Annotated in this window: 42 protein-coding genes and 3 pseudogenes (1 of these 45 running past the window's edge); 16 read left to right on the top strand and 29 right to left on the bottom strand. The window is 70.6% G+C overall.

Features of this window, described 5'->3' with window-relative positions; translation table 11 throughout:
• Positions 1–116: 116 nt before the first annotated feature.
• Positions 117–926 (bottom strand): GH12 family glycosyl hydrolase domain-containing protein, encoded by an 810-nt coding sequence (locus BEK98_RS33080; RefSeq protein ID WP_094220431.1) that lies wholly within the window; start codon positions 924–926, stop codon positions 117–119.
• A gap of 212 nt (positions 927–1,138) precedes the next feature.
• Here BEK98_RS33080 and BEK98_RS33085 point away from each other — a divergent pair, with 212 nt between their 5' ends.
• Positions 1,139–2,152, top strand: a complete 1,014-nt coding sequence (locus BEK98_RS33085; RefSeq protein ID WP_094220432.1) for a LacI family DNA-binding transcriptional regulator — start codon at positions 1,139–1,141, stop codon at positions 2,150–2,152.
• Positions 2,153–2,238: 86 nt separating this feature from the next.
• Positions 2,239–4,281, top strand: a complete 2,043-nt coding sequence (locus BEK98_RS33090; protein ID WP_094220433.1) for a glycoside hydrolase family 31 protein — start codon at positions 2,239–2,241, stop codon at positions 4,279–4,281.
• Positions 4,282–4,329: 48 nt separating this feature from the next.
• Here BEK98_RS33090 and BEK98_RS33095 read toward each other — a convergent pair whose 3' ends face one another.
• The 7 genes from BEK98_RS33095 to BEK98_RS33125 form a co-directional block, all read right to left on the bottom strand.
• A complete protein-coding gene (locus tag BEK98_RS33095; RefSeq protein WP_094220434.1) occupies positions 4,330–5,043 on the bottom strand; it encodes a glycoside hydrolase family 12 protein in 714 nt (237 codons plus the stop codon).
• 36 nt (positions 5,044–5,079) lie between these two features.
• Entirely contained in the window at positions 5,080–7,275 is a 2,196-nt protein-coding gene (locus BEK98_RS33100; protein ID WP_094220435.1) for a glycosyl hydrolase family 95 catalytic domain-containing protein, read from the bottom strand.
• Positions 7,272–9,242, bottom strand: coding sequence for a beta-galactosidase (locus BEK98_RS33105; protein ID WP_094220436.1), 1,971 nt, complete (start codon positions 9,240–9,242; stop codon positions 7,272–7,274). The genes BEK98_RS33100 and BEK98_RS33105 overlap by 4 nt, the downstream gene beginning before the upstream one ends.
• On the bottom strand, positions 9,239–11,410 hold the full coding sequence (locus tag BEK98_RS33110) for a sialidase family protein (RefSeq protein ID WP_094220437.1): 2,172 nt from the start codon (positions 11,408–11,410) through the stop codon (positions 9,239–9,241). Before BEK98_RS33110 ends, BEK98_RS33105 begins: the two co-directional genes overlap by 4 nt.
• Positions 11,411–11,691: 281 nt before the next feature.
• Positions 11,692–12,636 (bottom strand): carbohydrate ABC transporter permease, encoded by a 945-nt coding sequence (locus tag BEK98_RS33115; protein ID WP_094220438.1) that lies wholly within the window; start codon positions 12,634–12,636, stop codon positions 11,692–11,694.
• Positions 12,633–13,646, bottom strand: coding sequence for an ABC transporter permease (locus BEK98_RS33120; protein WP_094220439.1), 1,014 nt, complete (start codon positions 13,644–13,646; stop codon positions 12,633–12,635). The genes BEK98_RS33115 and BEK98_RS33120 overlap by 4 nt, the downstream gene beginning before the upstream one ends.
• Complete coding sequence (locus BEK98_RS33125) at positions 13,643–15,349, bottom strand: extracellular solute-binding protein (protein ID WP_094220440.1); 1,707 nt, start codon at positions 15,347–15,349, stop codon at positions 13,643–13,645. Before BEK98_RS33125 ends, BEK98_RS33120 begins: the two co-directional genes overlap by 4 nt.
• 350 nt (positions 15,350–15,699) lie before the next feature.
• Here BEK98_RS33125 and BEK98_RS33135 point away from each other — a divergent pair, with 350 nt between their 5' ends.
• A complete protein-coding gene (locus tag BEK98_RS33135) occupies positions 15,700–18,537 on the top strand; it encodes a glycoside hydrolase family 3 protein (RefSeq protein WP_094220441.1) in 2,838 nt (945 codons plus the stop codon).
• Positions 18,538–18,655: 118 nt separating this feature from the next.
• Here the strand turns inward: BEK98_RS33135 and BEK98_RS33140 are convergent, their stop codons facing one another.
• Together BEK98_RS33140 and BEK98_RS33145 are read right to left on the bottom strand one after the other, a co-directional pair.
• Entirely contained in the window at positions 18,656–19,138 is a 483-nt protein-coding gene (locus BEK98_RS33140) for a hypothetical protein (protein ID WP_094220442.1), read from the bottom strand.
• Between the two features lie 35 nt (positions 19,139–19,173).
• Complete coding sequence (locus BEK98_RS33145) at positions 19,174–19,965, bottom strand: ArsR/SmtB family transcription factor (protein ID WP_094220443.1); 792 nt, start codon at positions 19,963–19,965, stop codon at positions 19,174–19,176.
• A 108-nt stretch (positions 19,966–20,073) separates the two neighbouring features.
• Here BEK98_RS33145 and BEK98_RS33150 point away from each other — a divergent pair, with 108 nt between their 5' ends.
• Positions 20,074–20,760, top strand: a complete 687-nt coding sequence (locus tag BEK98_RS33150; RefSeq protein WP_094220444.1) for a serine/arginine repetitive matrix protein 2 — start codon at positions 20,074–20,076, stop codon at positions 20,758–20,760.
• Positions 20,761–20,861: 101 nt separating this feature from the next.
• On the opposite strand, the gene BEK98_RS33155 is transcribed toward BEK98_RS33150, so the two are convergent.
• The 4 genes from BEK98_RS33155 to BEK98_RS33170 form a co-directional block, all read right to left on the bottom strand.
• Entirely contained in the window at positions 20,862–22,235 is a 1,374-nt protein-coding gene (locus BEK98_RS33155; RefSeq protein ID WP_094220445.1) for a S53 family peptidase, read from the bottom strand.
• A gap of 191 nt (positions 22,236–22,426) precedes the next feature.
• Entirely contained in the window at positions 22,427–23,872 is a 1,446-nt protein-coding gene (locus BEK98_RS33160; protein WP_094220446.1) for an aldehyde dehydrogenase family protein, read from the bottom strand.
• A 240-nt stretch (positions 23,873–24,112) separates the two neighbouring features.
• Positions 24,113–25,690, bottom strand: a complete 1,578-nt coding sequence (locus tag BEK98_RS33165; protein WP_094220447.1) for a PucR family transcriptional regulator — start codon at positions 25,688–25,690, stop codon at positions 24,113–24,115.
• 151 nt (positions 25,691–25,841) lie between these two features.
• A complete protein-coding gene (locus tag BEK98_RS33170; RefSeq protein WP_094220448.1) occupies positions 25,842–27,989 on the bottom strand; it encodes a type IV secretory system conjugative DNA transfer family protein in 2,148 nt (715 codons plus the stop codon).
• A gap of 289 nt (positions 27,990–28,278) precedes the next feature.
• On the opposite strand from BEK98_RS33170, the gene gabT reads away from it, so the two are divergent.
• The 3 genes and pseudogenes from gabT to BEK98_RS51370 all read left to right on the top strand — a co-directional run.
• Positions 28,279–29,613 carry a 4-aminobutyrate--2-oxoglutarate transaminase gene (gene gabT, locus BEK98_RS33175; protein ID WP_094220449.1) on the top strand — a complete coding sequence of 445 codons (1,335 nt, stop codon included), beginning with the start codon at positions 28,279–28,281 and terminating at the stop codon, positions 29,611–29,613.
• Between the two features lie 122 nt (positions 29,614–29,735).
• Positions 29,736–29,955 (top strand): annotated as a pseudogene (locus tag BEK98_RS50260) (phosphatase PAP2 family protein); the annotation flags it as partial.
• Between the two features lie 522 nt (positions 29,956–30,477).
• Positions 30,478–30,627, top strand: a pseudogene (locus BEK98_RS51370) (phosphatase PAP2 family protein); the annotation flags it as partial.
• A 52-nt stretch (positions 30,628–30,679) separates the two neighbouring features.
• Here the strand turns inward: BEK98_RS51370 and BEK98_RS33190 are convergent.
• From BEK98_RS33190 to BEK98_RS33225, 8 genes are all read right to left on the bottom strand, one after another.
• On the bottom strand, positions 30,680–32,494 hold the full coding sequence (locus BEK98_RS33190; RefSeq protein WP_167444309.1) for a chitinase: 1,815 nt from the start codon (positions 32,492–32,494) through the stop codon (positions 30,680–30,682).
• A gap of 84 nt (positions 32,495–32,578) precedes the next feature.
• Complete coding sequence (locus BEK98_RS33195) at positions 32,579–33,031, bottom strand: hypothetical protein (RefSeq protein ID WP_094220451.1); 453 nt, start codon at positions 33,029–33,031, stop codon at positions 32,579–32,581.
• A gap of 145 nt (positions 33,032–33,176) precedes the next feature.
• The gene (locus BEK98_RS33200) at positions 33,177–34,607 is read right to left on the bottom strand and encodes an NAD(P)/FAD-dependent oxidoreductase (protein WP_094220452.1); all 1,431 of its coding nucleotides are present in this window, start codon (positions 34,605–34,607) and stop codon (positions 33,177–33,179) included.
• 38 nt (positions 34,608–34,645) lie between these two features.
• The gene (locus BEK98_RS33205) at positions 34,646–35,446 is read right to left on the bottom strand and encodes an ABC transporter permease (RefSeq protein WP_094220453.1); all 801 of its coding nucleotides are present in this window, start codon (positions 35,444–35,446) and stop codon (positions 34,646–34,648) included.
• The gene (locus tag BEK98_RS33210) at positions 35,447–36,376 is read right to left on the bottom strand and encodes an ABC transporter permease (protein ID WP_094220454.1); all 930 of its coding nucleotides are present in this window, start codon (positions 36,374–36,376) and stop codon (positions 35,447–35,449) included.
• 2 nt (positions 36,377–36,378) lie between these two features.
• Positions 36,379–37,533 carry an ABC transporter ATP-binding protein gene (locus BEK98_RS33215; protein WP_094220672.1) on the bottom strand — a complete coding sequence of 385 codons (1,155 nt, stop codon included), beginning with the start codon at positions 37,531–37,533 and terminating at the stop codon, positions 36,379–36,381.
• A gap of 5 nt (positions 37,534–37,538) precedes the next feature.
• Complete coding sequence (locus tag BEK98_RS33220) at positions 37,539–38,786, bottom strand: ABC transporter substrate-binding protein (protein WP_094220455.1); 1,248 nt, start codon at positions 38,784–38,786, stop codon at positions 37,539–37,541.
• Positions 38,787–38,839: 53 nt separating this feature from the next.
• Entirely contained in the window at positions 38,840–40,375 is a 1,536-nt protein-coding gene (locus BEK98_RS33225; protein WP_094220456.1) for a gamma-aminobutyraldehyde dehydrogenase, read from the bottom strand.
• A 209-nt stretch (positions 40,376–40,584) separates the two neighbouring features.
• Between BEK98_RS33225 and BEK98_RS33230 the strand changes: the two genes are divergently transcribed.
• Positions 40,585–41,142, top strand: coding sequence for an NADAR family protein (locus BEK98_RS33230; protein WP_094220457.1), 558 nt, complete (start codon positions 40,585–40,587; stop codon positions 41,140–41,142).
• A 254-nt stretch (positions 41,143–41,396) separates the two neighbouring features.
• On the opposite strand, the gene BEK98_RS50270 is transcribed toward BEK98_RS33230, so the two are convergent.
• The gene (locus tag BEK98_RS50270) at positions 41,397–42,206 is read right to left on the bottom strand and encodes a DUF4190 domain-containing protein (protein WP_244202095.1); all 810 of its coding nucleotides are present in this window, start codon (positions 42,204–42,206) and stop codon (positions 41,397–41,399) included.
• Positions 42,207–42,363: 157 nt separating this feature from the next.
• On the opposite strand from BEK98_RS50270, the gene BEK98_RS33240 reads away from it, so the two are divergent.
• Together BEK98_RS33240 and BEK98_RS33245 are read left to right on the top strand one after the other, a co-directional pair.
• Complete coding sequence (locus BEK98_RS33240) at positions 42,364–43,434, top strand: adenosine deaminase (RefSeq protein WP_167444310.1); 1,071 nt, start codon at positions 42,364–42,366, stop codon at positions 43,432–43,434.
• Positions 43,435–43,477: 43 nt separating this feature from the next.
• Positions 43,478–44,164: a glycerophosphodiester phosphodiesterase gene (locus BEK98_RS33245; RefSeq protein ID WP_094220460.1), complete on the top strand. Its 687-nt coding sequence runs from the start codon at positions 43,478–43,480 to the stop codon at positions 44,162–44,164.
• Here BEK98_RS33245 and BEK98_RS33250 read toward each other — a convergent pair.
• Complete coding sequence (locus BEK98_RS33250) at positions 44,161–44,757, bottom strand: NADPH-dependent F420 reductase (RefSeq protein ID WP_094220461.1); 597 nt, start codon at positions 44,755–44,757, stop codon at positions 44,161–44,163. The genes BEK98_RS33245 and BEK98_RS33250 overlap by 4 nt on opposite strands.
• Before the next feature lie 77 nt (positions 44,758–44,834).
• On the opposite strand from BEK98_RS33250, the gene BEK98_RS33255 reads away from it, so the two are divergent.
• Positions 44,835–45,194, top strand: a complete 360-nt coding sequence (locus tag BEK98_RS33255; RefSeq protein WP_094220462.1) for a winged helix-turn-helix transcriptional regulator — start codon at positions 44,835–44,837, stop codon at positions 45,192–45,194.
• On the opposite strand, the gene BEK98_RS33260 is transcribed toward BEK98_RS33255, so the two are convergent.
• Together BEK98_RS33260 and BEK98_RS33265 are read right to left on the bottom strand one after the other, a co-directional pair.
• The gene (locus BEK98_RS33260) at positions 45,176–46,855 is read right to left on the bottom strand and encodes an RNA polymerase sigma factor (protein WP_094220463.1); all 1,680 of its coding nucleotides are present in this window, start codon (positions 46,853–46,855) and stop codon (positions 45,176–45,178) included. The genes BEK98_RS33255 and BEK98_RS33260 overlap by 19 nt on opposite strands.
• Positions 46,856–47,013: 158 nt before the next feature.
• Positions 47,014–48,645: a PQQ-binding-like beta-propeller repeat protein gene (locus tag BEK98_RS33265; protein ID WP_244202096.1), complete on the bottom strand. Its 1,632-nt coding sequence runs from the start codon at positions 48,643–48,645 to the stop codon at positions 47,014–47,016.
• Between the two features lie 435 nt (positions 48,646–49,080).
• Between BEK98_RS33265 and BEK98_RS33270 the strand changes: the two genes are divergently transcribed.
• Positions 49,081–49,611: a hypothetical protein gene (locus BEK98_RS33270; protein WP_143684192.1), complete on the top strand. Its 531-nt coding sequence runs from the start codon at positions 49,081–49,083 to the stop codon at positions 49,609–49,611.
• A 301-nt stretch (positions 49,612–49,912) separates the two neighbouring features.
• Positions 49,913–51,085: a serine hydrolase domain-containing protein gene (locus tag BEK98_RS33275; protein WP_094220465.1), complete on the top strand. Its 1,173-nt coding sequence runs from the start codon at positions 49,913–49,915 to the stop codon at positions 51,083–51,085.
• Here BEK98_RS33275 and BEK98_RS33280 read toward each other — a convergent pair.
• Positions 51,063–51,572: a hypothetical protein gene (locus BEK98_RS33280; protein WP_094220673.1), complete on the bottom strand. Its 510-nt coding sequence runs from the start codon at positions 51,570–51,572 to the stop codon at positions 51,063–51,065. The two genes, BEK98_RS33275 and BEK98_RS33280, sit on opposite strands and share 23 nt — an antisense overlap.
• Before the next feature lie 386 nt (positions 51,573–51,958).
• Between BEK98_RS33280 and BEK98_RS33285 the strand changes: the two genes are divergently transcribed.
• Together BEK98_RS33285 and BEK98_RS33290 are read left to right on the top strand one after the other, a co-directional pair.
• Positions 51,959–53,692 (top strand): SulP family inorganic anion transporter, encoded by a 1,734-nt coding sequence (locus tag BEK98_RS33285; protein WP_094220466.1) that lies wholly within the window; start codon positions 51,959–51,961, stop codon positions 53,690–53,692.
• 117 nt (positions 53,693–53,809) lie between these two features.
• Positions 53,810–54,497: pseudogene (locus tag BEK98_RS33290) on the top strand (response regulator).
• 33 nt (positions 54,498–54,530) lie between these two features.
• On the opposite strand, the gene BEK98_RS33295 reads toward BEK98_RS33290, so the two are convergent.
• Together BEK98_RS33295 and BEK98_RS33300 are read right to left on the bottom strand one after the other, a co-directional pair.
• Positions 54,531–55,715, bottom strand: a complete 1,185-nt coding sequence (locus BEK98_RS33295; RefSeq protein WP_094220467.1) for a polyamine ABC transporter substrate-binding protein — start codon at positions 55,713–55,715, stop codon at positions 54,531–54,533.
• Between the two features lie 109 nt (positions 55,716–55,824).
• Positions 55,825–57,264, bottom strand: coding sequence for a gamma-aminobutyraldehyde dehydrogenase (locus BEK98_RS33300; protein WP_094220468.1), 1,440 nt, complete (start codon positions 57,262–57,264; stop codon positions 55,825–55,827).
• Between the two features lie 204 nt (positions 57,265–57,468).
• On the opposite strand from BEK98_RS33300, the gene BEK98_RS33305 reads away from it, so the two are divergent.
• On the top strand, positions 57,469–57,671 hold the beginning of the coding sequence (locus BEK98_RS33305) for an Lrp/AsnC family transcriptional regulator (RefSeq protein WP_094220469.1). Its footprint extends 316 nt past the window's final position; only the first 203 of its 519 coding nucleotides appear in the window; the start codon lies at positions 57,469–57,471; its stop codon lies off the right edge, out of view.

Genomic DNA, 57,671 nt, shown 5'->3' on the forward strand with positions numbered 1-57,671 from the left:
CAATAGGGATGTTGAGGACCGATCCTTACCGACCAGTGCTACTGGATCGTTCGTACCCGAATCCGGCCGCCCCCACCAGTCCTCGCGCGCCGTTCGGTGGACGGCGCCGGACGGGTTCAGCCGATGTCGACCGAGTACGACTTCGTGTCCAGCCGCCCGGAGCCCTTGAAGACCTCGGTGCCGGCCTCGATCCCGGAGACGTATTTGTCATTGCTCAGCAGCTTGCGCCGGACGAGTGCCTGGGTGAAGTCGTCGAGGTCGAGCGTGGTGCTCGTGGTGTTGGTGCGGCGGACGAAGGAGTACACCTTCCAGCCGATGTCGCCCTGGTAGATGTCCCACATGGCGCCGCCGAGGCTGACGCTGCCGTACTTGGTGCCGAGGGGACCCGCGCCGCCCTGCCGGTCGAGCCAGATCATGACCTCGTCGGTGGGCTGGTCCTGCCAGTCCGCCGTGCCCTTGGCGTGCAGCCACAGGTCGTACGACACGTTCGTCGTGCCGGGGTTCGAGCTGAGGGCGAAGCTCCACTTGGCGGTGACCTTCTTGCGGTCGCCGACCCGGATCGGCAGCCCGGTGGACGCCTTGTCGACCTTCCAGCCCCAGTGCCAGCCGAGGACCGTACTGGCGTACGACTTGACGTCGGAGTCCTTGCCCTTGCTGTTGGTGGCCCAGGTGTAGTCCGTCCCCCAGGAGACGGTGGAGCCGGAAGCCGAGTTGTCCCAGACACACTGGGTGCCCGTGCCCTTGTCCTGGCCCCAGAGGTTGTTGTTGACGTAGTACTTGCCGAGCGTGATGGTGTCGAAGGCCGCGCACTTCTTGCTCGACTCGCCGGCCTGCGCGACGGTGACGCCGGCGGCCGCCGCCAGGGCGACGGAGGCCGACAGGAGCGTCTTCGCCTTCTTCGACAGGCGCGGTCTGCGGTGTTGCATCGGGGGTCCTTCCGGGGGACGGTTCGTCTGCCGCCTCCCTGTGGCCGCCGGCCCGCCGAATGGTTGCCGAACCTACGGCCCGGAATTGCTGTCGAAGCGCTTCGACAGCCTATGGACACCCACCCCCGCTGAAGCTACTGTTAATACACCCTCACTCACCCTTGTCAGCCCCTGCGCAGTGTCGAAGCGCTTCACAAAGCTTGGAGAGCTGGATGGTCACCCTCGCCGAGGTCGCCCAGCACGCCGGAGTCTCGGCGAGCACGGTGAGCTATGTCCTCAGCGGCAAGCGGTCCATCTCCGCCACCACCCGGCAGCGGGTCGAGCAGAGCATCCGGGACCTCGGCTACCACCCGAACGCGGGCGCGCGCGCCCTGGCGAGCAACCGGTCGAACATCATCGCGCTGATGATCCCGCTGCGCACCGACATGTACGTGCCGGTGATGATGGAGATCGCCATCGCGGTGGCCACCACGGCACGTATGCACGGGTACGACGTCCTGCTGCTCACCGGCGAGGAGGGTCCCGACGCGGTACGCCGGGTCACCGGCAGCGGTCTTGCCGACGCGATGATCCTGATGGACGTCGAGCTGGAGGACGAGCGGCTGCCGCTGCTGCGGGGGACCGACCAGCCCTCGGTGCTGATCGGCCTGCCCGCCGACACCACCGGTCTGACCTGCGTGGATCTGGACTGGAGTGCGACGGGTGCGCTGTGCGTGGAGCATCTGGCGGGGCTCGGACACCGTGACATCGCTGTCATCGGCGAGGCCCCGGCGGTCTACGAGCGGCACACCGGCTTCGCCGAGCGCACCCTCGACGGGCTCCGCTCCCGCGCCCGCGAGACGGGCCTGCGGGTGCTGCACCGCCCGTGCGAGGGCGGGTACGACGCGATGGCCGTGACGCTGGCCCGGATCCTCGACGAGCGCCCGGGCACCACCGGGTTCGTCGTGCAGAACGAGTCCGCGGTGGAGCCGCTGCTCGCGCTGCTGCGCCAGCAGGGCCGGGCCGTGCCCGAGGACGTGTCGGTGGTCGCGATCTGCCCGGACCAGGTCGCGGTGCAGGCCTCGGTGCGGCTGACCTCGGTCGCCATCCCCGCGCAGGAGATGGGCCGGCACGCCGTGCAGCACCTGGTGGCCAAGCTGGACGGGCGGGGCAGCGACGAGGTCGTGCTGATCGCGCCCGAGCTGACGGTACGGGCGAGTTCGGGACCGGCGCCCGCCGCCTCCTGACGTACCCCCTTCTCACTGCCTCGCGGCTGCGGGGCACACCTCTGCCTGCTGTCCCTGTCTGCACTCCTTACTTCAGGAGCATGCCCGTGAACCAGCCTGCCGGAATTCAGCCCAAGGTCAGCCTCGCCCAGTCCTCCCCCACCGTCGGCACCTTCCGTGAGCGGGACGGCGCCCTGGAGTGGAGCGGCCGTCAGGAGACGGTGCGGATCGAGCCGTGGGGTCCGGACGCGGTCCGGGTGCGCGCCCGCCTCGGCGGCCCGGTGCTGGAGGATCTGCCGGGCGCGCTGCTGGACGCACCGCCGGCCACCGCGAGCACCGTCAAGATCGCCGAAGAACATGGCCTGTTGACGGTCGGGGCGCTGACCGTCGAGGTGACCGCCGAGGGGCTGGTCCGCTTCCTGCGCACCGACGACCGCTCGGAACTGCTCGCCGAGGAGCGCGCCCACTTCTGGTGGCCCGGCTCCCGCCTGTACACGGCCGTCGGCAACGGCCACCACCGCCTGGAACAGCGCTTTTCCGCGTACGAGGGCGAGAAGCTGTACGGCCTCGGCCAGCACCAGCACGGCCGCCTCGACCAGAAGGGCCTCGTGCTGGACCTGGTGCAGCGCAACGCCGAGGTGAGCGTCCCGGTGCTGGTCTCCAGCCGGGGCTACACCCTGCTGTGGAACAACCCGGCGATCGGCCGGGTGGAGCTGGCGGCCAACGGCACCCGCTGGGTGGCCGACTCGGCGCGGCAGCTCGACTACTGGATCACCGCGGGCACCCCGGCCGACGGCCAGCGCGCCTACAGCGCGGTGACCGGGCGTTCGCCGATGCTCCCGGAGTGGGCGGCGGGCTTCTGGCAGTGCAAGCTGCGCTACCGCACCCAGGACGAACTCCTCACCGTGGCACGGGAGTACAGGCGCCGGGGCCTGCCCATCTCCGCCATCGTCTGCGACTTCTTCCACTGGACCCACCTGGGCGAGTGGAGGTTCGACCCGAAGGAGTGGCCCGACCCGGCCGCGATGGTCCGCGAGCTGGACGAGCTGGGCATCAAGCTGGTGGTCAGCGTCTGGCCCTCGGTCTCGCCGCTGTCCGAGAACCACCCGCTCATGGAGCAGCGCGGCTACCTCATCGGCACCCAGTACGGCCCGATGGCGCACGCCGACTGGCCGGACAAGGGCGTCGACTCCACCGTCCAGGTGGCCTTCTACGACGCCACGAACCCCGAGGCACGGGAGTTCGTGTGGTCCCGCGTCCGCGACAACTACCTCGCCCCGTACGGCATCACGGCCTTCTGGCTGGACGCCTGCGAGCCCGAGCTGAAGCCGGGCTTCCCGGAGAACCTGCGCTACTGGGCGGGCCCGGGTCTGGAGGTCGGCAACCTCTACCCGCGCGAGAACGCCCGCACCTTCTACGAGGGCCTGCTGGCGGCGGGCGAGTCGGAGGTGGTCTCGCTCAACCGCTCGGCGTGGGCGGGCAGTCAGCGCTACGGCGCCGCCCTGTGGTCGGGTGACATCGGCACCGACTTCGCGACCCTGCGCCGCCAGATCGCGGCCGGCCTCAACACCGCGCTCTCCGGCATCCCCTGGTGGAACACCGACATCGGCGGCTTCCACGGCGGCGACCCGGACGACCCCTCGTACCGCGAGGTCATGGTCCGCTGGTTCCAGTTCGGCGCGCTGTCCCCGCTGATGCGCCTGCACGGCTTCCGTGACCCGGGCACGCCGCTGGGCCCGGACATGACCGGCGGCCCGAACGAGGTGTGGTCGTACGGCGAGGAGGCCGGCGCGATCCTGGAGAAGTACCTGCGGCTGCGCGAGCGCCTGAAGCCGTATGTGCTCCAGGTGATGCGGGAGGCGCACGAGGAAGGACAGCCCGTGCTGCGGCCGTTGTTCCTGGAGTTCCCCGACGACCAGGCGGCCTGGTCCGTCGACGACGCCTACCTCTTCGGCCGCGACCTGCTGGTCGCCCCGGTGCTGACGGCGGGGGCCACGGCCCGCACGACGTACCTTCCGGCGGGCGCGCGCTGGACGGACGCCTGGACGGGTGAGACGTACGAGGGCGGTACGGCGGTGACGGTGGACGCCCCGCTGGACCGTATCCCGCTGTTCCTGCGGGACGGCGCGGAGCTGCCGATCGCCGGCTGAGCACGGCAGAGGGGCCGGCCCCGGGCGGGACCGGCCCCTCTGCGTTGCTCAGCTGCTGCTGACGCCGTAGCTGTTGGTGACGAAGTCCATCCCGCCGGACGACGAGGTGATCTCGTAGCCGAACTGCAGGTCACCGATGGTCACGTCGCCGAACCAGCCCTTGGTGTCCTTGATCCACTTCAGGATCGGCAGGATGTTCACCGTGCCGGAGCTGGAGTTGGAGCTGCGGACGAAGGAGAAGACGTCGTTGGAGCCGTTGTTGCCCTTGTAGACGGTCCAGGTGGAACCGCCGAGGGTGAGGGAGCCCTGTGAGGTGCCGAGCGGGCCGACGGCTCCGGTCTTGTTGACCCAGAGCATGACCTCGTACTTGTAGCCGGTGTCCCAGATGTCGTACGACGTGTTGTACGCGCCGGACGACGGCACGGTGACGTTGTAGCTGCTGGTGAGCGAGGAGAGGGAGGTGATCGACTTGTTGATCACCTTCTTGGCGTTGGGGTAGGACTTGATGCCCCCGGTGTTCGGGTGGTCCGCCCAGACACCCCAGTTGGTGCCGGAGTTGGCCCAGATGCACTGGCTGCCGGCGCCGGAGCCCCAGATGTTGTTGTAGAGGGTGTAGCCGTTCAGCGTGGTGTTGCCCCACTGGTCGCAGGAGTTCCAGACGGCGGCGGAGGCGGGTGCCGAGGCGAGGCCGACGGTGGCGCCGAGGGCCAGGGCGGGGGCGATCAGGGCCTTGGCGACCCTGCTCAGCGTGCTTGTTGCCATGGGTGTCCCTTCCATGGGTGGGGGGAGTTCTCCGGGTTACCGCGCCCCCAGGGTGAGGACGCGGTCTTCTCCGGCGACGAGGTCGAGCGGCTCCGCGCCGGAGGAAGTCCGCAGTTCGATGCGGTGGGTGCGGCCGGGCTTGATGACGGCCCGAGCGCGGTCGGGGGTCCAGCTGAGGTCGATCTCCGCGCCGAACCGGGTCCGTACGCCCCTCAGTTCGCCCCGCGGGCAGGCGTCCGGGACGGCCGGCAGCAGGACGAGCCGGTCCGGGGTGGACTGCACGAGCATCTCGATCAGCACGGCGGGGAGGGTGTGCGCGGCGTCCGCGTTGTAGACGTCCCGGTTCGGGTAGTGGGCGCTCATCAGGGAGGCGTGGAAGAAGTCGCCCCGCAGGACCTGGCGCAGGGCGTGCGCGACCCGGTCGGGGTTCCTGAGCCGGGCCGCGATCAGGGCGTGGTGGAGATGGCCGTGGGCCGAGTGGTTCTCCGCGCCACGCAGCGCGAGGGCGCGGTGGGCGGCGGCGGCCAGGTCCGGGGTGTCGTAGGGAGTGATCTCGTCCAGGGGCCAGACGCCGTAGAGATGGCTGAGGTGGCGGTGGTCGTAGGTGTCGTCCAGGCCGGGCCAGGCCCACTCGGCGAGGGCGCCGTCGGCATTGATCCGGTGCGGGGGCAGACGGTCGGCCAACTCCCGCCATTTCTGGGCCTGTTCGGGATGGTAGGCGGCAGCGGTCAGCAGGGCGTGCCGGGCGGCGGAGAGGTCCATGGCCGCGTTGAGCGTGCCCCAGCTCGCGTTCGCGGGACGGTTCTCGGGCGAGTAGGACGGGACGACGACGAGGTGGCCGTCGGCGTCGGTGCGGGTGAGGAAGTCCTCGTAGAAGGCGGCGATCTCGGCGAGCACGGCGGCCGTGCGCGGGTCCTGTGCGCCACGGGTCTCGTCGTGGTCGACCAGCGGTTTGAGCAGCCAGTCGGCGCCGGCCGTCCACAGCTGGTGGGGGTACTCGCGGTCGAAGTGGTACGTGTACCCGGACTCACCGTCGGTGTGCGTGGGGGCGACCACGCCCCGGGCACCGAAGACGGCGCGCGCGTTCTCCCGCCAGTCCGGGAGCTGACGGTGGATCAGGTTGGCGTGCGCGTCCGTCACTTCCGGCAGGGCGGCGGCCGCAGCCGAGGCGGTCTGCAGGTTGAGGTTGGCGTTCGTGGTGAACGCCCCGGACCAGGCCGTGTTCCAGTCGCCGGTCCACAGGCCGGTCAGGCGGGGCGGGAGCAGGCCGCTGCTGGAGAGCAGGTGGTAGCGGCCGGCGGCGAAGAGCCGTTCCAGCAGGGCGGTGCTGTGCGGGCGCTTGAGCAGCTCGGAGCCGGGCAGGGTGCGGTCGGCCGGGTCGGCGCCCAGGTCGAGGGTGACCCGCCGGTAGGCGGTGCGGTGGCGGTCCAGGTGGCGGCCGAGGAGATCCTCGTACGACCCCTCGCCGCTCCCCAGGAGGTCGCGCAGCTCCCGGCCCTCGGCGACCACGTCCAGGTCGCCGGTGTGCCGGCGCACCCGGGTCAGCAGCAGCACCGAGCGGGCGCCGGCGACGCTGACGCCCGGCGGGACCAGTTCGGTGGTGCCACCGAAGGCCGCGACCAGGGTCACGCCGGTGTAGGCGCGGTCGCTGTCCGGGTAGCGGGCGCGCAGGCTCAGCAGGGCGCCCTCGGGGGTGAGGAGCGCGCCGTGGCCGACGCCCAGGCCGGCCGGGGCGCCCGGGAGCCGGTGGTCCAGCGAGACGACCAGGTCGGCCGCCGTGACCTCCTGCACGATCACGTCGTCCGCGCGGGAGACGAAGAGGCGGCTGTGCCAGTCGGCGCAGGCGGCCGTGACCTCGCCGGTGGTGAAGTCGACGGCCCGGCGGTAGCCGCCGCGCACGCTGTCGGCCGGCCTGCTCAGCCGTATCTGGAAGGCCGGATGGAACGGCTGCACCCACTGGAGCGGACGGCCGTCGGTGAAGCTCTCGGCCACCGTGCGGTCCCCGGCGAGCAACCGGTCCTGGAGGGCCGGGAGTTCGGCGGCGAGGCGGGGCGGCCGGGCGTGTTCGCTGCCGTTGGGGCGGACCAGGGTGTGCTGGGTGACGATGACCCGGTCGTCGTTCGGATCACCGAACACAAGGGCGCCGTGGTGGCCGTTGCCGCTCAGGAAGGCGTCCTCCCAGCGGGTGGCCGGGGCCGGCTCCCAGGTGCCGTGGACGGGTACGTGGCTCATGACCGCAGCACCGCCACGCCGTAGCGGCCGAGGGTGACCTCACCGGTGACGGTCGTATCGCCGAGCAGCTCGTGGTGGGTGCCCGGGACCTCGACGGCGACCGGCTCACGCCCGTGGTTGAGCAGGAACAGCAGCTCGCCCCGGCGCACCGCCTCGACGCCCGCCGGAAGCCCGTCGAGCACCGGGCGCACGCCCGCCTCGGCGGCGATCCGGGCGAGCAGCGCGCGCAGCGCGTCCGGTTCGGGGAGCGTGGAGACGTACCAGGCGCGGCCCCGGCGCAGCACGGCGGGCAGTCCGTCCAGCTCGCCGCCCTTGTACGGCACCGTCTCGGCGGCTCCGGGCTCCGGCTCGATCTCCTCCGACCACAGGGTGCCGCGGAAGCCGTCGCACTCCACGGTCTCCCCCGGCTCCAGCGGCCACCACTCGTGCAGCGTGCGGATGCCGAACAGCTCGCGCAGCCGGGCGTCCATCCCGCCGGGCCGTACCCGGTCGTCCTCGTCGGCGACGCCGGTGAGGAAGCCGGAGACCAGGGTGCCGCCGTCGCGGACGTACGCGAGGAGGTTGGCGATGGCGGTGTCGGTGAGGAGGTAGAGCTGCGGTACGAGCACGCACTTGTAGCGGGACAGGTCGTGCTCCGGATGGGCGAAGTCGGTGCCGAGGTGGGACTCCCACAGGGCCCGGTGCCAGGCGTGCAGCACGTCCGGCAGGTCGACCTCGGTGGACAGCCGGCCCTCGTGGGCACCGGCCCACCAGGAGTGCCAGTCGTGCAGGATCGCGATCTCGGCACCGCTGTGCCGCCCGGCCACCTGGGGACCGATCCGGGCGAGTTCGTTGCCGAGCTGTCTGACCTCCTGGTACGTACGGCCCTGCTCCCCCGCGTGGCTCACCATGCCGGAGTGGAACTTCTCGGCGCCCTGCCGGGACTGGCGCCACTGGAAATAGCAGACGGCGTCGGCGCCCCGGGCGACGGCCTGGAAGGACCAGAGCCGGTTGAGACCGCGCGGCTTGGGGTGGTTCACACCACGCCAGTTGACGGGTCCGGCCGCCTGCTCCATGAGCATCCAGGGGCCGCGCGCCTGCGACCGGGTGAGGTCGTGCACCAGGGCCCCGCGCTGGGCGCCGAGCGGGTCACGCGGATCGGGATAGAGGTCGACGGAGACGACGTCCTCCTCCGCCGCCCAGCGCCAGGCGTCCTGCCCGAACCACAGCGGCATGAAGTTGCTGGTCACCGGAAGGTGCGGGGTGTGCCTTCGGACGATGTCCCGCTCGGCCGTGTAGCACTCCAGCAGCATGTCGGAGGTGAAGCGGCGGAAGTCCAGCACCTGGGCCGGGTTGTGCAGGTAGTGCACGCGGCGCGGGGGCAGGATGCCGTCCCAGGTGTCGTAGCCCTGGCTCCAGAACGCCGTGCCCCAGGCGGAGTTGAGGGCGTCGAGGGTGCCGTACCGCTCCCGCAGCCAGCGGCGGAAGGCGGCGGCCGCCTCGTCGCCGTGGTCGAAGGTGCAGTACTCGTTGTTGATGTGCCACATCGTGAGGGCCGGGTGGGCGGCGTAGCGGGCGGCCAGGTCCTCGGTGATGGCGGCGGCGTAACGGCGGTAGGTGGCGCTGGAGTGCGAGAAGTGCTGGCGCCCGCCCCACCACTCGATCCGCCCGTCGGCGTCCCGGGGCAGGGTGTCCGGGTGCAGCCGGCCGAGCCAGGGCGGCGGGGAGCAGGTCGGGGTGGCGAGGACGACGCCGATGCCGTTCTCGTGCATCAGATCCATCAGCCGGTCCAGCCAGCCGAACTCCCGCCGTCCCGGCTCCGGTTCGAGCTTCGCCCAGGAGAAGACGCCGAGGGTCACGGAGTTGACGCCGGCGTCCCGCATCAGCCGGACGTCCTCGGGCCAGGTCTCCTCGGGCCACTGCTCCGGGTTGTAGTCGCCGCCGAAGAGGACGCGGCCTCGGGTGGCGTCGGCGAGGGTCGGCTTCATGCGGGCTCCCCGTACTGGATGCCCCGCCCGTTGGTGGCGAGGTAGACACGGCCGTACACGCGCGGATCACCGGTGATGGCGTCGCCGATGTACCCCCACTGGTGGGCGTCGTCGTTGATGCGCACCCAGCTCTTCGCCTCGTCGTCGGAGCGGTAGACGGCGGTGCTGCTGCCGGTGGACCCGACCTGGTAGATCGCCGGGTAGTCGGAGCCGTCGGCCGCCTTGCCGAAGCCGAGGGTGTACGAGGCCCGGCAACTGGCGACCTTCGAGAAGCTCGCCCCGCCGTCGGTGGACCGGTACAGCCCGTTCCACTTGGCGCTCAGCCACAGGTCACCCGAGCGTCCGGGCGCGGCGACCAGATGGAACTGGTTGTCCCCGGCGGGCAACCCATCGGCCCGCCTGCCGAACGTGAGCCCGCCGTCAGTGCTGGCGTACACGTTTCCGCTGTCGGTGTCGTACGCGTAGAAGAGCGTCGGGTCGGCGGGGTCGGCGACCGGTGTGGCGCCCTTCGGGAAGGAGGGGACCTCGGACCAGGTGGCCCCGTTGTCCGCCGAGCGGTGGGCCGGGTACTTGGTGCCGTCCCAGTGCACGAAGGACCACAGCAGCACGCTTCCGTCGGCGTTGGCGGCGATCGGCCCCGGCGCGTCCTTGGCGAGGCCCGGCTGGGCCGCGAAGGGCGCCCAGGTGCGCCCGCCGTCCTGCGAGAAGGCGCCGTTCCCGTGGTCTCCCCAGCCGGTCCGGACGACGTACGACGGTCTCGCCGCGGCCTGCGCGAGCCCGGTGGCCGTGCCGAACACGGGGTTGGTGGCCATGCCGCGCGACGGGGACGCGGTGAGCCGCTCGTGGTACATCACGCCGATGTCCCCGCTCCCGCTGATCAGGTGCGCCTCCCCGGCCGGGGGCGAGATCAGCCGGCGCACGGACGTCTCCTCCAGGCCCCGGATCTGCGGTGCCCAGTGGGTCAGGTCGCGGGTGCCGTAGAGGGTGGCGCCGGTGCCGTAGAGGACGTGGCGTGAGTCGTACGGGTCGATGGCGACGGCCTGGATCCACCAGCCGAACTTGGGCTCGTCACCGCCCCACTTGAGGAAGGGGGTCTCGGACACGTCGAAGACGGCCGTGTCCTTCAGCGAGGCCCAGCTGCGGCCGCCGTCGGTGGTGCGGTACAGGGTGTCCACGGCCGACCAGCGGTTGTTGGTGGAGACGACGACGGTGCCGGGGCGGCGGGCGTCGACGGCGACACCGCCGTAGCCGAAGGTGTCGGCGCCGCCCGGGGTGGCCGGGGTGACGTCGGTCCAGACGCCGGTCGGGGTGGCCAGCTTGTGCACGCTGCCGTCGGACTGGCCGTTGGGGCCCGGGGCGTTGGCGTACGTGACGTACAGCTCCCGGGTGTGCCGGTCGTAGGCGGCGCGGATCGGGACCTTGGCGGCGGTGCCGGTGGGCTGTCCGGGGACGGGCTCCCATGTGGTGCCGTCGGTGGTGCGGAACAGGTTGGCGGAGCTGCCGTCGGCGTCGCCCCAGCCGGCGTAGAGGGTACGTCCGGCGGCGACGAGGAGGGTGACGCCCTGGCCGGAGGCGGTGGGGGCGGGCGGGAAGCCGCTTGCCTGGGCCCAAGTCGCGCCGCTGTCCGTCGACTTGAGCAGCCCGTCGTGGCGGGTACCGAGCCACAGGATGTCGCTGTCGCACGGATCGACGAGCAGCCGCTCGCCCGCGCCCCGGCCGTCCTCGTTGGCACCGAGCTTCACGGTGAGGTCGGTGCGCTGCCAGGTGCTGCCGCGGTCCTCGGAGCGCAGGATCGCGCCGTTGCCTGCCCAGGACTGGGAGTAGGCGCCGAGGGCGAGGTAGAGGCGGTCCGGGTGGACGGGGTCCACGGCCATGGCCTCCACGCCGAGGAGGTTCCAGTCGTCCCAGCCGAGGTGGTCGATGAGGGGAGTCCAGCGGGCGGTGCGGGTGTCCCATCGGTATGCGCCGCCGATGTCCGTGCGGGCGTAGGCGAGGGCGGGGGTGGTGGGGTGGAAGAGGATGCCGGTGACGAATCCGGTGCCGCCGATCACTGCCGTGCGCCAGCGGTACGCGGGCTGCTTGGCTTCGGCGGCGTGGGCGGGTAGTGCGGTGAGGGCCGCCGCGACTGCCGTTCCGGCGAGGACGGTTCTGCGGCTCAGGCTGGGCATGGGGTACCTCGCTGGACGTGGGTTGATTGGTGGACCGGTACTGCTGCCGGCCGGGGGTGGGTCCGCTCACCGGCGCTGGCAGGGTGCCGCTGCGCCCACCCGTGCCGCCCCAGCGGCACGACTGCCCGCAGCTAGGGCGGCATGGCAGACGGCTGCGTGGCTACGGAGCGCATGCAGCAGACGTGCGCAGCAACTCCCCAGGGGCGCGGGGAACTGCGCGACCAGCCCCCACTCACCCGCACCCGCCGACGAACCGCACCGCCCCCTTGAGAAGGCACCCGTCAGCCCTTGATCGCCCCCGTCAACATCCCCTTCTTGAAATGCCTCTGGACGAACGGCGACAACACAGCAACCGGCACCAGCGCCAGCACCATCACCGCCATCTGAACTGCCAGCGGCGAAAGCTGCCCGGTGTTGATCTGCGTGGCCAGCCCCACCGGACGTTCCTGCTTCTGCACCAGCTGGATCATGACGTTCTGCAGCGGCATCATCTTCTGGTCGGTGAGATAGATCGACGCGTTGAACCAGGCACTCCAGTACCCCACCGCGTAGAACAGCGTGATGACGGCCAGCACCGCCCGGGACAGCGGCAGCACGATCTGCCACAGGATCCGCCAGTCCCCCGCCCCGTCGATCCGCGCACTGTCGATGAGTTCGGACGAGATGCCCATGAAGAACCCACGCAGCACCAGGATGTTGAAGACGCTCACGGCACTGGGCAGGATCAGCGCCAAGTAGGTGTCGGTCAGACCGAGCGCCTGCACCAGCAGGTACGTCGGGATGAGGCCCGCCCCGAAGAACATCGTCGCCAGCAGAGTCATCAGAATCCACCGATGCCCCAGTGACCCCCGCCGCGAGAGACCGTACGCACACAGCACCGACACCGCCATGCTGAACAACGTGCCCACCAGCGTCACCCCGAGGCTGACCAGGGCCGCCCGCTGCACCTGTCCGCCGCCGAGCAGTTCCCGGTAGGCGACGAAGGTGATGCCCTTCGGGAGCACCACCAGGCCGCCCGTCTCGTCGATGACCTTCTTCGGGGAGAGGCTGGTGACGATCACGATCCACAGCGGGAAGAGGATCGCGAAGCAGGCGATGCCGAGGACAAGACCCTTCGCGGCGAGCCCGGCTCTGGCCGGCTCCTCCTCCCACGCGGGCCGTGGCGGCGCGGCCCATCGGCTCGGTTTCTCCTGCGCGAGCGGCGGCCGCTCGACTACGGCGCTCACTTCTCGTACACCCCCTGCTCGCCCATGAGGTGGGCCACCTTGTTCGCCACGAGGACGAGGGTCAGTCCGACGATGCCCTTGATCAGACCGGCCGCCGCCGCGTAGCTGAAGTCCTGGTTGCGGATGCCGTTCCACCACACGTACGTGTCCAGCACCTCGGAGGCGTCCGGTCCCACCGCCTGCCGCTGGAGCAGGAACTGCTCGAAGCCGACGGTGAGGGCGTCGCCGACGCGCAGCACCAGCAGCAGGGCGATCACCGGGCGCAGGGCGGGCAGCGTGATGTGCCACATGCGGCGCCAGCGTCCGGCGCCGTCCATGGCGGCGGCCTCGTACAGGTCGGTGGAGACGGCGGCCAGGGCCGCGAGGAAGACGATGATGCCCCAGCCCGCGTCCTTCCAGACCATCTGGGCGGTCACCAGGTACTTGAAGACCGACGGGTCGGTCATGATGTCGAACCCGGAGTGCCCGTGCTGCCGCAGGGTCTGCGCGATGACGCCGGCGCCGCCGAAGATCTGCTGGAAGACGGTGACGACCAGCACCCACGAGAAGAAGTGCGGCAGATACATGACGGCCTGGGCGACCGCGCGGACCCGGGGCCTGATCACGCTGTTGATGAGCAGGGCCAGCGCGATCGGGATCGGGAAGTACAGCACCAGCTGGAGGAAGAAGAGCACGAACGTGTTCTGCACCGCGTGCCAGAACTCCGTGTCCTGGAAGACCCGCTGGAACTGGTCCAGGCCCACCCAGGGGCTCTGGAACATGGCGACGAAGCCGTTGTCGCTCAGGTAGGGGTCGTAGTCCTGGAAGGCGACCACGTTGCCGAGGATCGGGACGTAGTTGAAGACCAGGAGCAGCAGAAGCACCGGCAGCGTCATGAGGATGAGCGTGCGGTCGCGGCGGAACCTGATCCTGAGGCTGAGCCTACCGCCCTGCCCCCGGCGTCCGGTGACGCCGGAGGCGGCCGGTGTCCGCTTCGCCTCGGCCTTGCTGCGCGGGACGGTGCTGGTCACTTCGCCGAGCCGGTGTCGTCGAGCAGCTTCCGGTACCAGTCGCGCAGGTCGTCGCCGCCCTGCTTCTTCCAGTCGGACACCGCCTGCTGCACGTCGCCGACCTTCTTGCGGCCGCGCACGACGTCGTCCTCCAGCTGCTCGAAGTTGTCGGCCAGGTTGGACCAGCGGCTGGGTTCGGTGATCGTGAGGCCGTAGAAGGAGGACTTCTTGGTGAAGGCGCCCATGCGCTGCTGCCACTCGACCATGCCCCGGGTGACCTCGGGGAAGTCGGGGTGGGCGACGAACGGGGCCGGGTCGCCGGTGTAGTCGAAGGCGCCGACGACCTCGTTGACACCCTGGGTGGTCTTGTTGGGGACGCCCTTCTTCAGGGTGAAGTCGGTCGTCTCCGCGCCGTAGTTGGTGAGCAGCCACTCCTTGGTGCCGTAGGGGGAGGCGCAGAAGTCGGCGATCGCGAGGAAGTCCTTGATCTGCTGCTTGGAGGCCTTCTTGCTGATGAAGGTGAAGATGTTCGAGGGCTGGACCGCCCACAGCAGCGGGTTGCCGCCGTCGTGGGTGAAGATGTCCATCGCGGCCATCTCGAAGTCGGGGTTCTGGGTGCGCTGTTCGGAGGTCTTGCCGTACCAGTCGGACAGGTCCTGGTTGTAGACGAGGAGCTTGCCGGCGGTGAACCGGTTGCTGGCCGGGTTCGTGGTCTTGCCGGCCTTGTCGTCCGGGTGGACCACGCCCGCGGCGAACAGCTTGCGCGCCCACTCCAGGGCTTCCAGGTACTCCTCGGTCTCGACCCGGTTGATCAGCTTGCCGCCCTGCAGGTTCCACCACAGCGCCTTGTCGCTGCCGTTGAGGACGCCGAAGGCGTTGAAGGCGGTCCACTTCATGTCGGAGCAGGCCCACACGCCGCCCTTGGCGTCGGTGGCCTCCTTCGCCCAGGCGAGGAACTCGTCGGTGCTCTTGGGGAGTTTCCAGCCCTTCTTGTCGAAGACGTCCTTGCGGTAGAAGGGCGCGATGTTGGTGACGTAGGAGGCGGGCATCGGGATCGCGCGGAGCTGGCCGCCGAAGATGGCGCGCTGCCAGGCGTCGGTGGGGACGGCCGCGAGGTTCGGGTAGTCCTTGACCTTGTCGCCGGAGAGGTAGGGGCCGAGGTCGGCGAACTTGGCGTTGATCGCGCTGGGTATCTTGCCCATCAGGTTCCAGCCGGGGACCACCACGACGTCCGGGATGTCGCTGGAGGCGAGGACGGCACCCAGCTTCTCGTCGTAGGTGTTGCCGTCCTGGTTCTGCCAGGTGACGTCGACGCCGATGGCCTCGTTCATGGCCTTGTAGTACGGGTTGCCGTTGTCCGGCGGGGTGCCCCACAACGGGGCCATGATCTTCAGCTTGCCGCCGCTGCCGAGCTTCTTCGGGACCGAGGTCTTCAGCTGGTCCATGGCGATGGCCCGGGTGAAGCCGGCCGCCGAGCCGTTCTTCGCCGGGATGTCCGGGGCCACGACGCTGGAGGCGACGAACGCCGGGAGGATCTTCTGCGCCGCCTTGCCCGAGGTGGTGCCTTCCTTGCGGCCCTCCTGCCCGCCGCCGCAGGCGGTGAGCAGCGGCATCCCGCCGGCCACCGCCGCGGCGGCGACCGCGGTGGAGGCGAGGAAGCTTCTCCGGCTGGGGGAGCTTCTCCGGCTGGGCGCGGAGGATGCGGAGGCGGCGTTCGGCGTCATTGCGTCAACCCTTCATGGCGCACCAGGACACCCGGCGGTGGGCCGTCGGCTGCGGTGTCTCGAGTGGATCTGGCTGAGCTGAAGCGCTCGCAGTGCGGGGCGGCTAGTCGAAGCGCTTCGATGTTGCTGCGAGGTTAAGTGAACACCTGGGGGCGCACAAGGGTCGATCCCAAGATTCCTCCGATGTGCCACGTCAGCCGCAGATCGTCCGTCCCGCATGCCTTGTAGGTGAGAAGTCCGGGCTGATTCGACACAGTGCCTTGACACCCTGTGGGTGGTCGAATGAGCATCGAAGCGCTTCGAAAGCTTCTCGTCAGCTCCTCGTCGTTCCATCGCAAGGGGAACCGCCCGTGACCGTTCACTCGCCGACCACGCCGCCCTTCCGCGATCCGCATCTGCCGGTCGCGAAGCGCCTCGACGACCTGCTGGCGCGGCTCACCCCGGACGAGAAGGTCTCCTTCCTGCACCAGTTCGCGCCCGCCGTCGAGCGCCTGGGCATCGCCGCGTTCCGTACCGGCCAGGAGGCGCTGCACGGGGTGGCCTGGATGGGCCCGGCGACGGTGTTCCCGCAGGCCGTGGGTCTCGGCGCGACCTGGAACCCGGACCTCGTACGGCGGGTCGGCGAGGCGGTGTCCCGGGAGGTCCGGGCGATGCACGCCCGCGACGAGCGGGTCGGCCTCAACGTCTGGTCCCCGACGGTCAACCTGCTGCGCCACCCCCTGTGGGGCCGCAACGAGGAGGGCTACTCGGAGGACCCGAAGCTGACCTCGGCGATCGCCACCGCGTACACCCACGGCCTGCGCGGCGACCACCCGACGTACTGGCGCACCGCCCCCGTCCTGAAGCACTGGCTGGCCCACAACAACGAGACGGACCGCGCGACGTCGTCGGCCTCCGTCCGCCCGCGGGTGCTGCACGAGTACGACCTGCAGGCCTTCAGGGAGACGGTCGAGGCGGGCGCGGTGGCCGGTGTGATGCCCGCGTACAACCTGGTCAACGGCCGCCCCAACCACGTCTCCCCGTACCTGCGCTCCCAGTTGCGCACCTGGACCGAGGAGGACCTGCTGGTCTGCTCGGACGCGGGCGCGCCCTCCAACCTGGTCGACGCCGAGCACTACTTCGACACCCACGAGGAGGCGACCGCGGCCGCTCTCCTGGCCGGCGTGGACAGCTTCACCGACCACGGCACGGACGCCACCCAGATCACCGCACGGGTCAAGGGCGCCCTCGAACAGGGCCTGTTGACGGAGGCGGACATCGAGACCGCGGTCCGCCGCCAGCTCTCGGTGCGCTTCCGCCTCGGCGAGTTCGACCCGCACTACGACCCGCACCGGGGCACCGGCGAGTTCGACACCCCGGCCCACCGGGCGCTCGCCCAGGAGGCCGCCGAACAGGCCGTGGTCCTCCTGAAGAACGACGACGACCTGCTGCCCCTCGCCCCCGACACCCGCGTCGCCGTGGTCGGCCTGCTCGCCGACGAGTGCAAACTCGACTGGTACAGCGGCAGCCTCCTGCACCGGTCCACACCCCTGGAGGGCCTGTACGAGCGTTTCGGCGCGGAGCGGGTGGAGTTCGCGGAGGGCGTGGACCGCATCCGCCTGCGCACCGCCGCCGGTGCCTTCCTGCACGTGCCGCCCACGGACGCCCCCGACGCGGCGCGCGGCACCGAGGGCGCCCTCGACCCGGCCCTGCTGTCCGGCCGCACCGACCTGCCCCCGCTCACCACGGACGCCACCGGCACCGAGTTCGCGCTGGTCGACTGGGGCGAGGGCGTCCTGACCCTGCGCGCGCCCGACGGCCGCTATCTCTCCGTCGCCGAGGACGGCCACGTCCGTGCCTCCGCGGACCAGCCCGGCGGCTGGGTGGTCCAGGAGACGTTCCGCCTGGAACCCCACCAGAACGGTCACCTCCTCAGGCATCTGGGCACGGGTCGCCCTGTCTCGGTCGCCGCCGACGGCGTGAAGGTTGCCGACGCGGGCGAGATCTTCGAGGTGATCACGGTCGAGCGGGGCGAGGAGGCGGTGGCCCGGGCCGCCGAGCAGGCGGACGTGGTCCTCGTGATCGCGGGCAACGACCCGCACATCAACGGCCGCGAGACGGAGGACCGTACGACCCTGGACCTCCCCGCCCACCAGCAGCGGCTGCTGCGCGCGGCACGCGCCGCGAACCCGCGCACGGCCCTGGTCCTGACATCGGCGTACCCGTACGCGCTGGAGGCGCCGTCCCGTCTGCCGGCCGTCCTGTGGACCGCGCACGGCGGCCAGGCCGCGGGCACGGCCCTGGCCCGGGTGCTGGCCGGAGACATCTCCCCCGCGGGCCGCCTCCCGCAGACCTGGTACGAGTCCGACGCCGACCTGCCGGACCTGCTCGACTACGACGTGATCGGCGGCCGCCAGACCTACCTCTACTTCGAGGGAACCCCGCTCTTCCCCTTCGGCCACGGCCTGTCGTACGCGTCCTTCGGCTACGCCGACCTGTCGGTCCGGGTGCAGGACGGCACGGTCCACGTCGGCTGCACGCTCACCAACACGGGCGACCGCACGGCCGACGAGGTCGCCCAGCTCTACACCCGGGCGGTGGATCCGTCCGTGACCCGGCCGCGCCGCGAGCTGCTCGCCCACCGCCGGGTGACGCTCGCGCCCGGCGAGCGGACGGAACTCCGCTTCGAAGTCCCGCTGTCCGCCTTCGAGTTCTGGGATGTGGCCCAGGGCGGCTGGCGCCTGGAGCAGGGCCCGTACGACCTCCTGCTCGGGGCGTCCAGCGAGGACATCCGCCTGCGTACGACCGTCACCCTCGACGGCCAGGCCCCGGCGCCCCGCTCGGTGGTCCGACGGGGCCTGGAGGCGGCGGACTTCGACGAGCAGTCCGGCATCGCGATCGTGGACCGTACGAAGACGGCGGGCGACGCGGTGACCCCGGTGGACGGCGGCTCGGCCGAACTGGTCTACCGCGCCTGCGACTTCGCCGACGGAGTGATCGAGGTGACGGCTCAACTGGCGGGCGAGGGAGTCCTGGAACTGTCCCTGGACGGCGGCCCGACCCTGGCCGCCCTGCCCCTCCCCACCCTCACCGCGGACGCCTACACCTACACCACCCTGGCCGCCGGAATCGTCACCGAAGGCGTCCACGACGTCCACCTCAGACTGCGCGGCCCACTGCGGCTCGCGCATGTCGGCTTCACCGGTTGAGGGTCCGGAGAAGCCGACACAAGGAAGGGGCCCGGCACCGGAAGGCAGCGGTGCCGGGCCCCTTCGCAGACGCCGGGCCCGCGCCACAGGCAGCCTATATGAAAATGGTTCCCATTAGCTAGGGGTGGTCCAGGAGGGCCTGGAGCTGCTTCGCGTGTCCGGGCAGCTCCACGTCCGCGAGACCCGCGATGAGGCCCCTCAGCGGCACGGTCTGATCGACCAGGAGTGCGCCGTCGGACAGGAGCAGGGTGGGCACCGGAGTGTCGAGTTCGGCCTCGCTCAGCACCGGTCCGGCGAGTGCGCACAGGGCGTCCGCCTGAACGCGGATGCGGTCCCGGAGCCCGGCGTTGCCTCCGGCGAGCGCGATGACACGTTCCAGGGTCCAGGTGTCCTGCGCGAGCCGGTTGTCGTACGTCGCGACCGCGCCCGAAGCGACGGAGGAAACGGCGGTGATGGTCGCGGCGTTGACGAGGGCGACGTGCGCCAGGATCTGGTCGGCGTTCCACTCACCGGCCTGCGGGCTCACGGCACCGGAGTCGGCCACCGCGGCGGCGGCGTCCAGCAGTGCGCGGTAGGCGTCCCGAAGCGGGTTGGTATCCATGCTGTTTTCCTTCTCCCTTCTGCCCTCGCGCCGTTTCAGCCGTGCGTCGCGCGACCCATCTCCCAGGGCGCCTGCGGGAGGATGTCGCCGGTCTCGAGCAGCGACTTGAGGTTCGCCAGCACGGCCGGCCACCCCTGCGAAATCCCCTGGTACATCGCCTCGTTGGCGAGGTTCTCGTGGGTCACGGTGAGGCGGACGATGTCCTGGTACGGCTCGACGAGGAAGGTGACGACCGACGGCTCTCGCGGCGGTTCGGCGTCGGGGGCGTCCTCGAAGGTGATGACCAGGCGCGTCGGAGGCTCGGCCTTGAGCACCTTCCCGACGACGTCGACCTTGCCCGACCCGTCGACGCGCCGGTGCTCCCAGGACGATCCCGGCCGCCAGTCCGAGACGTTGGCGTGCCCCCAGTAGCGCGCCGTCAGGTCCGCGTCCGTCAGGGCTCGCCACACCTGCTCCGCGCCGGCGCGGATGTAGGTGACGTAGACATAGGTCGGTACGGATGTGGGTGCGTCGGTCATGGCGTACTCCTCTGCCTGGTTCTTGATGGCACTGATGGCTTGCAGGCGGGGCTTGTCGAACTCCGAGATCCAGCGCTCCTCGATCTCGTGGATGGGGGCCGGGTTGAGGTAGTGGAGCCGCTCCCGCCCACGCCGTACGACGGTCACGAGGTTGGCCTGCTGGAGAAGGTCGAGATGCTGCGTCGCGGACTGCCGCGTCATGTCGAGGCGCTCGCACAGCTCACGCAGCGTCTGGCCGTTCTGCTCGCGCAGACGGTCGAGCAGGAGTCGTCGGGTGGGATCGGCCAGTGCTTTGAAGACCGGGTCCATCGCTCTCGCTTCGTGGCTCACTCCTCGATTATGCAGGTATCTGCCTGCATATTGTCAACGGCAGCAGCACCGTCACCGCTACGAGCGATTGCCGTACGATGCGGCGTCGTGGCAATACAAACGCCCTGGGGAGGGCCCTACGGCGGCGCTCCGCCGCCGCACATCCCGGCGAAGGACCTGCGGCCTCGGCGCATCTGGTACCTGGTAGCAGCCCTGCTGGGGCTCGTACTCGCCGGCGTCGGCACCGCCTTCATCGTGGTGACGGTGAAGAACACGGTGGACCTGATCGACACCACCCGGAGCTTCTCCAGCGGCGACTCGCAGACGTTCCACTTCGTCGAGGGGGAGACCAAGGCGATCTACGTCTCCCAGGCCGGGCAGGGCCGGGTCCAGTGCCGGATACCGGACCTGCGGCCGGGGTCGCTGACCCAGCCGGACAGCACCTTCCACATCACCATCGGGTCCCGCACCTGGGAGCGCGTCTTCGAGGTGAAGCCCGACAGCAGCGGCGACTACGCGCTCACCTGCACCTCGGAGCTGTCGGCCGAGTTCGCACTGGGAGACGAGCCCCGGGTGGGGGCCACGATCGGCAGCATCGCCGCAGGGACCGTCTGCTTCCTCGCCGCGTTCGTCGCGGCCGCGACCATCACCATCGTCACCGCCGTCCGCCGCAGCCGCCACCGTCAGCGGCTCACCGCCGGCTGGGCGCCTGCGCCGCAGTGGGGCCCTCCACCGCAGTGGGGTCCACCGCCCGCCGGTCCCCCACCGGGGCCTCCGCCCGGCCCGCAGTATTAGTCCGGCGGTAGCCAGGCGGCGGTCGACAGAGACCTGCATGCACATACGAACGGCCCGGGTGTGGAACCCGGGCCGTTCGCATGCGAAGGGGCAGTGCCGCGTCAGCTGTGGTGGCTCGCCGCCGCGAGGGCGTTCACGAAGTGGAGGGCGTCCACCGTGCCCACGCCCGTGGCCATGTCGTAGCCCTTGACGGCCTTGTAGCCGGTGACGCCTTCGTAGCTGTTGTTCGTGCCGTCGTTGACGTCGACGACGCCGGTGTTGCGGTGCTTGGCGAGGTTGTACAGCGCCGCGTTGATGTTGCCCAGCCGGTGGCCCGCCGCCTGGTCGGCGAGGGCGATGATGCCCGAGAAGAGCGGGCTGGCCTCGCTGGTGCCGCCGGTGACGTCCCAGCCGGTGGCGGTCGGGTCGTAGCTGGAGTAGATCCAGGCACCGCCGTTGACCGCGGCGGCCATCGACACGTCCGGGGTGCCGCGGCGGGTGCCGACGATGTTCTTCACGCCGTCCTGGAAGCCCGGGCGGGTGAAGACGTGGGACTGGCCGCCGCCGCCCGCGCCGTAGTCGTTGTAGACACTGTCCGGCTTGACGCGGTCGCCCTTGTCGTTCAGGTGGAGCTGGGTGCCGCCGATGGAGGTGACCAACGGGTCCGAGGACGGCCAGGAGTTGACGCGCTTGTCGTAGTAGTGCTTGCCGTCCGCCTTCATGTCGGTGGCACCACCGTCGCCCGAGGAGGCGAGGACCGTCACGTGCTTCCGGTTCGCGGCCTGGAAGGCGTACCGCAGCTTCTTGATGCTGGAGAAGTCGCCCCGGTTGAACCCCGGGAAGGTGTTCTCGGTGGCACCGAAGCTCTGGGTGATGACGTCGCCGACGCCCTGGTCGATCAGGTGCTTCTCGGCGGACATCATCTCCGGGAGGCCGGTGGTGCCCTCGGTCTCGGAGACCGCCGTCTCCACCAGGACGATCTTGGCACCGGGCGCCACGGCGTGGGCCATCTCGACGTCCAGGGTGGTCTCGCCGGCCCACCCGGTCATGTCGGAGTTCTTGGGGTCGAAGGCGGGGACGTGCCCCCACTTGACCACCTTGACCTTGGTGCTGGGCAGGCCGAACTGCCTGCTGTACACGTCGAGATCGTGCTGGACCGTCGGAGAACCGAACGAGTCCACGATGACGATGGTGCGCCCCTTGCCCGTGATGCCCTTGCGGTACAGCGGGTTGAGGTTGTACGCGGTGCGGTACTGGAGCGGGTTGTAGCAGTTGATGTGCCACTTGGCCTGGCACTGCTCGCTGGAGAGCGGGCTGGCCACGCCATGAACCAGGGTGTGCCCTGCGATGGCCGGAACCGCCTTGGTGTGCGGCACGGCGGCGGGCGCGGCGAGGGTGACGCCGGCCTGCGAGGTGGTCGCCAGCGCGGCGGCGACGAGGGCAGCGGTGGCGGCCGCGGAAGCCGCGACGCCGCGCCCGGTACGGGCTATGTGCATGAAATCCCCTGAGTGGTCCGTGAGTCGGACGAAGTGGTCGACTCGCATCCCATCGAGTGGGTCATGCACAGAACAAGACTATTGAACGGACGATGCCGAATCCTTTACCCGGCTATAGGAACGGCAAAAGGAACGGCCGCAGCCCCCGCACAGTGGGCTGCGGCCGTTCCGTCCGACCTGTCCGTGGCAGGTCAGAGAGCGAGGCCGGTGAGGACCAGCACGCGCTCGTATGTGTAGTCCTCCATCGCGAACTTCACGCCCTCGCGGCCCACACCGGACTGCTTGACGCCGCCGTACGGCATCTGGTCGGCGCGGTAGGACGGGACGTCGCCGATGACCACGCCGCCGACCTCCAGCGCGCGGTGGGCGCGGAAGGCGACCTGGAGGTCGTGGGTGAACACGCCCGCCTGGAGGCCGTACTTGGAGGAGTTGACGGCGGCGAAGGCCTCCGCCTCCCCGTCCACCTTCTGCACGGTGAGGACCGGCCCGAAGACCTCCTCGCAGGCGACGGTGGTGTCCGCCGGTACGTCGGTGAGGACGGTCGGCGCGTAGGAGGCGCCGTCGCGGTCGCCGCCCGTGAGGAGGGTGGCGCCGGCCTCGACGGCCTCCTTCACCCACGACTCGACGCGCTTGGCCGCGTCCTCGCTGACCAGCGGGCCGACGTCGGTCTTGGCGTCGCTCGGGTCACCGGTGACCTGGGCCTCGACGGCGGCGACGACGCGCGGCAGCAGGCGGTCGTAGACGGAGGCGTCGGCGATCACGCGCTGCACGGAGATGCAGGACTGGCCGCCCTGGTAGTTCGAGAAGGTCGCGATGCGGGTCGCGGCCCAGTCGAGGTCGGCGTCGGAGGCGAAGTCACCGAGCACGACCGCGGCACCGTTGCCGCCCAGCTCCAGGGTGCAGTGCTTGCGCGGCACCGAGTCCATGATCGCGTAGCCGACCTTCTCCGAACCGGTGAAGGAGATGACCGGCAGGCGCTCGTCCTGGACCAGGGCGGGCATCTTGTCGTTGGCGACCGGGAGGATCGACCAGGAACCGGCCGGCAGGTCGGTCTCGGCGAGCAGGTCGCCGATGATCAGGCCGGAGAGGGGGGTGGCCGGGGCCGGCTTGAGGATGATGGGCGCGCCGGCGGCGATCGCGGGGGCGACCTTGTGGGCGCACAGGTTCAGCGGGAAGTTGAACGGCGCGATGCCGAGGACGACACCCTTCGGGAAGCGCCGGGTGAGCGCGAGGCGCCCCTGGCCACCGAGGTCGGTGTCGAGGCGCTGGGCCTCGCCGCCGTTGAACCGCCGGGCCTCCTCGGCCGCGAAGCGGAACACGGACACGGCACGGCCGACCTCGCCGCGCGCCCACTTGATCGGCTTGCCGTTCTCGGCGGAGATCAGCTGGGCGATCTCCTCGGTGCGCTCGACCAGACGCTTGCTGACGTGGTCGAGGGCGGCGGCGCGGACGTGCGCCGGGGTGGCGGCGAACTCGTCCCGCACGGCGTACGCGGCGGCCACGGCCTCCTCGACCTGGGCGTCGGTCGGCACGCTGACCTTGCCGACGAGACGGCCGTCCCACGGGGAGGTGACGTCGAAGGTGTCCTCGCCGGTGACCTGGCGGCCGGCGAGCCAGAAGGCGTGGGTGGAAGTCATGTGAGTCCCGGCCCTTCCGCGTAGGGGGTGTGCGTGTGCTTGCGTGTCCCACGGTAGGGCGGGGGTGGGCTGGGGTCGCTTGTCCGTGTCGTACTGGTGGGTGGTGGGGATACTCCGGTTTGGCGTGGTGGGGGGGCTGAGACGGGGTGTTCTTGGGTCTCGGCCACTTCTTGACCTACCGAGTCGGGTGGCGGGTGGGCATAGGCCGGGGGTCCAGGGGGCGGAGCCCCCTGGTTCGCGTCACTCCGGGGACGTTGCCTTCAGAGCGAGCCACAGCTCCATCCGGACATCGGGGTCGTCCAGAGAGCGCCCCAGGATCTCCTCCACCCTCCGCATCCGGTACCGCAACGTATGCCGATGCACCCCGAGATCCGCCGCGGCCGCGTCCCACTGCCCGTGCCGGGACAACCACGCCCGCAGTGAGGCGACCAGATCCCCCCGCCCCGTCGCATCGTGCTCGTGCAGCGCCCGCAGCAACCCGTCGGCGAACGCCTTCACCGCGTCGTCGGCCAGCAACGGCAGCACCGACCCCGCCGCCAGCTGCTCGTGCTCCACCAGCACCCGCCCCCGCCGTCGCGCGACGGACAGCGCCTGCTCGGCCTGCTTGTAGGCCGCAGCGGCGGCGATCGGTCCGGCCGGGGCCGACAGCCCGACGACCAGCTCCTCCTCGTCCCCGGCCGCCTGCTCGGGCACGGCCCGCGCCGCCGCGTACGCGGCGGCCGCGGACACCGCCGCACCACCGTCCGCGGCCAGCACCACCAGCCGCTCCCCCTCGGGCACGACCAGCACGGCCTCCCCGGCGCGGGCGGCAGCCGACTCCACGGCCTCCACGATCCCGCCCAGTCCATCGGCGTCCGCCCGCGCCGCAGAGCCGGTCGCCGACTCGGCGACGATCACCCGGAAGGGGGCGTCCAGGAGCCCGCCGTACAGGTCACCGGCGACGGCCCGGGCATGGTCCGGCTCCCCGGCCAGCAGCATGCGCAGCACGGCCGCGCCGACCCGCTGCTCGGCCGCGTGCAGCGAACGGGACCGTTCGGTGGTGAGCGTGAGCAGGGCGATCGCGGAGTGGACGGCGTACCGCTCGGCGGTGCCGAGGGCGGCGGCCGTACCCACGGCGAGGGCGGCGCGCGGGCGCCGGCCCGTGCCCAGGGAGTGCAGCTCCACGCGGTCCTCGTTGTCGGGTCCGCCGACGACCGAGGAGGCGGGCGCGGGCCGCTCCCGCAGCCGTTCGACCTCCGCGGTGAGCCGGGCGGCCCGGCGGCCGGCCCACTCGGGTGCGGTGGCGACGACGGCGCCCGAGGCGTCGTACAGCGCCGCCCACCCGTCGACCTGCGCGGCGAGCGCGCCGAGCAGCCCCTCGGGGCCGGCGTTCAGGGCCTGCTTGGTCAGCTCCCGCTGGGCGGCGAAGCCCGCGGTGACGGCCCGGTACTGGTCGGCGGCGATCGCGGCGGAGACGGCCTTGCTGATGGCGAGGAAGGGGGTGCGGCGGGGCACCTCCAGCAGCGGCAGCCCCTCCTCCTCGGCGGCGTCGACGAGGGCCTTGGGGATGTCGTCGTAGTTCACGCCGACCGCGAAACCGAGCCCTACGACACCCGCGCCGACCAGCCGCTTCACATAGCGCCGCATCGCCTCCGGATCCTCCGCGTCCAGCTTGAGCGCGGTGATCAGCAGCAGCTCGCCGCCCTCCATGTAGGGCACGGGGTCGGCCAGCTCGCTGACGTGCGCCCAGCGGACGGGCACGTCGAGACGGTCCTCGCCCGCGCGCACGGTCAGCTTGAGCGCGGAGTGGTGGACGAGCGAGGCGAGGGTCGGGGGCATGAGGCCTTCAGGGAGGGGAGAACCGGGACAGCGGGTGGGGAGAACCGTTGATCACTGTGATCACGGTGATCAATTGGCCGCCGCGTATGAACAGCCTATGCCGATTCTGCCTCACCGTACGGTCCCCGGGTGCCCCTCGCCCGGAGCGCCCTCAGCTCCGCAGATCCACCAGCAACGGCGGAGCGTGCTCCCCCTGCACGGTCGTCAGCGACAGCACCGCGTGCCCCGGCGGCACCCCGTGCGCCAGCTCGGAGGCCGACCAGCGCTCGCGTTCCACCTGGCGCACGGTGACGGCCCGAGCGGTGGGCGCCTGGCCGGTGATGACCCGGCGCAGCATGTGCACGGCCTTGCCGGCCGGCGTCTCGGCGATGATCTGCCGGTCGGTGACGTCCCGGGTCTCGGTCCACTCCTTGCCCCACACCTCGGCGAAGTCCTGCCCGTCCCAGGGGGTGAGCCCGGACAGCGCCATCCGGCATCCGGTGGCGCCGAGCAGCGGTCCGCGCAGCGGCCGGGGCACGTCGTCCAGGGTGCGCAGCGTCAGCACGGTGCCCGCGTGGGCGGAGCGCAGCCGCTGGATGCCGCGCACGGACTCCGGCGTGATCACCCCGGAGGCGTCGTCCAGCAGCAGGCAGGCGAACAGCGACCGGTCCTCCCGTACCGTCACGCTGGCCGTGAACTGGGCGAGGACCAGCCGGGCGAGGATCCGGGAGGCGTCGGCGTGCCCGCGCTGGGGCAGGTCGATGCGGACCCGGACCGGGTGGTCGAGGGCCTTGAGGGAGAACGGCCGGGACTGCCCGGAGGTGTCGAAGAAGGCGGCGAAGGCGGGCCGGTCGAGCAGCGCGATCCGGTCGGCGAGCACCGCGCCGACATCGCCCGGGTGGGCCATCTGCCGCTCGCGCGCGTCCAGTTCCCTGAGCAGCGACTCCTGCCCGGTGTCCGTGAGCCCCTTGCGGAGTGCGGCCAGCGGTCCCGGTGTGCCGTCGAGGAGCTGGCGCAGCTCGGGGACGGAGGGGAAGCGGTCGTGGACGGCGCGGAAGGGGCCGAGCAGCTGGGCGAGGACGGTGGTGGAGCGGCGGCTGTCCCCGCCGGGGTGCGGGTCGGCGAGGTCGCCGACGAGGGCCTCGGCGAGTATGGCGGCGGCCTCGTCCGGGTCGGTGGTGCCGCCGTACAGATCGAGGTCGTAGACGGATTCGGGGTGCCCGATCCGTACGACGACGTCGTACGCCTCGGCGGGGCCGAGCCCGGCGCCCGCCGCGCCGACGGTCACGACGGCGGCCCGTCCGGCGAGGGCGTGCAGGCACAGCGACTCGGTGAGCGGCCGGATGACCGCGCCGGTCTTGCCGGAGCCGGCCGGGCCGACGGCGAGCAGCGAGGTGGCGAGCAGCTCGGGGCCGAGAGCGAGTCCGGAGCCGCGGTAGTGGTACGGGTTGCGGGGGTCGTCCGCGGTGGTGCCGAGCCGTACCTGCCCGGTGAGCAGGTCGTGCCGGGCGTGCCGGGCGGGCAGGTCGCGCTCTCCGGAGGGGTGCAGACAGGCGGCCGAGCCGTCCTTCAGTACGGCGCCCGTGAAGGAGGCGAGCGTGTGCGTGCCGGACCGTACGCCCTGCCAGGCCCGGCTGATCCGGGCGTGGTCGACGTCCCGCATGAGTCCGGCCTTCGCCTCGGCGGCCAGCCGCTCGGCCGCCTCATGGGCTCCGGCGCTGCGCAGCTGGGGCCATTCGGCGGGGTCCTGCTCCGGGGCGGGCGCGGGCTCGGCGGCGGGTACGGCCGCCCGCCAGGCGGGGGGACCGTAGCGGCGCCAGACCTCGCCCCAGCGGCCGAGACGGCCGACGACGAGCATGATGATGACGGCGATGAGCGTGTAGTACGAGTACCAGAGGAGGGCGTTGCCGACGCGGTCGTTGCTCTGGCGCCAGGAGTCCGGGGTGAACAGCTCCAGGGGCAGCACCCACCAGCCGCCGAGGTAGCCGTTCCAGAGCAGGGACCACACCAGCCAGCCCACGAGGAAGGCGATCAGTGCACCACTCAGCAGCTGCCGGGCCGGGATCCGCTCGGGCTCCTGCTCGGGCCGGGGCCGGTACCCGAACCGCCACACGCCTGGCGCGGCCTGCGGCCGGGACGCCCGCAGCCAGGCCAGGAAGGCCGAGCCGTCCGGCCTGGGCGGAACCCCAGGTGGCCCGGGGGGCATCGGCGGCAGGGCGGAACCCTCGACCGGCCCCGGCCGGCCCTCGGGGGGCGCCGCCGGGCGCGGCACAGGATTCGCATGCGTACCGCGCGCGTCCCGCGTCCCGTCGCTGTCCATCGCCCTTGCCCCCTGACCAGCCGTTCCGTCCACCATCAGCGAGCCAATCTAACGCCCCGACAAAGGGAGTTCACCGCTTACGCGGCCGTAAGGACGCACCGACCGGGCGCACCCCTCCCCTACTGCTATGTCCACGACGGACAACCAATCTTCCCGACAACGCCCACATGGAGCATGCCCACCCTCCATTTCCGGCCCTAGCCTGCGAAGAAAGAGACAAGCGTCCGAAAAACGCACCGTCCGGAACCGCCCGGGAACACCCGGTACGCAAGATCATCAGGGAGCCCTCATGACCGCACTTCCGCAGGAGCGCCGCGTCGTCACCGCCATCCCCGGTCCGAAGTCGCAGGAGCTGCAGGCCCGCCGCCTCGCCGCGGTCGCGCAGGGCGTGGGCTCGGTGCTGCCCGTCTTCACCACCCGCGTGGACGGCGGCATCATCGAGGACGTCGACGGCAACCGTCTGATCGACTTCGGCTCCGGTATCGCCGTGACCTCGGTCGGCGGCTCCGCCGAGGCCGTCGTACGCCGCGCGAGCGCCCAGCTGGCCGACTTCACCCACACCTGTTTCATGGTCACGCCGTACGAGGGCTACGTGGCCGTCGCCGAGGCGCTGGCCGAGCTCACGCCGGGTGACCACGCCAAGAAGTCCGCGCTGTTCAACTCGGGCGCCGAGGCCGTCGAGAACGCCGTCAAGATCGCCCGTGCGTACACCAAGCGCCAGGCCGTCGTCGTCTTCGACCACGGCTACCACGGCCGCACCAACCTGACGATGGCGCTGACGGCCAAGAACATGCCGTACAAGCACGGCTTCGGTCCGTTCGCCCCCGAGGTCTACCGCGTCCCGGTCGCGTACGGCTACCGCTGGCTGACCGGCCCGGAGAACGCCGGCCCGGAGGCCGCCGCGCAGGCCATCGACCAGATCACCAAGCAGATCGGCGCCGACAACGTGGCCGCGATCATCATCGAGCCGGTGCTCGGTGAGGGTGGCTTCATCGAGCCGGCCAAGGGCTTCCTGCCCGCGATCAGCCAGTTCGCCAAGGACAACGGCATCGTCTTCGTCGCGGACGAGATCCAGTCCGGCTTCTGCCGCACCGGCCAGTGGTTCGCCTGCGAGGACGAGGGCATCGTCCCGGACCTGATCACGACCGCCAAGGGCATCGCCGGCGGTCTGCCGCTGGCCGCCGTCACGGGCCGCGCCGAGATCATGGACGCCGCGCACGCGGGCGGCCTCGGTGGCACCTACGGCGGCAACCCGGTCGCCTGCGCCGGTGCGCTCGGCGCGATCGAGACCATGAAGGAGCTGGACCTCAACACCAAGGCGAAGAACATCGAGGCGATCATGAAGGCGCGCCTCACCGCCATGGCCGAGAAGTTCGACATCATCGGCGACGTCCGTGGCCGTGGCGCCATGATCGCCATCGAGCTGGTCAAGGACCGCGCGACCAAGGAGCCGAACCCGGAGGCGACCGGCGCCCTCGCCAAGGCCTGCCACCAGGAGGGCCTGCTGGTCCTGACCTGTGGCACCTACGGCAACGTGCTGCGCTTCCTGCCCCCGCTGGTGATCGGCGAGGACCTCCTGAACGAGGGTCTCGACATCATCGAGCAGGCCTTCGCGCGCATCTGAGCGACTGGTTCGCACCTCTGAAGGGTGCCTACGGCAGGCCGTGTGAAGAAGGTGTGCGGGGTGGATGGCGTAACGCGATTCCGTCTGCCCAAGCGCCTCGGGCTGCCGTAGGTTCTACCCAGATGAGAGATACACCCCGCCCACAGGGGACTGTGGGCGATCTCAGGCCGGGGCCTCCCCAGCTTCGACCTGGTCGTGCCCTCGCGCACACAACCGGGGCCTGACGGCTCCGGGATCTCCTCACCGATCGGACGGTCGCCGCCCCAAACCCCCCGGGGCGCGCGACGTCCCGATCCGGACGGCCGCCTCGGAACCACCCCCCCTGTTCCGGGGCGGCCGACCTCCTTCTCTTTCTCCCCCTGCCGGGTCCGAGAGCTCTTCCTCCCCCGCCGGGTCCGAGAAGCCCCTTCTTCCCCTGCCGGGTTTGAGAAGCTGGAGCGCGTGTCGACGTCACCGGATCCGCGCCCGAAGTACGGGCTCCTGGCCCTGCCCACACTCCTGGCCATTCCCGCGCTCCTGCTCGCCCTGATCACCTGGCAGGTCGTCACCCACGGCCCGCTCCTGCGCCTCGACGCGCGGATGAGCCGGGACCTCCTCCACCCGGACCGCTTCTCCGCGGGCCTCTCCGATCTCGGCAACGTCCAGGTCGCCGTGCCGGTGCTCGTGCTCGCCCTGGCGTACTCCGCCTGGCGCGGCCGCGCGGCCGGCACGGACCGCTGGTGGCTGCCGCCCGCCGCGGCGGCCGTACTGATGGCGCTGGTCCCGGCGTTCGTCGTACCGCTGAAGGACTGGACCGCACGCTCGGGGACCCCGCTGATGCCGCCGGGGGTCGGCTACTTCCCCTCCGGTCATACCGCGACGGCGATGATCGCGTACGGCGGCGCGACCCTGCTCCTGCTCCCCTGGCTCCGCTCGCCCACCGCCCGCCGGGCCCTCGTCGGCGGCTGTGTGGCTCTGGTGCTCGGCGTCTCCTACGGCCTGGTCCGCCGGGGCTGGCACTGGCCGCTGGACGTGGTGGCCAGCTGGTGCCTGGGCACGGTGCTGCTGACCACCCTGTCCCTGGTGCTCAGCCGAAGTACGCGTCGAAGTTCTTCTGGAACTCCCAGTTCGAGTAGCGGTCCCAGTTCACCGACCATGTCATCAGGCCCCGAAGAGCGGGCCACGTCCCGTGGGTCGGGTACGAGCCGCAGTTCGTCTTCTTCGTCAGGCAGTCCAGGGTCTTGGTGACCTCGGACGGAGCGACGTACCCGTTGCCCGCGTTCGTCGACGCCGGCATGCCGATCGCCACCTGGTCCGGGCGCAGCGGCGGGAAGACGTTGTTCGCGTCGCCCGCGACCGGGAAGCCGGTGAGCAGCATGTCGGTCATGGCGATGTGGAAGTCGGCGCCGCCCATGGAGTGGTACTGGTTGTCGAGACCCATGATCGGGCCCGAGTTGTAGTCCTGGACGTGGAGCAGGGTCAGGTCGTCGCGCAGGGCATGGATGACCGGGAGGTACGCCCCGCAGCGCGGGTCCTGGCCGCCCCACTTGCCGGTGCCGTAGTACTGGTATCCCATCTGGACGAAGAAGGTCTCCGGGGCCATGGTCAGCACGAACTTCGAGCCGTACTTGGCCTTCAGGGTCTTCAGGGCCGAGATGAGATTGACGACCACGGGTGTCGTGGGGTTCTTGAAGTCCGTGTCGTTCGCGTTCAGGGACAGCGAGTGGCCCTCGAAGTCGATGTCCAGGCCGTCGAGGCCGTAGGTGTCGATGATGGTCGAGACCGAGGAGACGAAGGCGTCACGGGCCGCCGTCGTCGTCAGCTGGACCTGGCCGTTCTGGCCGCCGATCGAGATCAGCACCTTCTTGCCGGCCGCCTGTTTCGCCTTGATCGCCGCCTTGAAGTCAGCGTCGCTCTCGACGTTCGGGCACTCGGTGACCGGGCAGCGGTTGAAGCGGATGTCGCCGGAGGTGGCCGAGGTGGGCTCACCGAAGGCGAGGTCGATGACGTCCCAGCTGTCGGGTACGTCGGCGAGGCGGGTGTAGCCGGAGCCGTTGGCGAAGCTCGCGTGGAGGTAGCCGACCAGGGCGTGGGCGGGCAGGTCGGTCGAGCCGCCGCCGGTGCCCGCCGTGGTCGTCGCGGTCACCGCGGCCGACTTGGCGGACTCACCGGCGTCGTTGCTCGCGGTGACCTGGAAGCTGTACGCCGTCGACGGCGCGAGTCCGGCGACGGTGGCCGAAGTGCCGCTCGCCGTCTGGACCTTGACTCCGTCGCGGTAGACCGCGTAACTCGTGGCGCCGGTCACCGCCGACCAGGACAGGGCGACGGAGGAGGAGGTGACCGTGCCGGTTCTGAGGCCGGTCGGCGCGGCGGGTGGCTGTCCGGTGCTCGCGCCCGGGCCGATCAGGGAGATGTCGTCGGCGTAGTAGGCGCCGGTGCCGTACCAGCCGTGCGTGTAGAGGGTGACCTTCGTCGTGGTGGGGCCGGTGGTGAAGGTGGTGGTCAGCTTCTGCCAGTCGGGGGCGGACTGGGTCCAGGTGGAGACGTCGGTGGTGCCGGTGCCGTTCGCGCCGAGGTAGACGTAGGAGCCGCGGACGTAGCCGGACAGCGTGTACTGGGCGTTCGGCTGGACGGTCACCGTCTGCGCGCACTGGGCGTTGTCGCTGCCGGCCGGGGTCGCCTGCAGTGCCGAACTCCCGCTGTGTACAGGCGAGTTGACTGTCGTACCGGCTGTGCAGGTCCAGCCGTCGAGGCCGGATTCAAAGCCGCCGTTCTTGGCGAGGTCCGCGTCGGCCGCACGGGCGGCCGACGAGAGCGCGGTGATCCCGGGCACGGCCAGCAGCGCGGCCGTGAGCAGGGCGAGGGCGGATCTGGGGCGTCTGGCGCGTCGGGCGCGGTCCACAAGGGCCTCCGGTGCAGGGGGAGTTGGAGGGGTGGAGCGCACTCAACTTGGTCCAGACCAATCCTCTTGTCAAGGTGTCCGCTGCTACCCCTCCCCCTCCCTGGCCGGCCCGGCCGCCGCCTCGTGCATCGCCAGCTCCAGCAGCGCCGGGTCGGTCAGCGTGCCGGAGCCGTCCGGCGCCACCAGCCAGCGCACGCCCCGCGCGGCCCGGCCCGGGTGCGGCACGACGATCCAGGTGCCGGGTCCGGCGGTACGGATGCCGGTGCCGAGCCAGCGGGCCGCGGTGCCCGGCGGCACGAAGAAGCCGACCCGGTTGTCGCCGAAGTCGGCCAGCACCGGGCCGGGTTGATCGAGCACCCGGGTGAGCACGTCGAGCGTGGGGTAACCGAGGTCACCCGGCAGAATCAGCACGTCCCAGACCTTGCCGGCGGGGAGCAGCGCGACCCCGAGGGGGTTGCGCTCCCATTCCCAGCGGCAGGCCTCGGGGTCCGGTGCGACGGATGCCAGCCATTCGACCGCCGTCTTCGCCCCAGTCATGAGAAGGCCTCCCTTTCTCTCGTGGACGCGATCGCGTCACGAGGGAGAGGGAGGCCTTCCGGCGGGCATTACGCGGTTTCCGGCTCCTCTTTGGAGTGACCCGGGTCACTCCCGCCGCGGTCCGGCAGGACTCGCCGGAGAGGGCTCAGCTGTCGAAGCCCAGACCCAGCCGGTCCATCGTCCGCAGCCACAGATTGCGGCGGCCGCCGTGCGCGTCCGCGCGGGCCAGGGACCACTTGGTCAGCGCGATGCCGGTCCAGGCGAAGGGCTCCGGCGGGAACGGCAGCGGCTTCTTGCGGACCATCTCCAGCTCGGTCCGCTCGGTGCGCTCCCCGTCCAGCAGGTCCAGCATCACATCGGCGCCGAAGCGGGTGGCGCCGACGCCGAGGCCGGTGTAGCCCGCCGCGTACGCCACCTTCCCCTGGTGGGCCGTGCCGAAGAACGCCGAGAAGCGCGAGCAGGTGTCGATCGCGCCGCCCCAGGCGTGGGTGAAGCGGACACCCTCCAGCTGCGGGAAGCAGGTGAAGAAGTGGCCGGCCAGCTTGGCGTAGGTCTCGGGGCGGTCGTCGTACTCGGCGCGGACCCGGCCGCCGTAGTGGTGGATCGCGTCGTAGCCGCCCCACAGGATCCGGTTGTCGGCGGACAGCCGGAAGTAGTGGAACTGGTTCGCCGAGTCCCCGAGGCCCTGGCGGTTCTTCCAGCCGATCGAGTCCAGCTGCCCGGCGCTCAGCGGCTCGGTCATCAGCGCGTAGTCGTAGACCGGGACGGTGTACGAGCGCACGCGCCGCAGCAGGCTCGGGAAGATGTTCGTGCCGAGCGCGACCCGGCGGGCACGGACCGAGCCGTACGGCGTGCGTACGGCCATGCCGGCGCCGTACTGCTTCAGGGTGAGGGCGGGCGTGTGCTCGTACACGCGCACCCCGAGCCTGACGCACGCCTGCTTCAGGCCCCAGGCCAGCTTGGCCGGGTGCAGCATGGCCACGCCCCGGCGGTCCCACAGGCCCGCTTCGAAGGTGGGCGAGTTCACCTGCTCGCGCACGGCGTCGGCGTCGAGGAACTCGATGCCGTCCGCGAGGCCCTTCTCGTCCAGCTCCCGGTGCCAGTCGCGCAGCTCCCAGGCCTGGTAGGTCTCGGTGGCGACGTCGATCTCGCCGGTGCGCTCGAAGTCGCAGTCGATGCCGTGCCGGGCGACGGCGGCCTCGATCTCGTCGAGGTTGCGCCGCCCCAGCTCCTCCAGCCGCTGGATCTCGTCCGGCCAGCGGGTCAGGCCGTTGGGCAGGCCGTGGGTGAGGGAGGCGGCGCAGAAGCCGCCGTTGCGGCCGGAGGCGGCCCAGCCCACCTCGCGGCCTTCCAGCAGGACCACATCGCACTGCGGGTCGCGCTCCTTGGCGTTGAGCGCGGTCCACAGTCCGCTGTAGCCGCCGCCGACGACCAGCAGGTCGCAGGTCTCGTTGCCGGTGAGGGCGGGCTCGGCGGATGGCTTGCCGGGGTCTTCCAGCCAGTACGGGACCGGCTGGGCTTCGGAAAGAGAGGCGATCCAGTTGTCTTTGCCACGACTCATGGCGCTTGGGGCCATGATTTCAACTCCCTACAGAGGGTTCATGCCTTTGGGCTTTACGCCTTTTGACTGTTACGGCGGTTGGTGACGAGCATCGAGACCAGGACGAACAGTACGGCGACCAGGAACATGGCCGTACCGATGACGTTGATCTGAACGGGTGTTCCGCGCTGCGCCGAACCCCACACGAACATGGGGAAGGTGACGGTCGAGCCCGCGTTGAAATTGGTGATGATGAAATCGTCGAAGGAGAGCGCGAACGAAAGCAGCGCGCCCGCGGCGATTCCGGGTGCCGCGATCGGCAGGGTGACCCGCACGAAGGTCTGCACCGGGCCGGCGTACAGGTCCCGGGCGGCCTCCTCCAGGCGCGGGTCCATCGACATCACACGCGCCTTGACCGCGGTGACGACGAAGCTGAGGCAGAACATGATGTGCGCGATCAGGATCGTCCAGAAGCCGAGCTGTGCGCCCATGTTGAGGAACAGGGTGAGCAGCGAGGCCGCCATGACGACCTCGGGCATCGCCATCGGCAGGAAGATCAGCGAGTTGACGGCGCCGCGGGCGCGGAAGCGGTAACGGACCAGCGCGAAGGCGATCATCGTGCCGAGGATCGTGGCGCCGACCGTGGCCCACACGGCGATCTGGAGGCTGATGGACAGCGAGCCGCACATGTCGGCGACGCCGCACGGGTCCTTCCAGGCGTCCGTGGAGAACTGCTGCCACTCGTAGTTGAAGCGCCCCTTCGGCTTGTTGAAGGAGAACACCGTCACGATGACGTTCGGCAGCAGGAGATAGGCGAGCGTACACAGGCCCGCGATGACGACTAGATGGCGCTTGAGCCAGGTGACGAAGGGCATTTAGACCAGATCCTCCGTCCCGGAGCGGCGGATGTAGACCGTGACCATGAACAGGATCGCGGCCATGAGGATGAAGGAAAGCGCGGCCGCCGTCGGATAGTCCAGAATGCGCAGGAACTGCGTCTGGATGACGTTGCCGATCATGCGGGTGTCGGTCGAGCCGAGGAGTTCGGCGTTGACGTAGTCGCCAGCCGCCGGAATGAAGGTCAGCAGGGTTCCGGAGACGACGCCCGGCATCGACAGCGGGAAGGTCACCTTGCGGAAGGTGGTCCACGGCTTGGCGTACAGGTCGCCGGCCGCCTCGTGCAGCCGCCCGTCGATCCGCTCCAGCGAGGTGTAGAGCGGCAGGATCATGAACGGCAGGAAGTTGTACGTCAGACCGCACACCACCGCGAGCGGGGTGGCGAGGACACGGTCGCCGGCCGTCCAGCCGATCCAGTCGGTGAGGTCCAGGATGTGCAGCGTGTTCAGGGTGTGCACGACCGGGCCGTTGTCGGCGAGGATCGTCTTCCAGGCCAGGGTGCGGATCAGGAAGCTGGTGAAGAACGGCGCGATCACCAGGATCATGATCAGGTTCCGCCAGCGGCCCGCGCGGAAGGCGATCAGATAGGCCAGCGGGTAGCCCAGCAGCAGGCACATCACGGTCGCCGCGGCGGCGTAGAACACGGACCGCAGGAACTGCGGCCAGTACTCGACCAGGGCGTCCCAGTAGGTCGCGAGGTGCCAGGTGACCTTGTAGCCCTCCTCCAGGGAGCCCGTCTGCACGGACGTGGAGGCCTGGTAGATCATCGGCAGCGCGAAGAAAATGACCAGCCACAGCAGGCCGGGGAGCAGCAGCCAGTACGGCGTGAACCGGCCCCGCTTGCGCGGGGACTGCTTCGCCGGCTCGGCGGGGGCGAGAGGCGGGGGCGCCTCGGTGAGCGTCGACATGTCTACGCGGCCTCTTCCTCGACGGTCTCCACGCCGGCGTCGATGTCCTGGGCCGCGTCCAGGCCGAAGGTGTGGGCCGGGCTCCAGTGCAGGACGACGTCGGCACCGGGGACGAGCCGGCCGTCGCGCTCGACGTTCTGGACGTAGACCGCGAACTCGTCGCAGACCGGGGTGTCGATCACGTACTGCGTGGAGACGCCGATGAAGCTGGCGTCGGCGATCTTGCCGGTGATGCGGTTGCGGCCCTCGGGGATGGAGCCGGCGTCGTCGGCGTGGGTGAGCGCGATCTTCTCGGGGCGGATGCCGACCAGCACCTTGCCGCCGGTCTTCGTCGGGGCGGCACAGCGCGACTCGGGGAGGACGAGCTTGTCGCCGCCCGCCTTGAGCACGATGTCGCCGCCGTTCTTCGTGTCGACCTCCGCCTCGATCAGGTTGGAGGTGCCGAGGAAGTTCGCGACGAAGGTGGTCTGCGGGTTCTCGTACAGGTCGGTCGGCGCGCCGAGCTGCTCGACGCGGCCCGCGTTCATCACGGCGACCGTGTCGGCCATGGTCATGGCCTCCTCCTGGTCGTGCGTGACGTGGATGAAGGTGATGCCGACCTCGGTCTGGATGCGCTTGAGCTCCAGCTGCATCTGCCGGCGCAGCTTCAGGTCGAGGGCGCCGAGCGGCTCGTCGAGGAGGAGGACCTTCGGGTGGTTGATCAGCGCCCGGGCCACCGCGACACGCTGCTGCTGGCCGCCGGAGAGCTGGTGCGGCTTCTTGCGCGCCTGCTCGCCGAGCTGGACCAGCTCCAGCATCTCCTCGACCTGCTTCTTCACGCTCTTGATGCCGCGCCGGCGCAGGCCGAAGGCGACGTTCTCGAAGATGTCGAGGTGCGGGAAGAGGGCGTAGGACTGGAAGACCGTGTTGACCGGCCGTTTGTACGGCGGCAGGTGGGTGACCTCCTGGTCGCCGAGGTACACGGTGCCGCTGGTCGGCTCCTCCAGGCCCGCGATCATGCGCAGGGTGGTCGTCTTGCCGCAGCCCGAGGCGCCGAGCAGGGCGAAGAAGGAGCCCTGTGGCACGGTCAGGTCCAGCGGGTGTACGGCGGTGAAGGAGCCGTAGGTCTTGCCGATTCCGGTGAGGCGGACGTCGCCGCTGCTGTCTGTCGTCGTCATCTTCGTCACGCCCCTGTGAGCTTCGCGAACTTCTCTTCGTAGGCCGTCTCTTCCTTCTGGCTCAGGGAGCGGAAGGCGTGGGACTTTGCCTGCATGGCCTTGTCGGGAACGATCAGCGGGTTGTCCGCCGCAGCCTTGTCGATCTTCGCAAGGTAGGGCTGGACGCCGTCGACCGGACTGACGTAGTTGATGTAGGCGGCGAGCGCGGCGGCCTGTTCGGGCTCGTAGTAGAAGTCGATCAGCCGCTCGGCGTTGGTCTTGTGGCGCGCCTTGTTGGGAATCAGCATGTTGTCCGACGACGTCATGTAGCCGCTGTCGGGGATGACGAAGTCCACGTCCGGGCTGTCCGCCTTGAGCTGGACCACGTCTCCGGCCCACGCGATGCAGGCCGCGAAGTCGCCCTTGGTCAGGTCGGACGTGTAGTCGTTGCCGGTGAAGCGGCGGATCTGGCCCTTGTCGACGGCCTTCTGGAGCCGGGCGATCACCGCGTCGAAGTCGTCGTCGGTGAAGTTCGCCGGGTCCTTGCCCATGTCGAGCAGGGTCATGCCGATGCTGTCGCGCATCTCCGACAGGAAGCCGACGCGCCCCTTGAGCTTGGGGTTGTCGAGCAGGTCGGAGACCGACTTCACCTCGATGCCGTCGAGCGCCTTCTTGTTGTAGGCGATGACCGTCGAGATGCCCTGCCAGGGGTACGAGTACGCCCGTCCCGGGTCCCAGTCGGGGTTGCGGAACTGGGCCGACAGGTTGGTGTAGGCGTGCGGCAGGTTGGCCGGGTCCAGTTTCTGGACCCACCCGAGGCGGATCAGCCGGGCGGCCAGCCAGTCGGTGAGGACGATGATGTCGCGGCCGGTGTCCTGGCCCGCGGCGAGCTGCGGCTTGATCTTGCCGAAGAACTCGTTGTTGTCGTTGATGTCCTCGGTGTACTTGACCGAGATGCCGGTCCGCTTCTGGAAGGCGTCGAGCGTCGGGTGGTGCTTGCCGCTGTCGTCGACGTCGATGTACTCGGTCCAGTTGGAGAAGTTCACGACCTTCTCGGTGGCCGAGTGGTCCTGAGCGGACATGCCGCCCTGCGTCTTGCCCGCCGCGGGGATCCCGCAGGCGCTCAGCGCCCCGAGTCCGCCGACCGTGAGCGCGCCGCCCGCGGAGGCGCGCAGCAGCGACCGGCGGGTCATCGCCGCCCGGCCGTTACGCAGGCTGCGCCGCATTGCGGCCACTTGGGGCGGGGTCAGGCGGTCGGGCTCGTACTGCTCCATGCGCTTGGTGCCCTTTCGGGAGGGGTCGGCCTGATCACTGGCCTGGTCGGTCTCTAGCGGTCCCCGAAGATGGTGCGGTGCCAGTCCTTCCTGGCTACCGCGGTGTTGTCGAACATTACGTGCTTGACCTGCGTGTACTCCTCGAACGAGTACGCCGACATGTCCTTGCCGAAGCCGGAGGCCTTGTAGCCGCCGTGCGGCATCTCGCTGATGATCGGGATGTGATCGTTGATCCACACGCAGCCCGCCTTGATCTCGCGGGTGGCGCGGTTGGCCCGGTAGACATTGCTGCTCCAGGCGGAGGCGGCGAGGCCGTAGGGGGTGTCGTTGGCCAGCCGGATGCCCTCATCATCACCGTCGAACGGCAGTACGACCAGCACGGGACCGAAGATCTCGGACTGGACGATCTCGCTGTCCTGGGCCGCGTCGGCGATCAGGGTGGGCCGGTAGTAGGCGCCGTCCTTGAGGTCGCCCTGCGGGGCCTCGCCTCCCGTCACCACGCGCGCGTAGGCACGCGCCCGGTCCACGAAGCCGGCGACCCGGTCGCGCTGGACGTGTGAGATGAGCGGACCGAGGTCGGTGCCCGGCGCGAACGGATCGCCGAGCCGCACGGTCTCCATCAGCGCGGCCGTCCGCTCCACGAAGGCCTCGTACAGCGGTCGCTGCACGTACGCGCGCGTGGCGGCCGTGCAGTCCTGCCCGGTGTTGATGAGCGAGCCCGCGACCGCGCCGTGCACGGCGGCCTCCAGGTCGGCGTCGTCGAAGACGACGAAGGGGGCCTTGCCGCCCAGCTCCAGGTGGAGGCGCTTGACGGTGGCGGTGGCGACCTCGGCGACCCGCTTGCCCACGGGGGTGGACCCGGTGAAGGAGGTCATGGCCACGTCGGGATGGCCGACGAGGTGCTCACCGGCCTCCTTGCCGGTACCCGTGACGATGTTGATGACGCCGTCCGGAATCCCGGCGTCGGTGGCGGCCTGGGCGAACAGCAGCGAGGTCAGCGGGGTCAGCTCCGCGGGCTTGAGCACGATGGTGTTGCCCGCGGCGATGGCCGGAAGGATCTTCCAGGCGGCCATCTGGAGGGGGTAGTTCCAGGGGGCGATCGACCCGACGACACCGATGGGCTCGCGCCGGATGTACGACGTGTGGTCGCCCGAGTACTCGCCGGCGGACTGACCCTGCAGATGCCGGGCCGCGCCCGCGAAGAAGGCGGTGTTGTCGATGGTCCCCGGTACGTCGAACTCGCGGGTCAGCTTCAGCGGCTTGCCGCACTGCAGGGACTCGGCGCGGGCGAAGTCCTCCGCACGGTCCGCGAGCACGGCGGCGAACCGGTGCAGCGCGTCGGAGCGCTCGCCCGGGGTGGTGGCGGCCCAGCCCGGGAAGGCCTCGCGCGCGGCGGCGACCGCGGCGTCGACGTCGTCGGTGCCGGCCAGCTCGTAGGTGTACACCTCCTCGCCGGTGGCGGGGTCGACCACGGCGTGGGTACGGCCCGAGGTGCCCTTCGTCAGGCGGCCCGCGATGAACTGCGCGCCGTCCGCGAAGCGCTCCTGTGCGGGGAATCGTTCCGGGGTGGCGGTGCCCGGGTTCTGCATGTCGCTCTCCTCCGCCGATTGCCCCGTCCCGGGGGGTGGGTGGCGTAGCTCCAGCTCGATTTGAGTGCCGATCCTGACAGAGCAATAGGACTCCAACAAGTGATTCCGTTGTTGCCTTTTGGTTACGCGACGGAATCTGTCGACCAGGTGTCGAGTCGGCGCGGAAAAGGGCGGACGGAGTGTCAGTGGTGCGTGCCAGACTCGCGTGCATGGGAAAGATCGACGGATTGGAAGCCCTGATCAGGGAAGTCAGAGCAGGGGCTCAGATCAAGTACCTCCACTTCTGGGGGCACCGGCCGCGGCCTGACGGCCGGGTCGGCGCGAGCTGTCTGAGCCAGTGGTGGCCGTCACCCTTCGTGGTCGACGGTGTCGAATACGCGACGGCCGAGCACTGGATGATGGCCGGCAAGGCGCGACTGTTCGGGGACGAGGAGGCGGAGCGCCGGGCCCTGGCCGCGAAGCATCCCGCCGAGGCCAAGAAGGCGGGGCGCCTGGTCCGCGACTTCGACGAGGCGACGTGGGAGCGGAAGCGCTTCGGGATCGTCGTCGAGGGCAGCGTCCACAAGTTCACCTCGGACGACAGCCTCCGAACCTTCCTGCTGAACACCGGCAACCGCGTCCTGGTGGAGGCAAGCCCCGTGGACCGCGTGTGGGGCATCGGCCTGACGGCGGACGACGAGGCGGCCGCGGACCCCGAGCGGTGGCGGGGGCCGAACCTGCTGGGGTTCGCGCTTATGGAGGCTCGGGAGCGGTTGGCGGGGGTGTGACTTTGCGGGGGTGTGACCTTGCGGGGCCTCGGCAGGGGTGAGCGGGCCGGGGGGGGAGCCAGACCGGTGGGCTGAGCCCTGACCGGTAAGCCCCGCCGTGGCCGGTGGGCCCAGCCCTGGCCGGGCCGCCGTCAGCCGGACCGGGGAGGGCTGAGCTGGGCGCGGTCCGCGTCCGTCGGAGCGGCCGGGGCGGTCGTCAGGCGGGGCGGCCGCCGCACGGAGGCGGCTGCCGGCCGGGACGGCCATCGCGCGGGTCAGCTCTTGTACGCCGCGATCACGAACGCGAAGAGGCCCAGGATCAGCACGATGCTCGCGGCGCCGCAGATGATCCCGGCGAGGGCCACGCCCGGGTTGGTGGCCTCGCCCCGGCGGGCCTTGCCGCGGCCCAGGGCGCCGAGGATCACGGCCACGACGCCCATCACCAGGGCCAGCGGCCACGCGCAGAAGCCGACCGTCGCCAGGATGCCCAGCACCAGGGAGGCCGTGCCCATGCCGTTGTTCGGCTGCGGCTGCAGGCCCGGCCAGCCGTAGCCGCCCGCCGCTGGGTAGGAGGGGATGCCGGGTGCGCCGTAGCCCGGCTGCTGGGGCGGATAGCCGTACGGAACCTGTCCGGGGCCGTCGGGGGATATGGGCGGCGGGGGTACGGGGGCCGTCTCGTAGGGCTGGGCCATGGGTGGCCCGTACGGGTTGGCGGGGGCGACCGGAGGGGCGTACGGCGTCGCCGCGGGTGGGGCAGTGGGCGGAGCGAACGGGTTCGCCGGCGCGGAGGCCGGAGGGGCGTACGGGTCGGCCGGTCTGGCCCAGGCCGGTGGGACCGCGTCGGCAGGGGCGTCCGGGGTGGGGAGGGACGTGACCGTCTGCTGGTCGTGGACCGAAGGGTGCGGTGGCGGTACCGGGGTTCCCGGTGCTCCGGAGAGGACCGTGTCACCGGCTCCCTGCTCGGGTGCCGGAGACGCCGCCCATGGATCCGCCGCACTCCCCTTGTCCAGGGAGACCCGGGGTGACTCGGGCCCGCTCCCGGCGCTGTGCTCCCGTGGCGTCGGCTGTGGCGCCTCGTCGGACATGGCTCAGGCCCCCCTGTGATCGATGTCCTGTCATGCTACGGCGGGGGCCGGGGCGTCGTGGGCGGGGGCCTACGATGATCCCGAGTCATCGATCAGCCGATCACCCGCGCCCGGACCACGGACCTCGCTCCACGGGCGCCGTTCCCGGGGAGGAACCTTGACCGACCGCAGCTCCGTGCCCGCCGCCGGTACGCCCGACCGCGATCTGCAGGCCTTCATCGCCGGACTGCCCAAGGCCGAACTGCACGTCCACCACGTCGGCTCCGCCTCCCCCCGCATCGTCTCGGAACTGGCCGCCCGCCACCCCGACTCCAAGGTCCCCACCGACCCCGAGGCGCTGGCCGACTACTTCACGTTCACGGACTTCGCGCACTTCATCGACGTGTACCTGTCCGTCGTGGACCTGATCCGCACCCCGGAGGACGTCCGGCTGCTGACCTACGAGGTGGCCCGTGACCTGGCCCGCCAGCAGGTGCGGTACGCCGAGCTGACCATCACCCCGTTCTCCTCGACCCGGCGCGGCATCGACGAGCTGGCCTTCATGGCCGCGATCGAGGACGCGCGCAAGGCGGCCGAGGCCGAGTTCGGGACCGTGCTGCGCTGGTGCTTCGACATCCCCGGCGAGGCCGGTCTGGAGTCCGCCGAGGAGACCGCCCGCCTCGCCACCGACGACCGGATCCGCCCGGAGGGCCTGGTGTCGTTCGGGCTCGGCGGGCCCGAGATCGGCGTGCCCCGGCCGCAGTTCAAGCCGTACTTCGACCGGGCCATCGCCGCCGGCCTGCACTCCGTGCCGCACGCCGGGGAGACCACCGGCCCGGAGACGGTGTGGGACGCGCTGACCGAGCTGCGCGCCGAGCGGATCGGACACGGCACCAGCTCCGCGCAGGACCCCAAGCTGCTCGCGCACCTCGCCGAGCACCGCATCGCGCTGGAGGTCTGCCCGACCTCCAACATCGCCACCCGCGCGGTCCGCACCCTGGACGAGCACCCGATCAAGGAGTTCACCCGGGCCGGCGTGCTGGTCACGATCAACTCCGACGACCCGCCGATGTTCGGCACCGACCTGAACAACGAGTACGCGGTGGCCGCCCGCCTCCTCGACCTCGACGAGCGGGGCCTCGCCGACCTCGCCAAGAACGCCGTGGAGGCGTCCTTCCTGGACGCGCCGGGCAAGGCCAGGATCGTGCGGGAGATCGACACGTACACCACCACGTGGCTCGCCCCCTGATCCCTGCGCGATCGACCACCGCGCCATGGTCACAATGGGGGCCATGCAGACCGTGACCGCCGTGGCCCACCGCGGCGCCCCCTACCGCTTCCGGGAGAACACCCTCGACTCGCTGCGTTCCGCGCTCGACCTGGGCGCGGACGCGGTCGAGATCGACGTACGCCTCACCCGCGACGGCGTCCCCGTGCTGCTGCACGACGGGACGCTGAAGCGGCTGTGGGAGCACGACCGGCCCCTGCCCTCGCTGTCGGCGGACGAGGTGCGCGGGCTCACCGCGGGCGGGGTGCCGACACTGGCCGAGGCACTGGCCGCGACCGGCGACAGCCGGGTGATGGTGGACCTGTGCGGACGGGTCGACCGCCGGACCGTGCAGCGGGTGATGGACGTGGTCCGGCAGAGCGGGGCCCGGGACCGCGTGTACTACTGCGCCCACGCCGAGGCCATGCTCGCCGTCCGCGCCGCCGACCCCGCCGCCGAGATCGCCCTGACCTGGACGACTCTGGCCCCGCCCCGGCCGGCGCTGCTGGACGTGGTGCGCCCCCGCTGGCTCAACTACCGCTTCTCCCTGGTCGACCGGGCCCTGGCGGCCCGCGTCCACCACGACGGATACCTCCTGTCCGTCTGGACCCCGGACACCCGCCGCTCCATGCGCCGCCTCCTCGACCTGGGCGTCGACTCGATCACCACGAACCGCATCGACGCCCTGCACGCCCTGCGCGACGAGGCCTAACCGGCGGCGAACTCCAGCGGCGGCGCGATCGCCTGGGCGTCCGCGCCCTCGCCCACCCACAGGCGGATCAGCAGCGCGGCCGTGGCCTCCAGCAGGCCGGACCGGTCGAGGCCGCCGGCGTGCAGGGGTTCGCAGCCGAGATCGCGGACGAGCCGTCGTACGACCGTGAGCGCGTCCTCGTCGTCCCCGCACAGTGGGACGGCGAGGGGGCGGCCGGCGAAGACCGGCGGGGTCAGCCGCCAGACGCTCTCGTGGCAGAGGTTGAAGGCCTTCACCACGCGGGCGGTGGGAGCGGCGGAGGCGATCCGCTCGGCGGCCGCGGGGCCACTGGCCGTGAGCAGCCCGAAGTCCGGGCCCACCGGGTTGGTGCAGTCGATCAGCACCCTCCCGCGCAGCACGTCGGCGAGGCCGGCGACCACCTCCACGACCGCCGCGTAGGGCACCGCCAGCAGCACCGCGTCGGTCCCGTGCCCCGCCGCCGCCCGTACGTCCCCGCGCGACCGGCTGCCCGCGAGCACGTCGTGTCCGGCCCGCTTCCACTGCTCCCCGAGCGCGTCCGCCATGCCACCCCTGCCGAGTATTCCGATGCGCACAACTGCCACCCCGTCCAGGTCGGTTGGATTCACCTACGGCCACGACAGTAGGAAGCGGCTCGGGCACCATTCGGTAAGTGACCGAAGACCAGGACTTCCTCGCCGACTGCCGCGCCCGGCTCGCCTTCGACCTGCTCGGCAACACCTGGAACTCCGTGGTGCTGTGGGCGCTCAAGGACGGCCCCCGGCGCCCGGGCGCCCTGCGCGAGCACATCGGCGGGATCAGTCAGAAGGTGCTGACCGAGACGCTGCGGCGGCTGGAGTTCAACGGCCTGGTGGAGCGGCGGGCGTACGACGGTGCGCCGCCCCGGGTGGAGTACGGGCTCACCGGCCTCGGGCGGACCCTGCTCGCGCCCATCGATGCCTTCGGTGCCTGGGCGTTCGAGCACGGGGACGAGGTCATGGCCGCGCAGGAGCGCTACACGCGCGAGCGCTGAGGGACCGTCGCCGGATCGGCGGGGGTGGCGCGGGTCAGGTACTGCGGGACGGGCGCCGAGTCCTTGCCGTCGTCGCGGACCAGGCCGAAGCGGATGGTGCCCTGCGGGGGGCCGGTGGTGACGTCCTGGTGCACGGCCTGCCAGGTGGACGGGAAGACGATGACGCCGTAGTCGCAGCCGCGTTCGTTCACGGTGAGGGTGACCGTGCCGTCCAGGTAGAAGTACTCGTTCTGCCACATCTGCTGGGTGCCGGCGGGCAGCACCGCGTAGCCGATGGTGGGGCCGCCCATGCCGGTGGCGTAGCCGTCGGGGCTGCCGGCGAGGGGGTCGTCCATCCGGCGGCCGCCGCCCGAGGCGACGTGGAACAGCTTGCCCGTCAGCCCGGTCCAGGCAGGCGGAACCAGCGAGCCGGGCCGGGACTTGGGCAGGATCTGCCAGCGGACCTGGACATAGCCCCGGCCGCTGAGCGTGACACTGTCCCCGCGGTGCTGCATCACGGCCTTGGCACCGCCGGTGCTGGTGATGCCGGTCTCGGGCCGGTGGGGCAGCGCGGCCGGGGGCGTGTCCGGGTCGGGTGCCCGGTCGACGGCGTCGACGACCGTGCCGTAGACGGCCTTCTGCCGGGTCGGCGAAGGCGTGGGTGAGGGGGTGGGTGAAGGTGAGGCCGACCGGGGCGGCGAGGCCGACGTGACGGGGGGCTGGACGGCCGTGCGGTCCGCCGTGGGTGTGGGTGCCGTGCGGGCGGGCGGTGCGTCGGGGGTGCGTACGGCGATGTAGGCGCCGCCCGCGACGAGTGTCGCGCCGGCCGTCACGGCCACGGCGGGCTTGGTCAGGGCGCCCAGCACCTTGGTGGACCAGCCGACGGTGGTCGCCGCGGCCGCCGTCTTGCCGCCGAGTACCAGCGACAGGGTGAACCCGGCCGGTACGGGCACCAGGGCGATCCCGACGATGAGCCGCTCGGCCGGTACGACGGGTTCGCGGGCGTCGCCGCAGTAGCCGCAGCCCCGGATGTGCCGAGCCAGCCGTTTACGCCAGACCGAGTCGGGCCGGCCGGGCCAGCGGGCGGTCAGTTCGCGCAGCTCGGGGCAGGCTCCGGCCAGGGCCCGGACGATGCCCCGGGAGGTCTCGAGGCGCTCCTTCATCCGCTGCACGCGGACGGCGGCGTGCTGTCTGCTGATGCCGACGGCGGCCGCCAGCTCGCGCCGGGTCAGCTCCCCGGCCACCTCCAGCCACCACAGCGACAGCAACTGCCGGTCCTCGGCGTCCAGCCAGCGCACGGCCTCCGCGACCTCGCGCCGCTGCCCCTCCAACTGGAGCCGCAGGACGGAGAGTTCGGCGAAGTCCCCGTCCTGCGGCGGGCCCTCGGCGGACCGCCGACCCTTCCCCCGGCGCGCCCGGTCGCGTATCTGGCGCATGGCGATGGCCATCAGCCAGGACCGGAAGCTGTCCGGGTCGCGGAGGGTGCCGAGGTTGTCGACGGCGCGGATCATGGTCTCCTGGACGACGTCGTCGACGTCGGCGTGGCCGTTCAGGGCGCGGCCGACGACGTTGTAGACCAGCGGCAGCCAGCCCTCCAGCAGTTCCTCCAGAGCCCGCCGGTCACCGGCCTGCGCGGCGGCGACGGTGGCGGACCACTCCCGCCCGCTGACGTCCGTCCTCATGCCCGCACCTTCTCAGCCCAGGCCGTCCTGCACGCAATGCCGTGGATCACACTGTGGAGACGGGCTAGGCGGGGGCCTGATAACAGTTTTTCCGGGCTGTCTTCACTCTGCTTCCGCTCTGCTTTCGCTCTGCTTTCGCTCTCGCTCTCGCTCTCGCACTACGGGGTGGCGAAGGGGTTCACCCACCACGGCTCTCCCACCGATCGCTTCGTCGCGGTCGCCGGTGCGGTCGCGGCCGCCGGTGCAGTTGCGGGCGCCTTCGCGGCTGCGGTCGCCTTCGTGGCTGCGGTCGCGACGAGCGCCTTCGACCGACGTGTGGTGTTCCTGCCGTCGGTGACGGCGATGGTGTACCGGTGGCGAGAGCCGGGCTTGACGGAGTCCGTGTACGTCATCTCCGGAAGCTCCCAGTCGGTGGAGCGCTTCTTCAGCGAGGCCACGCGGACGCGGTCGCGATAGATCAGGTACGTCAGCTCCGCGGTGTCCCGGTCCCAGGTGGCCTGCCAGGTGAGCTTGACCTTGCCGGCGCGTGAACTCGTGGCCGTGAGCTGGGGAGTTGCTTCGGGAGCGGTGTTCGCGGGCCCGGACGTGAAGCGCGTCAGGCCCTGCTGGGGTCTGCCGTTGACCGTCGTGAACTCGCCGCCCGCCCAGAGGATTCCCTTGGCCATGACCAGTGCGCGGGGACCGATTGCCTCCCCTAGTCCGTCGTCCGTGTCGGGGAACCAGTGCAGGATGCGTCTGTCGCTGACGGACTGGACCAGGAAGTGCCGACGACGTCCATCGGGGAAGCCGCCCGGAGTGCGGACGCAGTTGTGGGCGTGCGAGGCGCTGTAGAGAAGGCCCCGCTGCACCACGATCGCCTGGGTGGCGCCCTGGCAGAAGTCCTTCCAGACCATCTTGCCGTCGGACAGACGGCCGGCGATGCGACCGTCGAAGATGCCCGCCCCGGTGCCTTCGGCTCCGACATAGAAGTTGGTCTTGTCGCGTGCCAGTGCCTTCACCGACGAGTACAGCGGAACCCAGTGCGGGAAAGAGGTCACGGTCGCGCCCGTCGAGGGATTCAGGGCGACCAGCGAATCCTCTGTGGCGCCGTTGACGTGCTCGAAGTCACCGCCGACGAGGACCTTTTTGTGGTCGGGTACGGCCAGAACGGCCCGGACCGGCTGGTCGATGTCCGCTCTGAAGGGCAGCAGCTTGCCCTTGGGGCTGAGGGATGCGATGTAGTTCCTGCTCTGGCCGTCGACGGTCGTGAAGTCGCCACCCAGATACACCGTGGTGCGGGTGGTGTCGATGGCACGGACCGTCGCCGCCACCGCGGGGCGGAAATCCGCGCGCAGCGAGCACTTGGCCGTGTTGAGCGCGACCACGCTGGCCACGCCGGTGTCGTCGACCTTGCCGAAGGATCCGCCGACATACAGCACCTTGCCGTCGGGCGACGCCTTCAGCGCCCGTACGGTCCCCTCGCCCTCCGAGAAGGAGTGCGCGCACGGCAGCAGTTTGCCGGTGACGGCGTCGAACGCGGCGAAGTTCTTCCGGGCGACCTCTTTCTGACCGGGTTTCGCGCCCGGCGGGCGGACGCTGTCGAAAGTGCCGCCGACGTACACGACACCGCGTGCGTAGGCGACCGACCAGACGATGCCATCGGTCTGCCATGTCGCCAAAGGGGCGGCGGTCAGGGTCTTTTCGTTGCGCGCCGGCGAGCCGTGAGCGGTGGCGAGCGGAGCGGCGGTCGCGAGAAGGGCCACGGTGGAGGCGGTGGTGACGAGCCTCGTCGTGCTTTTCCTCAGACGCATGGAACATCCCGGGATGGAAGTGGGATACGGGTGGTCGGAAGGGGAGGGGGTGACGAAAGCGCGGCAAACTATACGGATTACACACATTCCCAGGGCGGTTCCCAGGCCGACGCCGACCGTCGTGTCACCCGTCGGCAGCATCCCGGCAATTCCGTGTCGCGACGGCTCGCATGTCTGCGCATCAGGCCCTTCGTTCGGCCGAATTTCCCCGGCTCCGCCGGCACCCGCTTCACCTTTCTGGTCGTTTTATCGGACTCAAATGGCCCAGGGAAAGGAGTCGCAAAGCGTGCAGGCCACCATGCCGTGGAAATGTTCAGGTCGCCCGGCGGACAGATGTCCAGCGCTCGAACTCCCAGCAGAACATGCCCGGGAGTTCGCGAGGGCGAGATCAGGTGCCCGAGATCCAGGGCCCAGCGACAAGGAGGAGTACTCGCCATGCGAGTGACTACCCGTTCGAAGAGGCAGGTGTGGGGAGCGCGGCTCGCCTGCGCCGGCCTGACCACGGCAGTGGCCCTCGGCCTCGCCGTCAGCCCCGCGTCGGCCGCTGACTCGGCCGGGCCGCCGAGCCAGGAGGGCGTGCAGCCCATCCTGGAGCTGCCACCCCCCGAGAACCCGACCTGCGACGACCTCATCCCGGGCGCCTTCGACTTCGCGTTCAAGGTCGATCCGCCGACGGCCGGGAACCACCAGTTCGACGCTCCGCACCAGGACGGTTCGGTCGACATCGGCCTGGACAACACCGACCCCGACCACGTGCTGGTCAACTTCCTCATCCACGGGCCGTACGCCGCCCGCGGCGTCATCGTCAAGGGTGGGCCGGTCGCCAACTTCTACGACTACAACGCGACCGACTTCCCCACCGGCATCAAGGCGGACGCCCTGCTCCACGCCGCGATCAACGACAACAACGGTACGTACTACGGCCTCAGCCACATCGACTTCTGCCTGATCCCCAAGAAGTACTGACAGCACCACGGGCCGGCCGTACAGGACCGGCTCACGGGCGGAACGTCGTGACCACGCTCACGCACCCGCCACCGCAGTGAGATCGGGGCCCGGGAAACCGGGCCCCGTCTCCTTTCCGGACCACATCCGGACCGCATGCGGACGCCACTCCTAGGGGCCATCCCGTACAACTCCCCCGATCCACAACCTGGTTACTGGGGGTCGTGTCAGGGTCGCGGCCCCTCCCTGCCGACGATCCCGATCACGGCGCACCGGCGGAGGATGAACACGAAAGCCCGCCTCATCCTCCCCAGGAGCCTCCATGCGCCTGCGCAGCCGCAGCACCGTACTCGCCGCCTCCCTCGTCCTGGCCCTGACGGCCGGCCCGCTGGTGGCGCCCGCCTTCGCCGCGCCGACGGCCACGGTGACCGCGCGAGCGGCGAAGACCGTCCCGGATCCCGGGGCCCTGCAGGCGGCACTCGCCGGGCTGCCCGACTCCGACGCGACCGCCGCACTGGTGCGGGTCGGCGGCACCGACGGCAGTTGGCGGGGCAGCGCGGGCGTGCACGACCTGGCGAGCGGGCGGGCGGCGGACCCGAACGCCCGGTTCCGGGCCGGTTCCACGACGAAGGTCGTGACGGCGGCGACCGTGCTGAAGCTGGCGGCCGAGGGCAGGGTCGACCTGGACACTCCCGTCCAGCACTACCTGCCCGGACTGCTCACCCCGGCCTTCAAGCCCATATCCGTACGGCAGTTGCTGAACCACACCAGCGGGATCAAGCCGGGCGACGGCTGGGGCGACGACTTCGCGGACCAGTACGCGCACCGCTTCGACACCATCACCCCGGAACAGGTGGTGGCCTCGGCGGTGGCGAAGGGGCCGGAGTTCGACCCCGGTGACCAGCAGGACTACCTGAACATCAACTACACGATCCTCGGGATGCTGATCGAGAAGGTGACGGGACACTCGTACGCGCACGAGGCGACCCGGCTGGTGCTGCGCCCGGCAGGCATGCGCCACACCTACTTCCCCGGCACCGACCCCGTGATCCACGGCCCGCACAACCACGGCTACCAGCTGGTGAAGGACGCCGACGGGACCACACGGTTCGTGGACGTCAGCGACTGGAACCAGGCGGACCGCTGGGCGGCGGGCGACATGATCTCCACGACCGCCGACCTGGAACGGCTGATCACAGCACTGTTCCAGGGCCGGATCGTGCCCGAGCCGCAGCTGCAGGAGATGTTCACGGTGCCGGCGAACATCACCGGCGCCACCTACAGCGCCGGTCTCGAACGGTTCGAGCACAAGGGCACGGTGTACTGGCTCAAGTCCGGGGCCCGCTACGGCTACAGCACGGCGATCGCCGCCACCCGGGACCTGAGCCGCGCCCTCGTCTACTCGGTCAACTCCACGGACGCCAAGGGTGAGTCGGCGAACCCGGTCGCCGAGCGCATCATCATGGCCACCCTCAAGCAGCAGCCGGAGCGCTGAGCGCCTCCAGCCGCTTGATCTTCTGCCGTACGACGTACAGCGGGACGACCCCGAACACCCCGAACGACATGTCGATCAGCGACCACCAGAAGGGGATTCCCCGGATCGGTCCGCAGATCAGGGCGAGCGGGATGATCCCCGCGCAGGCGATCATCCCGAACTCCACGACCCAGATGTTGCGGACCGGGTCGCGGTACGGCCCGTAGAAGGCGACGGCGATGACGAGATGCGCGAACGCCAGCCAGTCCGTTCCGTACAGCACGAACGGGTACTTGGTGTCGACGGTGTCGAGTCCGTCCCGCACCCGTGAGATCCACGCCATGAGCCCGGGCAGATGCTCGGGCACGGACAGTGCCCGCAGCACGCTCTCCGTCCACCGGAGTTCGTGCACCAGCGGAAAGGCGGTGGCCCCGCTGAGCACGAGGCACACGACGAAGGTGACCAGCCAGACGCGAATGCCCTTGAGCAGGGCGGCTCTGTCGCTCATGGCAGGAGCGTACGCCTGCATTTGAACGCGTTCAAAACCGCCCCCCTCGTTCTGGCGCCTCGTTCTGGCGTCCTCTGAGAGATCCAGGCCCTTCGGGCACTGGTGGACCAGCCGTTCCCGTGGTGTGCTGGAAGTGGCGGGAAGGACCTCTTGGAGACGCGGGGAAGCGGCTCGCGGCCGTGCACCGCGCAATCGGGATCCGCGAGAAGTGGATGGCGCCCTTCCCGCCCTTCATGCCGTCACACCGGTCCGGCGTCTACTGCGCGGGCAGCGGTACCCGACCACGAGGGGCGAGGCCCCGGAGGACGAGGACGCCTGATCGCCCGTACGCCTCGCGGTGGCTCGTGCGCCGGTGGATCCTGAGGGCGGACGGCGGAGGTCGACGCATGGCCAAAGGCTGGGCCGGGCGGGTCGCCCAAGGCTGGGCCGGGCGGGTTGCGGGGCTGCGCGCTCGCGTGCCCGGCCCCAGTGCACTCCTCGCGGGCCTGGGGAGCCGGCTCCGGGACGACCTGCCGGCGGGCGTGACGGTGGCCGCGTACCTCGTGCCGCAGGTCATGGCGTACGCGGGCGTGGCCGGTCTGCCACCGGTCACCGGGCTCTGGGCGATCCTTCCGGCGCTCGGCCTCTACGCGGTGTTCGGCTCCTCGCGCCTGCTGTCGGTCGGCCCGGAGTCCACGACGGCCCTGATGACGGCCACGGTGGTGGGCCCCCTGGCCGGCGGCGACCCGGGCCGCTACGCCTCGCTGGCAGCCGCCCTCGCCGTCACGGTCGGGCTGCTGTGCCTGGTGGCCCGGGCGATCCGGCTGGGCTTCCTGGCGGATCTGCTCTCCCGGCCGGTCCTGGTCGGCTATCTCGCGGGCGTGGCACTGATCATGGCGGTGGACCAGTTGCCCAGGCTCACCGGTGTGCGGACGAGCGGCACGGAGTTCTTCCCGCAGCTGTGGTCCTTCTTCAGCCATCTGGGACAGGCCCACCTGGCGACCGTGATCCTCTCCGCCGCCGTACTGGTCTTCCTCTTCACCGTCGCCCACTTCTTCCCCGCCCTCCCCGGACCGCTGCTCGCCGTGGTCCTCGCCACCGCGGCCGTCGTCGCCTTCGACCTGGACGGCCGGTACGGCGTCGCGGTGATCGGCACGGTGCCCTCCGGCCTTCCGGACCTCGCCCTGCCGGATCTCGCCGAGCTGCCGGGCCTGGCGCTGCCCGCGCTCGGTGTGCTGCTGGTCGCGTACACGGACATGATCCTCACCGCGCGGGCGTTCGCGGACCGCGGCGACCAGAAGCCGCTCGACGCCGACCGGGAGTTCCTCGCCCTGGGCGCCACCAACCTCGGCGCCGGTGTCGTGCACGGCTTCCCCATCAGCAGCAGCGCCAGCCGTACGGCGCTCGCGTCCTCCGCGCACGCCCGCAGCCAGGTGTACTCACTGGTCGCGGGGGCGGCGGTGCTGGCCGTCCTGTTGTTCCTCAGCCCGCTGCTGTCCCGCATGCCCGCCGCCGCGCTCGGCGCGCTCGTCGTCTACGCCGCCGCCCACATGATCGACGTCGCGGGTTTCCGCCGGCTCGCCTCCTTCCGGCGCCGGGAACTGTTCCTCGCCCTGGGCTGCCTGGCGGGCGTGCTCGCCCTGGACGTCCTGTACGGGGTGCTCGTGGCCGTCGGCCTGTCGGTAGCCGAACTGCTGACCCGGGTGGCCCGGCCGCACGACGCGATCGAGGGCCTGGTCCCCGGGGTGGCCGGCATGCACGACGTCGACGACTACCCGGAGGCACGCACGATCCCCGGTCTGCTCGTGTACCGCTACGACTCGCCCCTGTTCTTCGCCAACGCGGAGGACTTCCGGCGCCGGGCGCTGGCCGCCGTGGACGAACAGAACGAACCCGTCCACTGGTTCGTCCTCAACACCGAGGCCAACGTGGAGGTCGACATCACGGCCCTGGACGCCGTGGAGGAGCTGCGCCGGGAGCTCACGGACCGAGGCATCGTGTTCGCCCTCGCCCGGGTCAAGCAGGACCTGCTGGACGAACTCGAGGCGTACGGCCTCGCGAAGTCCGTCGGCACCGACCGCATCTTCCCGACGCTGCCCACGGCGGTGGCCGCGTACCGGGCATGGTGCCGCGACCACTGACCCGCTTTCTCCGCCCGTGGGGCCGATCGGCCCTGGTGCGGACGGCACCTGCGGATGATGATCGGCTGCCTTGAGGACGGCCCTCAGGCTGTCCCGGCCGGGGAACGAGGGGCCGCCATGACCGAGGCACACACCTTCACCGAGCGGCACCCGATCCGGGTGTTCCTGCTGGACGACCACGAGGTCGTACGACGCGGCCTCGCCGACCTGCTCGACGCCGAACCGGACATCCGCGTGGTCGGCGACGCGGACACCGCCGAGCACGCCCTCACCCGCGGCCCCGCACTGCGCCCGCACGTCGCCGTGCTCGACGTCCGCCTGCCCGACGGGGACGGCATCTCGGTCTGCCGGGAGCTGCGCAGCCGGATGCCGGAGCTGGCCTGCCTGATGCTGACCTCCTTCGACGACGAGGACGCCCCGCTCGACGCGATCATCGCCGGGGCGTCCGGGTATGTCCTGAAGCAGATCAAGGGCTCCGACCCGGTCTCGGCCGTCCGCACGGTCGCCTCGGGCCAGTCGATGCTGGACCCCGCGACCACCGCCCGCCTCATGCGCTCCCTGCGCGCCGGCCCCGCCGCACTCCCGCCCGAACTGGCAAGCCTGTCCCCCCCCCCCCCGCGAACGGGACATCCTCACCCTGATCGGCGACGATCTGACCAACCGCGAGATCGGCACCGAGTTGCACCTGTCCGAGAAAACCGTCAAGAACCACATCTCCGGCCTACTGGCCAAGCTGGGCGTACAACGCAGGGTCCAGGCAGCGGTCCTGGCCTCGCAGTTGGAGCAGCAGGGTGAACGGGGTTGAGGGGCGGCGCGACTGCGGCGAAGTTCCCGGACCCTACAACCCCACGATCTTGTTCCACCGCTTCGCGAACTCCACCCGCTCCGTGGAGGTGATGTCCCGGGCGATGGCCAGCCGCTTGCGCATGGTGGTGTCCGGGAAGATCAAGGGGTTGTCGGCCAGGGCCGCGGTGTCCTTGTCCTTGGAGGCTGCCAGGACCTCCCTGGCCGCCGGGACCGGGCAGACGTAGTTGACCCAGGCGGCGAGTTCCGCGGCGACCTCGGGGTCGTAGTAGTAGTCGATCAGCCGCTCGGCGTTGGTCTTGTGGCGGGCCCGGTTGGGGATCATCAGGGAGTCCGACCACAGTTCGGCGCCCTCCTCGGGGACGACGAAGCGGATGTCGGGGTTGTCCGCCTGGAGCTGGATGACGTCGCCCGAGTAGGCCTGGCAGGCGAGGACGTCGCCGCTGACCAGGTCCTTGGTGTAGTCGTTGCCCGTGAAGCGGCGTATCTGGCCCCGGTGGACCTCGCGCTCGACCTGGTCGCAGACCCGGTGGAAGTCGGCCGCCGTCCACTGGGTGATGTCCACGCCGTTGCCCTGCATCAGCAGCGCGAACGACTCGTCCAGGCCGGAGAGCAGGGTCACGCGGCCCTTGAGGTCGCTCGCCCAGAGGTCGGAGACGTGGCGTATCTCGCGGCCGAGCTTGCGGCGGTTGTAGGCGATGCCGGTGATGCCGGACTGCCACGGCACCGTGCACCTGCGGCCCGGGTCGAAGGCCGGTGAGCGCAGGAGCGGGTCCAGGTACTTCGCCACGTTGGGCTGGTGGGCGCGGTCCATCCGCTGCACCCAGCCCAGGCGGACGAACCGCGCGCACATCCAGTCGCTGATGACGATCAGGTCGCGTCCGGTCGACTGGTGGTTCATCAGCGCGGGGCTGATCTTGCCGAAGAACTCGTCGTTGTCGTTGATCTCCTCGACGTAGTCGACGGAGATGCCGGTGCGCTTCTCGAAGGCCTCGAGAGTGGGCCGCTTGTTGGGGTTGTCGTCATCGGTGTCGATGTACAGCGGCCAGTTCGCCCAGGTCAGCTTCTTGTCGGTGGCGGACACGTCGGTCACGGCACGGTCGCCGGGCTCGACGTAGGCGGCGGGCACCCCGCAGCCGGCCAGCGCACCGAGTGCGGCGGTGCCGCCGAGCGCGGTCAGCAGGGAGCGGCGGGACAGCGCGGAACGGCGGGGCAACATGGGGTGGCGCGAAGAAGTCTGGGGCACCACGGCAGGATGCCGTGGTGCCCCACACCTGAACAATCGACGGTGCGTCGAGCCCACCGGGTGGGACCCGACACCTTGTCGATCAGCTGTCGAGAGACGTCATCACATGCTTGATCCGCGTGTAGTCCTCGAAACCGTACGCCGACAGGTCCTTGCCGTAGCCGGACTTCTTGAAGCCGCCGTGGGGCATCTCGGCGACCAGCGGGATGTGGGTGTTGATCCACACGCAGCCGAAGTCGAGCTTCTTGGACATGCGCATCGCGCGGCCGTGGTCCTTGGTCCACACCGAGGAGGCGAGGGCGAACTCGACGCCGTTGGCCCACTGGACGGCCTGGTCCTCGTCGCTGAAGGACTGGACGGTGATGACCGGGCCGAAGACCTCGTTCTGGATGATCTCGTCGTCCTGCTTCAGACCGGAGACGACGGTCGGGGCGTAGAAGTAGCCCTTCTCGCCGACCTGGTGGCCGCCCGCCTCGACCTTGGCGTGCGCGGGCAGGCGCTCGATGAAGCCGGAGACCTGCTTGAGCTGGTTGGGGTTGTTCAGCGGGCCGAAGAGGACGTCCTCGTCGTCCGGCTGGCCGGTCTTGGTCTCGGCGGCCGCCTTGGCGAGCGCCGCGACGAACTCGTCGTGGATGGACTCCTGGACGAGGACGCGGGTCGCGGCCGTACAGTCCTGGCCGGCATTGAAGAAGCCCGCCACGGAGATGTCCTCGACGGCCTTGGCGATGTCGGTGTCCTCGAAGACGACGACCGGGGCCTTGCCGCCCAGCTCCAGGTGGACCCGCTTGAGGTCCTTGGAGGCGGACTCGGCGACGGACATGCCGGCGCGTACGGAGCCGGTGATGGAGGCCATCGCCGGGGTGTCGTGCTCGACCATCGCGCGGCCGGTTTCACGGTCGCCGCAGATGACGTTGAAAACGCCCTTGGGCAGGATCGAGCCGATGATGTCGGCGATCAGGACGGTCGAGGCGGGGGTGGTGTCCGAGGGCTTGAGGACGACCGTGTTGCCCGCGGCGATGGCCGGGGCGAACTTCCACACGGCCATCATCATCGGGTAGTTCCACGGCGCGACCTGCGCGCAGACGCCGACCGGCTCGCGGCGGATGATCGAGGTCATCCCGTCCATGTACTCGCCGGCCGAGCGGCCCTCCAGCAGCCGGGCCGCACCCGCGAAGAAGCGGATCTGGTCGACCATCGGCGGGATCTCCTCGGAGCGGGTCAGCCCGGTCGGCTTGCCCGTGTTCTCCACCTCGGCCGCGATCAGCTCCTCGGCGCGCTCCTCGAACGCGTCCGCGATCTTCAGGAGGGCCTTCTGCCGCTCGCCGGGGGTCGTGTCGCGCCAGGCCGGGAAGGCCGCGGCGGCGGCCGCCATCGCGGCGTCCACGTCCGCCTGTCCGGACAGCGGAGCGGTGGCGTACGCCTCGCCCGTCGCGGGGTTGACCACCTCGGTGGTCCGTCCGTCGGCGGCGTCCCGGAACTCACCGTCGATGTAGTTGCGCAGACGACGCAGCTCGGTGCTCACTGCCGGCCTCCTGATCTGGTTCGAGGGTTCAAGCTGTGCAGCTCGTCCAGCCTGTGCGGCTGTCCAATCACTGAGACACCCACCCTAATCGGCAGACCCACGTTTTCAACACCCCCGTCGCCACCAGTTCTGCGAAATCCGCAAGTCTTGGACTCGAAAACAACGAATTTCATTGATCGGGCCTTGCGAAACTGTCGAGACGTCGTGCACAGTGAGGTCGTGGCCAGTCGAAGCGCAGACCAGAGGGACTCGTCCCGCGAGTCCAGGAACGGCACCCCAACGCTGGATGCCGTCTCCCTCGCCATCATTCAGCAGCTCCAGGAGGACGGTCGTAGGCCGTACGCCGCGATCGGCAAGGCCGTGGGCCTCTCCGAAGCGGCCGTGCGCCAGCGCGTCCAGAAGCTGCT

The sequence above is a fragment of the Streptomyces diastatochromogenes genome (assembly GCF_002242805.1).
GTDB classification, from domain to species: Bacteria; Actinomycetota; Actinomycetes; order Streptomycetales; family Streptomycetaceae; genus Streptomyces; species Streptomyces diastatochromogenes.

Excerpts from the sequence above, each read along its gene's own strand:
- BEK98_RS33080 (WP_094220431.1), bottom strand. The coding sequence starts at position 926 with ATGCAACACCGCAGACCGCGCCTGTCGAAGAAGGCGAAGACGCTCCTG.
- BEK98_RS33085 (WP_094220432.1), top strand. The coding sequence starts at position 1,139 with ATGGTCACCCTCGCCGAGGTCGCCCAGCACGCCGGAGTCTCGGCGAGC.
- BEK98_RS33095 (WP_094220434.1), bottom strand. The coding sequence starts at position 5,043 with ATGGCAACAAGCACGCTGAGCAGGGTCGCCAAGGCCCTGATCGCCCCC.
- BEK98_RS33100 (WP_094220435.1), bottom strand. The coding sequence starts at position 7,275 with ATGAGCCACGTACCCGTCCACGGCACCTGGGAGCCGGCCCCGGCCACC.
- BEK98_RS33105 (WP_094220436.1), bottom strand. The coding sequence starts at position 9,242 with ATGAAGCCGACCCTCGCCGACGCCACCCGAGGCCGCGTCCTCTTCGGC.
- BEK98_RS33110 (WP_094220437.1), bottom strand. The coding sequence starts at position 11,410 with ATGCCCAGCCTGAGCCGCAGAACCGTCCTCGCCGGAACGGCAGTCGCG.
- BEK98_RS33125 (WP_094220440.1), bottom strand. The coding sequence starts at position 15,349 with ATGACGCCGAACGCCGCCTCCGCATCCTCCGCGCCCAGCCGGAGAAGC.
- BEK98_RS33140 (WP_094220442.1), bottom strand. The coding sequence starts at position 19,138 with ATGGATACCAACCCGCTTCGGGACGCCTACCGCGCACTGCTGGACGCC.
- BEK98_RS33145 (WP_094220443.1), bottom strand. The coding sequence starts at position 19,965 with ATGGACCCGGTCTTCAAAGCACTGGCCGATCCCACCCGACGACTCCTG.
- BEK98_RS33155 (WP_094220445.1), bottom strand. The coding sequence starts at position 22,235 with ATGCACATAGCCCGTACCGGGCGCGGCGTCGCGGCTTCCGCGGCCGCC.
- BEK98_RS33160 (WP_094220446.1), bottom strand. The coding sequence starts at position 23,872 with ATGACTTCCACCCACGCCTTCTGGCTCGCCGGCCGCCAGGTCACCGGC.
- BEK98_RS33165 (WP_094220447.1), bottom strand. The coding sequence starts at position 25,690 with ATGCCCCCGACCCTCGCCTCGCTCGTCCACCACTCCGCGCTCAAGCTG.
- BEK98_RS33170 (WP_094220448.1), bottom strand. The coding sequence starts at position 27,989 with ATGGACAGCGACGGGACGCGGGACGCGCGCGGTACGCATGCGAATCCT.
- gabT (WP_094220449.1), top strand. The coding sequence starts at position 28,279 with ATGACCGCACTTCCGCAGGAGCGCCGCGTCGTCACCGCCATCCCCGGT.
- BEK98_RS33195 (WP_094220451.1), bottom strand. The coding sequence starts at position 33,031 with ATGACTGGGGCGAAGACGGCGGTCGAATGGCTGGCATCCGTCGCACCG.
- BEK98_RS33200 (WP_094220452.1), bottom strand. The coding sequence starts at position 34,607 with ATGGCCCCAAGCGCCATGAGTCGTGGCAAAGACAACTGGATCGCCTCT.
- BEK98_RS33205 (WP_094220453.1), bottom strand. The coding sequence starts at position 35,446 with ATGCCCTTCGTCACCTGGCTCAAGCGCCATCTAGTCGTCATCGCGGGC.
- BEK98_RS33210 (WP_094220454.1), bottom strand. The coding sequence starts at position 36,376 with ATGTCGACGCTCACCGAGGCGCCCCCGCCTCTCGCCCCCGCCGAGCCG.
- BEK98_RS33215 (WP_094220672.1), bottom strand. The coding sequence starts at position 37,533 with ATGACGACGACAGACAGCAGCGGCGACGTCCGCCTCACCGGAATCGGC.
- BEK98_RS33220 (WP_094220455.1), bottom strand. The coding sequence starts at position 38,786 with ATGGAGCAGTACGAGCCCGACCGCCTGACCCCGCCCCAAGTGGCCGCA.
- BEK98_RS33225 (WP_094220456.1), bottom strand. The coding sequence starts at position 40,375 with ATGCAGAACCCGGGCACCGCCACCCCGGAACGATTCCCCGCACAGGAG.
- BEK98_RS33230 (WP_094220457.1), top strand. The coding sequence starts at position 40,585 with ATGGGAAAGATCGACGGATTGGAAGCCCTGATCAGGGAAGTCAGAGCA.
- BEK98_RS50270 (WP_244202095.1), bottom strand. The coding sequence starts at position 42,206 with ATGTCCGACGAGGCGCCACAGCCGACGCCACGGGAGCACAGCGCCGGG.
- BEK98_RS33245 (WP_094220460.1), top strand. The coding sequence starts at position 43,478 with ATGCAGACCGTGACCGCCGTGGCCCACCGCGGCGCCCCCTACCGCTTC.
- BEK98_RS33260 (WP_094220463.1), bottom strand. The coding sequence starts at position 46,855 with ATGAGGACGGACGTCAGCGGGCGGGAGTGGTCCGCCACCGTCGCCGCC.
- BEK98_RS33265 (WP_244202096.1), bottom strand. The coding sequence starts at position 48,645 with ATGCGTCTGAGGAAAAGCACGACGAGGCTCGTCACCACCGCCTCCACC.
- BEK98_RS33270 (WP_143684192.1), top strand. The coding sequence starts at position 49,081 with ATGCGAGTGACTACCCGTTCGAAGAGGCAGGTGTGGGGAGCGCGGCTC.
- BEK98_RS33275 (WP_094220465.1), top strand. The coding sequence starts at position 49,913 with ATGCGCCTGCGCAGCCGCAGCACCGTACTCGCCGCCTCCCTCGTCCTG.
- BEK98_RS33280 (WP_094220673.1), bottom strand. The coding sequence starts at position 51,572 with ATGAGCGACAGAGCCGCCCTGCTCAAGGGCATTCGCGTCTGGCTGGTC.
- BEK98_RS33285 (WP_094220466.1), top strand. The coding sequence starts at position 51,959 with ATGGCCAAAGGCTGGGCCGGGCGGGTCGCCCAAGGCTGGGCCGGGCGG.
- BEK98_RS33295 (WP_094220467.1), bottom strand. The coding sequence starts at position 55,715 with ATGTTGCCCCGCCGTTCCGCGCTGTCCCGCCGCTCCCTGCTGACCGCG.